The 57,671-nt window shown below is 71.7% G+C and carries 47 protein-coding genes (2 of these 47 running past the window's edge); 33 read left to right on the forward strand and 14 right to left on the reverse strand.

Features of this window, described 5'->3' with window-relative positions:
* The 3 genes in view from ACZ619_RS11395 to mtnK are tightly spaced (at most 41 nt apart) and all read left to right on the forward strand, a layout consistent with a single transcriptional unit that may run on beyond the window.
* Positions 1 to 1,466: the 3' portion of a sugar ABC transporter ATP-binding protein gene (locus tag ACZ619_RS11395; RefSeq protein WP_469597121.1), read on the forward strand. Its footprint begins 52 nt before the window's first position; 1,466 of the gene's 1,518 nt are visible here — the last part of the coding sequence; its start codon lies off the left edge, out of view; the stop codon is at positions 1,464 to 1,466.
* Between the two features lie 41 nt (positions 1,467 to 1,507).
* Positions 1,508 to 2,548, forward strand: a complete 1,041-nt coding sequence (locus tag ACZ619_RS11400; protein WP_469597122.1) for an ABC transporter permease — start codon at positions 1,508 to 1,510, stop codon at positions 2,546 to 2,548.
* Between the two features lie 8 nt (positions 2,549 to 2,556).
* Positions 2,557 to 3,720: an S-methyl-5-thioribose kinase gene (mtnK, locus tag ACZ619_RS11405; RefSeq protein ID WP_469597124.1), complete on the forward strand. Its 1,164-nt coding sequence runs from the start codon at positions 2,557 to 2,559 to the stop codon at positions 3,718 to 3,720.
* Between the two features lie 93 nt (positions 3,721 to 3,813).
* On the opposite strand, the gene ACZ619_RS11410 is transcribed toward mtnK, so the two are convergent.
* From ACZ619_RS11410 to ACZ619_RS11430, 5 genes are all read right to left on the reverse strand, one after another.
* On the reverse strand, positions 3,814 to 7,179 hold the full coding sequence (locus tag ACZ619_RS11410) for an NACHT domain-containing protein (RefSeq protein ID WP_469597127.1): 3,366 nt from the start codon (positions 7,177 to 7,179) through the stop codon (positions 3,814 to 3,816).
* 315 nt (positions 7,180 to 7,494) lie between these two features.
* On the reverse strand, positions 7,495 to 9,111 hold the full coding sequence (locus tag ACZ619_RS11415) for a glycerol-3-phosphate dehydrogenase/oxidase (protein ID WP_469597129.1): 1,617 nt from the start codon (positions 9,109 to 9,111) through the stop codon (positions 7,495 to 7,497).
* 44 nt (positions 9,112 to 9,155) lie between these two features.
* Positions 9,156 to 10,697 (reverse strand): glycerol kinase GlpK, encoded by a 1,542-nt coding sequence (gene glpK / locus ACZ619_RS11420; protein WP_469597132.1) that lies wholly within the window; start codon positions 10,695 to 10,697, stop codon positions 9,156 to 9,158.
* Positions 10,698 to 10,773: 76 nt separating this feature from the next.
* Complete coding sequence (locus ACZ619_RS11425; protein WP_469597134.1) at positions 10,774 to 11,568, reverse strand: MIP/aquaporin family protein; 795 nt, start codon at positions 11,566 to 11,568, stop codon at positions 10,774 to 10,776.
* A gap of 429 nt (positions 11,569 to 11,997) precedes the next feature.
* Positions 11,998 to 12,762 (reverse strand): IclR family transcriptional regulator, encoded by a 765-nt coding sequence (locus ACZ619_RS11430; RefSeq protein ID WP_469597136.1) that lies wholly within the window; start codon positions 12,760 to 12,762, stop codon positions 11,998 to 12,000.
* Between the two features lie 360 nt (positions 12,763 to 13,122).
* Here ACZ619_RS11430 and metH point away from each other — a divergent pair, with 360 nt between their 5' ends.
* From metH to ACZ619_RS11445, 3 genes are all read left to right on the forward strand, one after another.
* Positions 13,123 to 16,638, forward strand: coding sequence for a methionine synthase (metH, locus tag ACZ619_RS11435; RefSeq protein ID WP_469597139.1), 3,516 nt, complete (start codon positions 13,123 to 13,125; stop codon positions 16,636 to 16,638).
* Positions 16,639 to 16,768: 130 nt separating this feature from the next.
* Positions 16,769 to 17,470 carry an HAD family hydrolase gene (locus tag ACZ619_RS11440; protein ID WP_469597142.1) on the forward strand — a complete coding sequence of 234 codons (702 nt, stop codon included), beginning with the start codon at positions 16,769 to 16,771 and terminating at the stop codon, positions 17,468 to 17,470.
* A 424-nt stretch (positions 17,471 to 17,894) separates the two neighbouring features.
* Positions 17,895 to 19,496 carry an ABC transporter substrate-binding protein gene (locus ACZ619_RS11445; RefSeq protein WP_469597144.1) on the forward strand — a complete coding sequence of 534 codons (1,602 nt, stop codon included), beginning with the start codon at positions 17,895 to 17,897 and terminating at the stop codon, positions 19,494 to 19,496.
* Positions 19,497 to 19,581: 85 nt separating this feature from the next.
* Here ACZ619_RS11445 and ACZ619_RS11450 read toward each other — a convergent pair whose 3' ends face one another.
* On the reverse strand, positions 19,582 to 20,253 hold the full coding sequence (locus ACZ619_RS11450; protein ID WP_030608351.1) for a response regulator: 672 nt from the start codon (positions 20,251 to 20,253) through the stop codon (positions 19,582 to 19,584).
* Between the two features lie 15 nt (positions 20,254 to 20,268).
* On the reverse strand, positions 20,269 to 21,150 hold the full coding sequence (locus tag ACZ619_RS11455; RefSeq protein WP_469597513.1) for a RecB family exonuclease: 882 nt from the start codon (positions 21,148 to 21,150) through the stop codon (positions 20,269 to 20,271).
* On the opposite strand from ACZ619_RS11455, the gene ACZ619_RS11460 reads away from it, so the two are divergent.
* From ACZ619_RS11460 to ACZ619_RS11475, 4 genes are all read left to right on the forward strand, one after another.
* Positions 21,074 to 21,238, forward strand: a complete 165-nt coding sequence (locus ACZ619_RS11460) for a hypothetical protein (protein WP_469597535.1) — start codon at positions 21,074 to 21,076, stop codon at positions 21,236 to 21,238. The genes ACZ619_RS11455 and ACZ619_RS11460 overlap by 77 nt on opposite strands.
* Before the next feature lie 111 nt (positions 21,239 to 21,349).
* Complete coding sequence (locus tag ACZ619_RS11465; protein WP_469597146.1) at positions 21,350 to 23,131, forward strand: site-2 protease family protein; 1,782 nt, start codon at positions 21,350 to 21,352, stop codon at positions 23,129 to 23,131.
* Positions 23,132 to 23,178: 47 nt separating this feature from the next.
* The gene (locus ACZ619_RS11470) at positions 23,179 to 24,081 is read left to right on the forward strand and encodes a tRNA (adenine-N1)-methyltransferase (protein WP_469597149.1); all 903 of its coding nucleotides are present in this window, start codon (positions 23,179 to 23,181) and stop codon (positions 24,079 to 24,081) included.
* Between the two features lie 220 nt (positions 24,082 to 24,301).
* The gene (locus ACZ619_RS11475) at positions 24,302 to 24,883 is read left to right on the forward strand and encodes a hypothetical protein (RefSeq protein ID WP_469597152.1); all 582 of its coding nucleotides are present in this window, start codon (positions 24,302 to 24,304) and stop codon (positions 24,881 to 24,883) included.
* A 45-nt stretch (positions 24,884 to 24,928) separates the two neighbouring features.
* Here the strand turns inward: ACZ619_RS11475 and ACZ619_RS11480 are convergent, their stop codons facing one another.
* Positions 24,929 to 25,234, reverse strand: a complete 306-nt coding sequence (locus ACZ619_RS11480) for a ferredoxin (protein WP_469597155.1) — start codon at positions 25,232 to 25,234, stop codon at positions 24,929 to 24,931.
* A 561-nt stretch (positions 25,235 to 25,795) separates the two neighbouring features.
* On the opposite strand from ACZ619_RS11480, the gene arc reads away from it, so the two are divergent.
* The 6 genes from arc to prcA all read left to right on the forward strand — a co-directional run bounded on the left by arc (position 25,796) and on the right by prcA (position 31,756).
* Positions 25,796 to 27,562: a proteasome ATPase gene (gene arc, locus ACZ619_RS11485; RefSeq protein ID WP_469597158.1), complete on the forward strand. Its 1,767-nt coding sequence runs from the start codon at positions 25,796 to 25,798 to the stop codon at positions 27,560 to 27,562.
* Positions 27,563 to 27,807: 245 nt separating this feature from the next.
* A complete protein-coding gene (dop, locus tag ACZ619_RS11490) occupies positions 27,808 to 29,319 on the forward strand; it encodes a depupylase/deamidase Dop (RefSeq protein ID WP_469597161.1) in 1,512 nt (503 codons plus the stop codon).
* 189 nt (positions 29,320 to 29,508) lie between these two features.
* Positions 29,509 to 29,727 carry a ubiquitin-like protein Pup gene (locus tag ACZ619_RS11495; RefSeq protein WP_469597164.1) on the forward strand — a complete coding sequence of 73 codons (219 nt, stop codon included), beginning with the start codon at positions 29,509 to 29,511 and terminating at the stop codon, positions 29,725 to 29,727.
* Positions 29,728 to 29,937: 210 nt separating this feature from the next.
* Positions 29,938 to 30,114 (forward strand): endonuclease domain-containing protein, encoded by a 177-nt coding sequence (locus ACZ619_RS11500; RefSeq protein WP_469597166.1) that lies wholly within the window; start codon positions 29,938 to 29,940, stop codon positions 30,112 to 30,114.
* Positions 30,066 to 30,911, forward strand: coding sequence for a proteasome subunit beta (gene prcB / locus ACZ619_RS11505; RefSeq protein WP_469597169.1), 846 nt, complete (start codon positions 30,066 to 30,068; stop codon positions 30,909 to 30,911). The genes ACZ619_RS11500 and prcB overlap by 49 nt, the downstream gene beginning before the upstream one ends.
* A 71-nt stretch (positions 30,912 to 30,982) precedes the next feature.
* Complete coding sequence (prcA, locus tag ACZ619_RS11510; protein WP_469597170.1) at positions 30,983 to 31,756, forward strand: proteasome subunit alpha; 774 nt, start codon at positions 30,983 to 30,985, stop codon at positions 31,754 to 31,756.
* A gap of 139 nt (positions 31,757 to 31,895) precedes the next feature.
* Here prcA and ACZ619_RS11515 read toward each other — a convergent pair whose 3' ends face one another.
* Positions 31,896 to 32,912: a LacI family DNA-binding transcriptional regulator gene (locus ACZ619_RS11515; protein WP_469597173.1), complete on the reverse strand. Its 1,017-nt coding sequence runs from the start codon at positions 32,910 to 32,912 to the stop codon at positions 31,896 to 31,898.
* A gap of 88 nt (positions 32,913 to 33,000) precedes the next feature.
* Here ACZ619_RS11515 and ACZ619_RS11520 point away from each other — a divergent pair, with 88 nt between their 5' ends.
* The 11 genes from ACZ619_RS11520 to ACZ619_RS11570 all read left to right on the forward strand — a co-directional run bounded on the left by ACZ619_RS11520 (position 33,001) and on the right by ACZ619_RS11570 (position 44,440).
* Positions 33,001 to 34,260 (forward strand): MFS transporter, encoded by a 1,260-nt coding sequence (locus tag ACZ619_RS11520; protein ID WP_469597175.1) that lies wholly within the window; start codon positions 33,001 to 33,003, stop codon positions 34,258 to 34,260.
* A 9-nt stretch (positions 34,261 to 34,269) separates the two neighbouring features.
* Positions 34,270 to 35,631: a Pup--protein ligase gene (gene pafA / locus ACZ619_RS11525; protein ID WP_059196529.1), complete on the forward strand. Its 1,362-nt coding sequence runs from the start codon at positions 34,270 to 34,272 to the stop codon at positions 35,629 to 35,631.
* A gap of 113 nt (positions 35,632 to 35,744) precedes the next feature.
* Complete coding sequence (locus ACZ619_RS11530) at positions 35,745 to 36,752, forward strand: FKBP-type peptidyl-prolyl cis-trans isomerase (protein WP_469597179.1); 1,008 nt, start codon at positions 35,745 to 35,747, stop codon at positions 36,750 to 36,752.
* 74 nt (positions 36,753 to 36,826) lie between these two features.
* Positions 36,827 to 37,198: an FKBP-type peptidyl-prolyl cis-trans isomerase gene (locus ACZ619_RS11535; RefSeq protein WP_469597181.1), complete on the forward strand. Its 372-nt coding sequence runs from the start codon at positions 36,827 to 36,829 to the stop codon at positions 37,196 to 37,198.
* 217 nt (positions 37,199 to 37,415) lie between these two features.
* Entirely contained in the window at positions 37,416 to 38,369 is a 954-nt protein-coding gene (locus tag ACZ619_RS11540) for a helix-turn-helix transcriptional regulator (RefSeq protein ID WP_469597183.1), read from the forward strand.
* Between the two features lie 19 nt (positions 38,370 to 38,388).
* Entirely contained in the window at positions 38,389 to 39,399 is a 1,011-nt protein-coding gene (locus tag ACZ619_RS11545) for a helix-turn-helix transcriptional regulator (RefSeq protein ID WP_469597185.1), read from the forward strand.
* A complete protein-coding gene (locus ACZ619_RS11550; protein ID WP_469597188.1) occupies positions 39,392 to 39,760 on the forward strand; it encodes a hypothetical protein in 369 nt (122 codons plus the stop codon). Before ACZ619_RS11545 ends, ACZ619_RS11550 begins: the two co-directional genes overlap by 8 nt.
* A 10-nt stretch (positions 39,761 to 39,770) precedes the next feature.
* Positions 39,771 to 39,965, forward strand: a complete 195-nt coding sequence (locus tag ACZ619_RS11555; RefSeq protein ID WP_469597191.1) for a hypothetical protein — start codon at positions 39,771 to 39,773, stop codon at positions 39,963 to 39,965.
* A 260-nt stretch (positions 39,966 to 40,225) separates the two neighbouring features.
* Positions 40,226 to 40,510, forward strand: coding sequence for a Sec-independent protein translocase subunit TatA (gene tatA / locus ACZ619_RS11560; protein ID WP_469597193.1), 285 nt, complete (start codon positions 40,226 to 40,228; stop codon positions 40,508 to 40,510).
* A 47-nt stretch (positions 40,511 to 40,557) separates the two neighbouring features.
* On the forward strand, positions 40,558 to 41,505 hold the full coding sequence (gene tatC, locus ACZ619_RS11565; RefSeq protein ID WP_469597196.1) for a twin-arginine translocase subunit TatC: 948 nt from the start codon (positions 40,558 to 40,560) through the stop codon (positions 41,503 to 41,505).
* Positions 41,506 to 41,587: 82 nt separating this feature from the next.
* The gene (locus ACZ619_RS11570) at positions 41,588 to 44,440 is read left to right on the forward strand and encodes a DEAD/DEAH box helicase (RefSeq protein WP_469597197.1); all 2,853 of its coding nucleotides are present in this window, start codon (positions 41,588 to 41,590) and stop codon (positions 44,438 to 44,440) included.
* A gap of 73 nt (positions 44,441 to 44,513) precedes the next feature.
* Here ACZ619_RS11570 and atzF read toward each other — a convergent pair whose 3' ends face one another.
* Genes atzF through ACZ619_RS11590 form a run of 4 tightly spaced genes read right to left on the reverse strand, consistent with a single transcriptional unit; the run spans position 44,514 to position 51,119 of the window.
* Positions 44,514 to 46,169, reverse strand: a complete 1,656-nt coding sequence (gene atzF / locus ACZ619_RS11575; protein ID WP_469597200.1) for an allophanate hydrolase — start codon at positions 46,167 to 46,169, stop codon at positions 44,514 to 44,516.
* Positions 46,170 to 46,186: 17 nt separating this feature from the next.
* On the reverse strand, positions 46,187 to 49,696 hold the full coding sequence (locus ACZ619_RS11580; RefSeq protein ID WP_469597202.1) for a 5-oxoprolinase/urea amidolyase family protein: 3,510 nt from the start codon (positions 49,694 to 49,696) through the stop codon (positions 46,187 to 46,189).
* Positions 49,693 to 50,298 carry an urea amidolyase associated protein UAAP2 gene (locus ACZ619_RS11585; RefSeq protein WP_469597205.1) on the reverse strand — a complete coding sequence of 202 codons (606 nt, stop codon included), beginning with the start codon at positions 50,296 to 50,298 and terminating at the stop codon, positions 49,693 to 49,695. Before ACZ619_RS11585 ends, ACZ619_RS11580 begins: the two co-directional genes overlap by 4 nt.
* Entirely contained in the window at positions 50,295 to 51,119 is an 825-nt protein-coding gene (locus ACZ619_RS11590; RefSeq protein WP_469597207.1) for an urea amidolyase associated protein UAAP1, read from the reverse strand. The genes ACZ619_RS11585 and ACZ619_RS11590 overlap by 4 nt, the downstream gene beginning before the upstream one ends.
* 179 nt (positions 51,120 to 51,298) lie before the next feature.
* On the opposite strand from ACZ619_RS11590, the gene ACZ619_RS11595 reads away from it, so the two are divergent.
* From ACZ619_RS11595 to ACZ619_RS11620, 6 genes are all read left to right on the forward strand, one after another.
* Positions 51,299 to 51,925: a TetR/AcrR family transcriptional regulator gene (locus ACZ619_RS11595; protein WP_469597210.1), complete on the forward strand. Its 627-nt coding sequence runs from the start codon at positions 51,299 to 51,301 to the stop codon at positions 51,923 to 51,925.
* Between the two features lie 323 nt (positions 51,926 to 52,248).
* The gene (locus ACZ619_RS11600) at positions 52,249 to 53,865 is read left to right on the forward strand and encodes a sensor histidine kinase (protein WP_469597214.1); all 1,617 of its coding nucleotides are present in this window, start codon (positions 52,249 to 52,251) and stop codon (positions 53,863 to 53,865) included.
* A complete protein-coding gene (locus ACZ619_RS11605) occupies positions 53,862 to 54,269 on the forward strand; it encodes a roadblock/LC7 domain-containing protein (protein WP_469597217.1) in 408 nt (135 codons plus the stop codon). Before ACZ619_RS11600 ends, ACZ619_RS11605 begins: the two co-directional genes overlap by 4 nt.
* On the forward strand, positions 54,266 to 54,685 hold the full coding sequence (locus tag ACZ619_RS11610; protein ID WP_469597219.1) for a DUF742 domain-containing protein: 420 nt from the start codon (positions 54,266 to 54,268) through the stop codon (positions 54,683 to 54,685). Before ACZ619_RS11605 ends, ACZ619_RS11610 begins: the two co-directional genes overlap by 4 nt.
* Complete coding sequence (locus tag ACZ619_RS11615; RefSeq protein ID WP_469597221.1) at positions 54,666 to 55,286, forward strand: GTP-binding protein; 621 nt, start codon at positions 54,666 to 54,668, stop codon at positions 55,284 to 55,286. Before ACZ619_RS11610 ends, ACZ619_RS11615 begins: the two co-directional genes overlap by 20 nt.
* A gap of 22 nt (positions 55,287 to 55,308) precedes the next feature.
* Positions 55,309 to 56,805 carry a cytochrome P450 gene (locus ACZ619_RS11620; RefSeq protein ID WP_469597224.1) on the forward strand — a complete coding sequence of 499 codons (1,497 nt, stop codon included), beginning with the start codon at positions 55,309 to 55,311 and terminating at the stop codon, positions 56,803 to 56,805.
* Here ACZ619_RS11620 and ACZ619_RS11625 read toward each other — a convergent pair.
* Positions 56,802 to 57,671, reverse strand: partial view of an RluA family pseudouridine synthase gene (locus tag ACZ619_RS11625; RefSeq protein WP_469597226.1) — the 3' portion only. It continues 87 nt past the right edge of the window; only the last 870 of its 957 coding nucleotides appear in the window; its start codon lies off the right edge, out of view; its stop codon occupies positions 56,802 to 56,804. The genes ACZ619_RS11620 and ACZ619_RS11625 overlap by 4 nt on opposite strands.

The raw sequence follows: 57,671 nt of genomic DNA on the forward strand, positions 1-57,671 counted from the left end.
TCGGCGGCAGGACGGTGCTCGCCTCCGTCTCGCTCGACATCGCCCCGGGCAGCGTGGTCGCGCTGCTCGGCGCGAACGGCGCCGGAAAGTCCACGCTGATCAAGATCCTGTCCGGTGTGCACAGCGGACACGGTGGAGAGGTACGGGTCGCAGGGGAGCCCGTACGCCTCCACTCCCCGCTCGCCGCACGCCAGTTGGGCATCCAGACGGTCCACCAGCGCATCGGCGAGGGCATCGTGCCCGGGCTCACGGTCGCCGAGAACCTCGTCTTCGAGGAACTGGCCCAGCGGCGCGGCAACCCGTTCCTCAGCGGCGCCCGCACCCTCGCCCGCGCCCGCGAGATCCAGGCCGGCCTCGGCCTGGACTGGACCGACGCCACCCTCCGGCAGGACGTCACCGAACTCGGCATCTCCGACCGGCAGCTGCTGATCCTGGCCCGCGCCCTCGCCACCCGCCCCCGGCTGCTCATCCTCGACGAGCCGACCTCGGCCCTGTCCGCCGCGGAGGCCGAGCGCCTCTTCGCGCTCATCGGCAGGCTCCGCGAGGACGGCATCGCCGTGCTCTACGTCTCCCACCGCCTCGGCGAGATCGACGCCCTCGCCGACCGGCTGGTCGTCCTGCGGGACGGCCGTCTCACCGACGACCAGGCCCGGCCCTTCGACTGGGACGCGGCACTGCGCGCGATGCTCGCCCAGGCCCAGGAGGCCCGGACGGCCCGTCCCACCCGGGAGGGGGAGCGGGGCGAGTCCGTGCTCTTGCTGCGCGGGGTCCGGCTCTTCGAGGGCCGCGCCCCGCTCGACCTCGACCTGCGCGGCGGCGAGGTCACCGGTGTCGTCGGCCTGCTGGGCGCGGGCAAGACCGAGCTGGCCCGCGGCCTGTTCGGCGCCGAGCCCTTCCGCACCGGCACCGCCGAACTGGACGGCGAGGTCTACGCGCCCCGCCGGCCCGCCGACGCCATCCGGGCCGGCGTCCACCTGGTCCCCGAGGACCGGCACGCCGACGCCCTGATCCCCGGCTGGTCCCTGGCACAGAACATCTCGCTGCCGTTCCTCGGGGCGCTGTCCCGGGCCGGGCTGGTGAGCCGCTCCCGTGAGGACGCCCTCGGCCGCGACACCGTCGAGGCCCTCGGGGTCGTCGCCCGCGACGAGCACAGCGCGATCGAGGAACTCTCCGGCGGCAACCAGCAGAAGGTCGTCGTCGGCCGCTGGCTCGCCGAGACCCCGCGCGTCCTCATCCTGGACGAACCGTTCCGGGGAGTGGACATCGGCGCCCGCCGCGACATCGGCCGCCGCGCCCGCGCCCTGGCCGCCGAGGGCGCCGCCGTGCTCGTCCTGTCCGCCGACGTCGACGAGGTACTGGAGATCGCCGACCGCGTCGTCGTCCTCACGGCCGGCGAGATCCATCTCGACGCCTACGGCGAGGCGGCGCAACGAGACCACGTGATCCAGACCATCGCCGTGCCCTAGCCCCTCCGACACCGGCCGGCCGCCGAAGGAAGCAGTACCCCATGACCACCACCCAGAGCACCGAGGCACCGGGCACCGCACCGGCGTCGCCCGTCAGCGCCGCGCGTGTGCAGAGCGCCGTCATCAAGTACGGGTTCATCTTCGTCACGGTCGCGCTCTTCGCGTACTTCGCGCTGACCGAGGGCTCGTTCCGCGAGTCCGCGACCCTGCTCGACACCCTGCGCTACGTCTCCGTCGCCGCGATCCTCGGCCTCGGTGTCACCCTCACCATGGCCGTCGGCGGGATGGACATGTCGGTCGGCGCGGTCGCCGGGCTCGGTGTCTCCGTCGCCGCGCAGACCATGGTGATCCACAACCAGATCGGCACCGTCGCGATCCTCGCCGTCCTCGCGGCGGGCGCCCTCGCCGGCCTGCTCAACGCGCTGCTCATCGTCGTACTCAAGATCCCGGACATGCTGGCCACCCTCGGAGTCATGTTCGTCATCCAGGGCGGCAAACTCATCCTGGTCGACGGCCAGTCCATCACCCCGGGCATGACCGAGTCCGACGGGACGACCGCCCCCGGCCGGTTCACCGACGGCTTCCTGCGCATCGACCGCGGCACGGTCCTCGGCATCCCGGTCTCCGTGCTGATCTTCGCCGCGCTCACCGTCGCCGCCTGGGTGTTCCTGGCCCGCACCCGCTGGGGCCGGGTGCTCTACGCCATCGGCGCCAACCCCGAGGCCGCCCGCCTGGCCGGCATCCGCGTCGGCGCCTACCGCGCCCTCGCCTACGTCCTGTCCGGCGTCCTCGCCTCGGTCGGCGGCCTGATCCTGGCCTCCCGGATCGGCCAGGGCGACGTCTCGGCCGGCACCTCGCAGCTCCTGGAGGCGGTCGCCGTCGCCCTGGTCGGCACCTCGGTCCTCGGCAGGGGCCGCCCGAACGTGTGGGGCACCGCGCTCGGCGCCGTCCTGATCGGCATCATCACCACCGGACTGACCATCAAGGGCCTGCCCTACTACACCCAGGACGTGGTCGAGGGCGCCGTCCTCATCCTCGCCCTGGTCTTCAGCTTCACCCTGTCCAAGCGCCGCACCGCATAAGGAACCCCATGGGCTACCGCATCCTGGAGACCACCGACGTCCCGGCCTACCTGCGCGAACGCGGCCACTGGGACGACTGCGACGACATCGGGGTCCGCGAGGTCTCCGACGGCAACCTCAACCGCGTCTTCGTCGCCTCGAACCGCGCGGGCACCCGCACCGTCGCCGTCAAGCAGGCGCTGCCCTGGGTCCGGGTGGCGGGCCCCTCCTGGCCGCTCAGCCCCGACCGCTCCCACGCCGAGGCCCGCGCCTACGAGCAGCTCGCCAAGGTCGCCCCCGGGACCATCCCGGTGATCCACGGCTACGACCCCGAGAACCACGCCCTGGTCATGGAGGACCTCTCCGACCTGGAGGTGCTGCGCACGGTCCTCAACGAGGGCGCCCCCTACGGCCCGCACACCTCCCGCCGGATCGGCGAACTGGTCGCGCAGCTCTCCTTCGCCACCAGCGACTTCGGCATGGACTCGGCCGACCGCAAAGCCCTGATCGCGGCCTCGGTCAACCCCGAGCTGTGCAGGATCACCGAGGACGTCGTCCTCTCCGAGCCGTACATCGAGCACGAGCACAACCACTGGCTCCCCGAACTCGACGACCTCGCCGCCGGGTTCCGCGCCGACGCCCGGCTGCGCACCGAGGTCGCCGACCTCCGCCACACCTTCATGACCGGCGCCCAGGCCCTCCTCCACGGCGACCTGCACTCCGGCAGCGTCATGGTCGGCGTCCGCGACGGCGCCCCCGTCGTCCGCGTCTTCGACCCCGAGTTCTCCTTCGTCGGCCCCATCGGCTTCGACCTGGGCCTGTACTGGGCCAACGCCCTGGTGTCGCAGGAACGCGCGCGGGCCCTCGGCACCCTCTCGGACCACGCGGACCAGGTCGCCCTCTCCTGGGAGGCGTTCGAGACCGAGTTCCGCCGGCTGTGGCCGGCCCGGGTGGACACCTTCTTCGACGACGCCTACCTCGACCGCTTCCTGCGCCGGGTCTGGACGGAGTCGCTCGGCTTCGCCGGCACCGAGATCATCCGCCGCGTCATCGGCTTCGCCCACCTCACCGACCTCACCACCCTCCCCGACCCGGCCCCCGCGTCCCGCCGGACCCTTCTCCTCGGCCGCGAACTGATCCTGCGCCGGGCAGAGCTGACGACCCCGGCGGAGGTACGGGAGCTGGCCGGCTGAGAAGGCCCGGCGCGGCGGACCGGGCCGGCCGCGAGCACCGGCCGCGCAGCATCGGCGTGAGCACCGGCGGCGAGAACCCGCACCCGTCAGGGCCTACCGCGGGCCGCCCCGGCGCTGGCGGCTGGGGCGGTTGTCGGCGGCCTCGCGCGGGCCCGGGGGACCGGGCAGGTCCGCGGCCGCGTCCGCGGCGCTCGCGAGGTGGGACTGCAACCGCAGGTGCCGGAACTCGTAGTACGCCCCGGACTGCCGCAGCACACCCCGCCGGTGGGCGTCCGCGAGGAACGCCATCAGCCGCCAGGGCAGCCGCCCGGTCACCGCGAGCCAGGCCCGCGCGACGGCCAGCCGGCCCCAGGAGCTCAGGGCCAGTGCGGCCGTGCCCAGCGGCAGCCACAGCTGGGTGCCGATGTGCACCAGCCCGCCCCAGTCGCCCGGCAGCAGCGTCACCGGCACGCACACGCAGGCCACCAGCAGGGCGACGACCCCGCCCCGGGTCAGCGACGCCGTCCGGTCCGCGCGCAGCGAGGCACCCGGGTCGGGCGCCCGCATGGTGTCCGACGGCACGCTCAACGCCCGGTAGACCCCGCACACACAGCCGCCGACCACCCCGACCAGCGCCCCGCCGGCCACGAACGGCGGCAGACAGCGGGCCAGCAGACCCGAGGCCGGACCCTCGGTCAGCCAGGCCCTGGCGTCCGGCGGCAGCACCCCGCGGAGGTTCGCCGCGTTCGCGACCACCAGGGGGCGGCCCACCGCGGCGACCCGCACCACGACCGTGCCGTCGCGGGACTCGAACACGGTGTCCGGGGAGCGGAACCCGGCACAGCCGCGGCCGGACACCAGCGGGATCGTGCAGTCCGGCGGGATCGCCCCGCGCGGATAGGCGATCGGCCGCGCCCCGTCACCGGGGATCAGCAGCGTGCCGCTCAACGGCCGCTCGGCGACGGCCGTCCGGACCCCGGCCCGCTCGCCGAACCGCCAGCCGTCCACCGTCCGCCCCGCGAGGTCGGGCGCGGCACCCGACTTCAGGACGGTCACCCCCGTGGCCGCCAGGCCCGCCACCGTGCACGCGGTGACCCCGGTCAGCATCACGACGGCCGTACCGCGGACCATGCCCGTCACGAACCGCCCCACGACCCGCCCGGCCCGGGGCGGCGGCGCGTCCTCCCGGCCGGCCCCACGGGTGGCGCTGACCAGCAGCGCGGTCCCGGCACCGGTGGCCGTGACCCCCACCACCAGCGGCCACGGCCCGTCCGGCCGCCCGAACAGCGCCGTCGCCGTCGCGGCCGCCCCGCCCACCAGCAGGGCCGCCCCGCACAGCCGGGCCCAGGCCCGCTCGCCGGTGCCGCTCCACGGCAGACCGAGCGGCACCGGGCGCCGGGGCAGCCCCGCGATACCGAAGAACAGCGTGAACAGCAGGGAGAACAGACACCCGCCGAGCAGATCGGGCAGCCAGCCGTCGGTCACCGACCCGAAGCGGAAGCCGAACCGCAGGTCGTCGGCGTACGCGAAGGCCGCCCACAGCGCCCCGGTGACCCCGACGACGGTCAGCCCCTGCCGGACCAGGAACCGGCGGCCCGGCTCGCCGCCGTCGTCCGGCAGCAGCCGCGCCACACCGAAGGCGAAGCCCGCGGTCTGCCCCACCAGGGTGGCGACCAGCGACAGCACGTCCTCCACGCCCGCGATCTCGCGGACCGCGTTGGCCACCGCGACCGGCAGCAGCAGGGCGGACAGCACGGCCATCGAGAGCAGCCCCGGCGCGTAGTAGCGCAGCGCGCGCGGCAGCAGCGACTCCAGCTCCCACCACGCCAGCCGTCCGGTGCCCCGGCGCCGCAGCTCGCCGGCCAGCAGGGTGAGCCGCCGCTCCGCGTCCGCGGCGGTGCTCGGGTCCGCGTCCGCGTAGGCGGCCGGTACGAACGCCCCGAGCAGGTACTCCTCCACGGCGCCCGGCGTGGCGAACCGCCGCGGGTCGAGCAGTTCCGAGGGGTCCCGGGAGTTGTCGCCGTAGACCGCGCGGGCCAGGGCCACCACCAGGGGAGTGGTGAGCGCCTCGGCGAGCGGGGCGTTCGGACGGCGTTCGAGTTCGCGCAGCACCGGTGTCCACACGGTGCCGGAGGTGCCGTCCGCCGCGGGGCGCGGCCGTGCCGTGCGCTCCAGGTGGGCGGCGGCCCGGACGGGGGCGAGCGGCCGGAGTTCGAGGACCTCGGCGGCGGTGAGCACGTCGCCCTCGGCCACCGCGGCCGTCCACGCCGTGGCGCGGCTGGTGAGCAGCAGCGGCAGGTCGTCGTCGAGGTCGGCGTTGATGCGCCGCACGGCCTCTCCGTAGGCGGGCCGGGGCAGTTCGTCGAAGCCGTCGAGGACCGGCAGGACCAGGCCCGCGTCCAGCAGGCCGCGGGCGAGGGTGCGGTCTCCGTCGCCCGCGGTGGCGAGCGGCCGGTAGTCGGTGGCCAGCCGCTCCGCGAGCCAGTCGCGCAGTCCGTCGCGCCGCGGGTCCCAGCCGGCCAGCGGGAAGATCACCGGCACCGGTTCGCCCGCGCGCCGGGCGCCCAGCCGGGCCAGCGCGAACCGCATCGCCAGCACGCTCTTGCCCGACCCGGGATCCCCCAGTACCACGACCCGCCGTCCCGGCAGCCCGTCGAACCCCCGGGCCAACGCCTCCACGCGCCCCCGCCCCTCACCCCGCCGTCCGCCCCACCCCGCACCGGGCCCCTGCCCGTCGGACTGTCCGGGAAGACGCGCGACCCCCGACGCGTCGCCGGACCCCCCCGACCACCGGGGGCTGTCGGGATGTCCGCCGGACTGGCCGGGGACCCGCGGGACGCCCGTCGGGTCGCCCGACCGCGCCGGCCACGGTGGGGTGTCGGGGCGGTCGCCGGGACGCCGGGGGAGCCAGGAGGCGTCCGACGGGTCGCCGGGCCGGGCGGCCCGCCCCGGGCTCGCCGGGTGGCCGTCGGGGTGCCCCGTCCCCTGTGGGGTGTCGTCGGGGTGGGCCGCCGGGTGCGGGGCGGCGGAGTCGGCGCAGGGCCCCGAGGTCTCCGGGACCGCGTCGTGGCGGTCCGGGTCCCGGTCCGGGGGCGGCCAGGCACGGCGTACGTTCTGGGGGTGGTCGGAGAGGTGTCCGGGGGCCGGGGTCCAGGGGACGTCGATCGGCTCCGGGTCCTGGAGGCGGCGCAGCCTGGCCTCGGCCGCCCACTGCTCCCGTACCGCCTCGGCCAGCGCGTCCGCGGCCCGGCGCCGCTGCTCGTCGGCGGACCGCGGAGCCGGCCCCGCGTCACCGCGCAGCACGTCCGCCACCAGCGCCGCGACCGACACCATCGTGCCGATCGCCGACACCAGCACCCCCTCGGTGGCCACGTCGTGCCGCCAGAACCGCAGCACTCCCGTCAGCGCGGCGAGCGCCGCCACGCACGCCGACAACGCCAGGCGCCGCCGCGCCCGGGCACTGTGCCATCCGCTGTGCATATCCGCTCCCCCGGGGACGCGCCGTGCTCTGCCGGAACGTCCCGTTCTAGCGCCCGCGGCACCGGAGAACCCGCTGTTCGAAACACGTGTGAGGGAGCGCGCGGAAGTACGGGGAGGGCGGATGGTGGTGCGGAGCCCGGCCGGGGCAGATTCCGCGGGCATGCGGCCCAGGGCATAGGCAGGCGAGAGGGGCGGCTCCCTAGGGGAAGGAGCCGCCCCTCTCAGATCCGCCCCGGTACGGCGGGGCGGGGCTTCGGCGGTCGCCGGGCCGGTCGGGGAGGGACCCGGCGGCCGCCTACTTCTCGGTGCCCCGGGTCACTTCTTGTCGAGCAGGCCCTGCACCCTGGCCCTGACCTCGTCCGTGGCCAGGCCGCGGATCGTCAGGGTGGTACGCCGGCGCAGCACGTCGTCGGCGGTCTCGGCCCACTCGTGGTCACGGGCCCAGACGACCTGCGCCAGGATCTCCGGGGCGTCCGGGTGGACCCGCTCGGCCAGCTCCGGGTGCTCGTTGGCGATGCGGGCGATGTCGAAGGCCAGTGACCCGTAGTGGGTGGCCAGGTGCCTGGCGGTGTCGGCGGCCATGCGCGGGCCGGGCGCCGGGTTGTCCACCAGCAGCCGGTGCGCGACGGCGCGCGGGTTGGCGACACCGGGCAGCGGGAGCTTCTTCGGCAGCGAGGAGACCGGCTCGAAGTCGTCGCCCAGCGGGTGGCCCGGCAGCGCCTCCAGCTTCTGCATCACGGTGCGGCCGATGTGCCGGAACGTGGTCCACTTGCCGCCCGCGACGGACAGCATGCCGGCCCTGCCCTCGGTCACCACCGTCTCGCGCTTGGCCTTGGCGGTGTCGCCGGGGCCGCCCGGCAGCACCCGCAGGCCGGCGAAGGCGTAGGTCATCAGGTCGCGCCGGAGCTGCTGGTCCCGGACGGAGAACGCGGCCTCGTCCAGGATCTGGGCTATGTCCTTCTCGGTGACGGAGACGTCCGCCGGGTCGCCCTCGTACTCCTCGTCGGTGGTGCCGAGCAGCAGCATGTCCTCCCAGGGGAGGGCGAAGGTGATGCGGTACTTGTCGATCGGGGTCGCGAGCGCGGCCTTCCACGGGGAGGTCCGCTTCAGCACCAGGTGCGCGCCCTTGGACAGGCGGATGGACGGGGCCGCGTTCGGGTCCTCCATCCGGCGCAGGTGGTCGACCCAGGGGCCGGTCGCGTTGAGCACCAGGCGGGCGTTGACGCCGAACTCCTCACCGGAGACCGCGTCCTTGAGGTCGGCGCCGGTGACCCGGCCCCTGGTGAAGCGCAGGCCGGTGACCTGGGCGTGGTTGAGGACGACGGCGCCCGCCTCGACGGCCGCGCGGACCGTCATCAGCGCCATGCGCGCGTCGTTCATCTGGTCGTCGCCGTAGACCGCGACGGCCTTGAGGTTCTCGGTGCGCAGCTCGGGCACGTCCTGCGCCGCCTTGGCGGGGGAGAGCAGGTGGCCGACGCCGTCACCGAACGCGGAGAGCGCGGAGTAGGCGAAGACGCCCGCCCCGAGCTTCGCGGCGCCGTGCGGACCGCCCTTGTACACGGGGAGGTAGAACGTGAGCGGGTTCGCCAGGTGGGGGGCCACCTGGCGGGAGACCGCACGGCGCTCGAAGTGGTTCTCCGCCACCAGCTTCACCGCGCCGGTCTGCAGGTAGCGCAGACCGCCGTGGAGGAGCTTGGAGGAGGCGGAGGAGGTGGCGCCGGCGAAGTCGCCGGCGTCGACCAGTGCCACCCGCAGCCCGGACTGCGCGGCGTGCCAGGCGGTGGAGATGCCCAGGATGCCGCCGCCGATCACGAGAAGGTCGTACGACGCCTTGGAGAGCTGCTCCCTGGTCTCGGCCCGGCTCGGGTTGGAGCCGGAGGCCGGGTGCGTCCCCAGGGCAGGCACGGACTGCAGGGTGGACTGACTGGTCATGTCGGGTTCTTACTCCTCGTCAGAGCTGCTGGGCTCTCTTCGGCTCAGCTCTCGTCGTCGTCGATCCAGCCCATGGTCCGGTCGACGGCCTTGAGCCAGTTCTTGTACTCACGGTCGCGGGTCTCCGCGTCCATGCGGGGGGTCCACTCGGCGGCCCGGCGCCAGTTGGCGCGCAGCTCGTCGGTGCTGGACCAGAAGCCGACGGCCAGGCCGGCGGCGTAGGCGGCGCCGAGGCAGGTGGTCTCGGCGACCATCGGACGCACCACGGGCGCGTCCAGCACGTCGGCGAGCTGCTGCATCAGCAGGTTGTTGGCGGTCATGCCGCCGTCGACCTTCAGGGTCACCAGCTCGTCGCCGGAGTCCTTGGTCATGGCGTCCGCGATCTCGCGGGTCTGCCAGGCGGTGGCCTCCAGGACCGCGCGGGCCAGGTGCGCCTTGGTGACGTACCGGGTCAGACCGGCGATCACACCGCGGGCGTCGGAACGCCAGTGCGGGGCGAACAGACCGGAGAAGGCCGGCACGAAGTAGGCGCCGCCGTTGTCCTCGACCGAGAGCGCGAGCGTCTCGATCTCGGCCGCGGTGGAGATCAGACCCATCTGGTCGCGCATCCACTGCACCAGCGAGCCGGTGACGGCGATCGAGCCCTCCAGCGCGTACACGGTCGGCTGCTCGCCGATCTTGTAGCCGACCGTGGTCAGCAGGCCCGCGTAGGAGTTGATGATCTTGTCACCGGTGTTCATCACCATGAAGGTGCCGGTGCCGTAGGTGGACTTGGTCTCGCCCTCGGAGAAGCAGGTCTGGCCGAACAGGGCCGCCTGCTGGTCGCCGAGCGCGGAGGCGACCGGGATGCCGCCGAGCAGGTCGCCGAGCTTGCCGCCGGTGACCTCGCCGTAGATCTCTGCGGAGGAGCGGATCTCGGGCAGGATCTGCAGCGGCACGCCGATGGACTCGGCGATCTTCTCGTCCCACTGCGTGGTGTGCAGGTTCATCAGAAGGGTACGGGAGGCGTTGGTCACGTCGGTGACGTGCTTGCCGCCGTTGACACCACCGGTCAGGTTCCAGATGACCCAGGTGTCCATGGTGCCGAAGAGGATGTCGCCGGCCTCGGCGCGGGCCGCGAGGCCGTCGACGTTGTCGAGCAGCCAGCGGGCCTTGGGGCCGGCGAAGTACGAGGCCAGCGGGAGGCCGGTCTCGCGGCGGAAGCGGTCCTGGCCGACGTTGCGGCCGAGCTCCTTGCAGAGGCCGTCGGTGCGGGTGTCCTGCCAGACGATGGCGTTGTGGACCGGCTCACCGGTGTTCTTGTCCCACAGCACGGTGGTCTCGCGCTGGTTGGTGATGCCGATGGCCTTGATGTCGTCGCGGGTGATGCCGGCCTTCTGGATGGCCCCGGCGACGACTTCCTGGACGTTGGTCCAGATCTCGTTGGCGTTGTGCTCGACCCAGCCCGGCTTGGGGAAGATCTGCTCGTGCTCCTTCTGGTCGACCGAGACGATCCGGCCGTCCTTGTCGAAGACGATGCAGCGGCTGGAGGTCGTGCCCTGGTCGATGGCGGCGATGAAGGGGCCTGCGGTGTGGGCGTCGGTCACTGTGTGCTCCTCGAAGATCCGTGGTGTGGCGGCGGTACGTACGGCGCGTGTCTGCTTGGTCAGCTTGATCCGCTTGTCAGGCGAATGCGACGTTGTAGATTCCCGCGGCGATGGCGCCGCCGATCAGCGGGCCGACGACCGGGACCCAGGCGTAGCTCCAGTCGGAGCCGCCCTTGTTGGGCAGCGGGAGGAGCGCGTGCACGATGCGCGGACCGAGGTCACGGGCCGGGTTGATCGCGTAGCCGGTCGGGCCGCCGAGCGACAGACCGATCGAGACGACCACCAGGGCGGTGATCAGGCCGCCCAGCACGCCGAGGCCGTTGCCCTTGTCGTTGAGGCCCTGGGTGAGGACCGCGAGGATGAGCACGACGGTGCCGACGATCTCCGTCGCCAGGTTCTGCACCGCGTTCCGGATCTCCGGGCCGGTGGAGAAGATGCCGAGGACCGGGCCCGCGCCCTTCTCCTGCGCCTCGACGGCCTTGGCCTCGGTGGCCTGGGCACCCGGACCGCCGACGATCTCCTTGTCGGTGAGGTGCGCGTGGAACTGGCCGTAGTAGGCGACCCACACCAGGGCCGCGCCGATCATCGCGCCGAGCAGCTGTCCGGCGAGGTAGACCGGGACGTTGCTCCAGTCGCTGTTCTTGATGGCGAGGGCGACGGTGACGGCCGGGTTGAGGTGGGCCCCGGACAGCGGTCCGGATATGTAGACCGCCGTCATGACGGCGAAGCCCCAACCGAAGGCGATGGCGAGCCAGCCGGCGTTGCGGGCCTTGGAGGCCTTCAGTGTGACGGCGGCGCAGACGCCACCGCCCAGCAGGATGAGTATGGCGGTACCGATGGTCTCGCCGATGAAGATGTCGGAGCTGGACACCCGCGACTCCTTTGTCCTTCGTCCAGGGGACGAACCCCGGGTCCCTCCGGGAGTTCGAGCTGCCCTCGGGGGTGAGAGCGATGCCGGCCCATGGCGTTGTCACACTCTAGCGCGTATTGCCGGTAGGTGTTCGACAATGCCGACCGATGGACGGGAGTCTTGCTCCGGCGTTACGCATGCGTCAAGAGTTCTGTTATCGAAAGCGCGATCGTTATTGATTGATGCGGGTTATCGATCCACGCCCGGGTCGCGCCCGGCGGGGCGGCACCTGCCGGCCGGCTGTGCCCCCGGGGCCCCGAATCCGCCCCGAATCCGGGGTCCCTGGAGTGCTGAACTGCGGTTTTGTCCTGCTATGTCCATATCAGGGTACGACTGAGGCCGGTCCGCCGACAGGCGAACCGGCCTCAGTCACAACCGGGTGGTGCGGGGTCAGAACCGCCCGGCACCCAGATCCCGCGACACCGCGCGGGCGCAGTCCCGCACCGCCGCGATCAGTTCGGGCCTCAACTCGCCGTCCCTGCACAGCCGTTCCACGGCGCCCGTGATGCCCACCGCGCCCACCGGCATCCGCCGCCGGTCGTGGATCGGCGCCGCCACCGAGGACACGCCCTCCCAGGTCTCCTCGACGTCGGCCGCGTAGCCGCGGGCCCGGGTGATGTCGAGGATGTGCTCGAAGGCGTCCAGGTCGCAGGTCGTACGGTCCGTGAAGGGTTTGCGGTCGGCCTCCAGGGCCTCGCTGTGCGCCACCGGGTCGTACGCCGACAGCACCTTGCCCAGGGCCGTGGAGTGCAGCGGCTGCATCGCGCCGATCTCCAGCACCTGCCGGCTGTCGTCGGGCCGGAAGACGTGGTGCACGATCAGCACGCCCTGCTGATGGAGAACGCCCAGGTAGACGCTCTCCCCGCTGGACCTGGCCAGGTCGTCCGTCCACACCAGCGCCCGGGCCCGCAGCTCGTGCACGTCCAGGTAGGTGGTGCCCAGCCGCAGCAGCTCGGCGCCCAGCTGGTAGCGCCCCGAGGCGTCGTCCTGCTCGACGAACCCCTCCTGCTGGAGGGTGCGCAGGATGCCGTGGGCGGTGCCCTTGGCGAGGCCCAGCGACGAGGCGATGTCGGACAGGCCGAGCCGTCGTTCACCGCCCGCGAGCAGGCGCAGCATCGCGGCCGCCCGTTCGAGCGACTGGATGTTCCGTGCCATCGCCGTTCTGCCTCCGTCCCCTGCGACCCTCGCCGCAACGACCGCGTAACCATCGTTCGGCAATGTCGAACACTACCGGTCCATGTCGACTCCCCGCCAATGGGCGGTCGACACCTGTTACATCACATGTGGCGGATCGGTCATCTCGTCCGTCGCACACGTGACCCGTCTGTGACGGTCGAGCGGCCGACCGGCCCCGCACATGATCCGTCCTCCGCGGATCCGCGCCTCACCCGTCCGCCACATGGACGCCCTGCCCATCCGTGCCCGCTCCCGGTTAGGCTGGCGCGGTGCGTCCGTGCCCGGACCGGTTCCGGGAAGCCGCATAGCCGACAGCCGTCGCATCCAAGGGAGCCCTTCATGGCCTCGTCGCCGCCGTCCCCTTCCGCCGACAGCCGGACCCGTGTGTCCGCGCTCCGAGAGGCGCTCGCCACCCGTGTGGTGGTCGCCGACGGAGCCATGGGCACCATGCTCCAGGCGCAGGACCCCACTCTCGAGGACTTCGAGAACCTCGAAGGCTGCAACGAGATCCTCAACATCACCCGTCCCGACATCGTCCGCTCGGTCCACGAGGCGTACTTCGCCGTGGGCGTGGACTGCGTCGAGACGAACACCTTCGGGGCCAACACGGCGGCCATGGCGGAGTACGACATCGCCGACCGCGTCCACGAGCTGTCCGAGGCCGGCGCCCGCATCGCCCGCGAGGTCGCCGACGCGCACACCGCCGCGGACGGGCGGCAGCGCTGGGTGCTCGGCTCCATCGGCCCCGGCACCAAGCTGCCCACCCTCGGCCATGTGCCGTACGTCACCATCCGGGACGGCTTCCAGCAGAACGCCGAGGGGCTCCTCGCCGGCGGCGCCGACGCCCTCATCGTCGAGACCACCCAGGACCTCCTGCAGACCAAGGCCTCCGTCCTCGGCGCCCGGCGCGCCATGGAGGCCCTGGGCGCCGAGGTCCCCCTGCTGGTCTCCATGGCCTTCGAGACCACCGGCACCATGCTGCTCGGCTCCGAGATCGGCGCCGCGCTCACCGCGCTGGAGCCGCTCGGCATCGACATGATCGGCCTGAACTGCTCGACCGGCCCCGCCGAGATGAGCGAGCACCTGCGCTACCTCACCCGGCACTCCCGCATCCCGCTGCTGTGCATGCCGAACGCCGGTCTGCCGGTCCTCACCAAGGACGGCGCCCACTTCCCGCTCGGCCCCGAGGGCCTGGCCGAGGCCCAGGAGAACTTCGTCCGGGACTACGGCCTCTCGCTCATCGGCGGCTGCTGCGGCACCACGCCCGAGCACCTGCGCCAGGTGGTGGAGAAGGTCCGCGGCGTCACCCCGCCCGAGCGCAGCCCGCGTCCCGAGCCCGGGGCCGCCTCCCTCTACCAGACCGTGCCCTTCCGCCAGGACACCTCGTACCTGGCGATCGGCGAGCGCACCAACGCCAACGGCTCCAAGAAGTTCCGCGAGGCCATGCTGGCGGCCCGCTGGGACGACTGCGTGGAGATGGCGCGCGAGCAGATCCGCGAGGGCGCCCACATGCTGGACCTCTGCGTGGACTATGTCGGCCGCGACGGCGTCGCCGACATGGAGGAGCTGGCCGGCCGCTTCGCCACCGCCTCCACCCTGCCGATCGTCCTCGACTCCACCGAGGTCCCCGTCATCCGGGCCGGTCTGGAGAAGCTCGGCGGCCGCGCGGTCATCAACTCCGTCAACTACGAGGACGGCGACGGCCCGGAGTCCCGCTTCGCCAAGGTCACCGCGCTCGCCCGCGAGCACGGCGCCGCGCTGATCGCGCTGACCATCGACGAGGAGGGCCAGGCCCGCACCCCGGAGAAGAAGGTCGAGATCGCCGAACGGCTCATCGACGACCTGACCGGGAACTGGGGCATCCACGAGTCGGACATCCTCATCGACACCCTGACCTTCACCATCTGTACCGGTCAGGAGGAGTCCCGGGGGGACGGCATCGCCACCATCGAGGCGATCCGCGAGCTCAAGCGCCGCCACCCGGACGTCCAGACCACCCTCGGTCTGTCCAACATCTCCTTCGGCCTCAACCCGGCCGCCCGCATCCTGCTGAACTCCGTCTTCCTCGACGAGTGCGTCAAGGCGGGCCTGGACTCGGCGATCGTGCACGCCTCGAAGATCCTGCCGATCGCCCGGTTCAGCGAGGAGGAGGTGCAGACCGCCCTCGACCTCGTCCACGACCGCCGCGCCGAGGGCTACGACCCCCTCCAGAAGCTCATGCAGCTCTTCGAGGGCGCCACCGCCAAGTCCCTGAAGGCCGGCAAGGCCGAGGAACTGGCCGCCCTCCCGCTGGAGGAACGCCTCAAGCGCCGCATCATCGACGGCGAGAAGAACGGCCTGGAGGCCGACCTCGACGAGGCGCTGACCACCCGCGCCGCCCTGGACATCGTCAACGAGACCCTCCTGGACGGCATGAAGGTCGTCGGCGAGCTGTTCGGCTCCGGCCAGATGCAGCTGCCGTTCGTCCTGCAGTCCGCCGAGGTCATGAAGACGGCCGTCGCCCACCTCGAACCGCACATGGAGAAGTCGGACGCCGAGGGCAAGGGCACGATCGTGCTGGCGACCGTCCGGGGCGACGTCCACGACATCGGCAAGAACCTCGTCGACATCATCCTGTCGAACAACGGCTACAACGTCGTCAACCTGGGCATCAAGCAGCCCGTCTCCGCGATCCTGGAGGCCGCCGACGAGCACCGGGCCGACGTCATCGGCATGTCCGGCCTGCTGGTCAAGTCCACGGTGATCATGAAGGAGAACCTGGAGGAGCTCAACCAGCGCGGACTGGCGGCCTCCTACCCGGTCATCCTCGGCGGCGCCGCCCTCACCCGCGCCTACGTCGAGCAGGACCTGCACGAGCTCTACGAGGGCGAGGTCCGCTACGCCCGCGACGCCTTCGAGGGACTGCGCCTGATGGACGCCCTCATCGGCGTCAAGCGCGGGGTGCCCGGCGCCGTCCTGCCCGAGCTGAAGCAGCGCCGGGTGCGGCAGGCCGCCACGGTCCAGACCGAGGAGCGGCCCGAGGAGGGCCACGTCCGCTCCGACGTCGCCGTCGACAACCCCGTGCCCACCCCGCCGTTCTGGGACACCCGCGTCATCAAGGGCATCCAGCTCAAGGAGTACGCCGGCTGGCTCGACGAGGGCGCCCTCTTCAAGGGCCAGTGGGGTCTCAAGCAGGCCCGCACCGGCGAGGGACCCACCTACGAGGAACTGGTGGAGACCGACGGCCGCCCCCGGCTGCGCGGACTGCTCGACCGGCTCCAGACCGAGAACCTGCTCGAAGCGGCCGTGGTCTACGGCTACTTCCCGTGCGTCTCCAAGGACGACGACCTGATCATCCTGGACGACCGCGGCAACGAGCGCACCCGGTTCACCTTCCCCCGCCAGCGCCGCGGCCGCCGGCTGTGCCTGGCCGACTTCTTCCGCCCGGAGGAGTCGGGCCAGACCGACGTGGTCGGCCTCCAGGTCGTCACCGTCGGCTCCCGGATCGGCGAGCAGACCGCCAAGCTCTTCGAGGCCAACGCCTACCGCGACTACCTCGAACTGCACGGCCTGTCCGTCCAGCTCGCCGAGGCACTCGCCGAGTACTGGCACGCACGGGTCCGCTCCGAGCTGGGCTTCGCCGGCGAGGACCCGGCCGACGTCGAGGACATGTTCGCCCTCAAGTACCGGGGCGCCCGTTTCTCCCTCGGCTACGGCGCCTGCCCCGACCTGGAGGACCGCGCCAAGATCGCCGACCTGCTCCGGCCCGAGCGGATCGGCGTCCACCTCTCCGAGGAGTTCCAGCTCCACCCCGAGCAGTCCACGGACGCCATCGTGATCCACCACCCGGAGGCCAAGTACTTCAACGCGCGCTGAGGGGCGCTCCGGCACCGGGACGTGTCGTACCGGGCACATTGATCGGATAAGTCGTACACTGGTCGGTCCACAGCAGGCCGGTTCCCCGCATGGGAACCGGCCTGATCGTCCCTCAAGGAGGTGCGCCAGGATGACCAGCACGGTCCCCGCGCTCGGAACCCGTACGGCGGAAGGCTCCGCACTCCAGGCGGTGCTCCTCGACATGGACGGCACCCTGGTGGACACCGAGGGCTTCTGGTGGGACGTCGAGGTCGAGATCTTCTCCCGCCTCGGCCACACCCTCGACGACTCCTGGCGCCATGTCGTGGTCGGCGGTCCCATGACCCGCAGCGCCGGGTTCCTCATCGAGGCCACCGGCGCGGCCATCACGCTCGCCGAGGTCAGCGTCCTGCTCAACGAGGGCTTCGAGGCGCGCATCGGCGCCGGCCTGCCGCTGATGCCGGGCGCCCGGCGGCTGCTGGCCGAACTCCACGAGCAGCAGATCCCCACCGCCCTGGTCTCCGCCTCCCACCGGCGCATCATCGACCGGGTCCTGACCGTGCTGGGCCACCGGCACTTCGCCCTGTCCATCGCCGGCGACGAGGTCTCGCGCACCAAGCCGCACCCCGACCCCTATCTGCTCGCCGCCGCCGGCCTGGGCGTGGACCCGGCCAGATGCGCGGTCGTCGAGGACACCGCGACCGGCGTCGCCGCCGCGGAGGCGGCCGGCTGCCAGGTGGTCGCCGTCCCGTCCGTCGCGCCCATCGCCCCGGCCGAGCGGCGCACCGTGGTCACCTCGCTGGAAGAGGTCGACCTGGCATTTCTGCGCGGCCTGATGACGGAAATGCGCTAGCCGTTCACCCAGCGTGCCAAGGCTCCAATGGCGAAATCCCGGCGGGCATCGGTCAACGGAATTCGCAGCTGTTCAACCGGCTGAATTCCGATACCCGCCGGCCTTATGTCCCGTGTGATGTTCACCACGTGCACGGGTATCGACAACGTTGCCGACGTGTGCCGTACGCCCCCGATCGTGGGGAATCCGGGTGACCTTGTGTCCCGATTGGGGAGGCGCTGTACTAATCCTGCCGCTGTCGGGTTTTCGGTCTGTCCGCACCCGGCTCCACTGCGTGATGGGATCTCAACTCACGCTCCTGCGAACGCTCCTGTGGGCGCGGACTAATCTCGTCGCGAGAACATCGCCGCTACCCCCGTGATCCGCTTCGACACCCCAAGGACGCCGGATACACGGACTCGAACAGCTCTGGAGAACTTCGAGCATGAACCGCAAGACTTTGGTGCTGCCGGCCGTGGTCGGACTGCTCACTCCGGTGCTCGCCGCCTGCGGTGGGTCCGGCAGTGGGAGCAGCAGCAGCGACGCGATCGTCGTCGGCACCACCGACCGGTTCAGCGCCACGAAGGACGCCCCGGCGCCCCTCGACCCCGCCTACTCCTATGACGTCGGCGGCTGGAACATCCTGCGCCAGACGGTGCAGACGCTGATGTCCCAGCCCAAGGGCGAGGGCGACCCGGTCCCGGACGCGGCCGAGAGCTGCTCCTTCACCGACAGCGGCAGCGAGCGCTACGCCTGCAAGCTGCGCGAGGGCCTCAAGTTCTCCAGCGGCGACGACGTCACCGCCGCGGACGTCAAGTACTCCATCGAGCGCGCTCTGCGCATCAAGTCGGACAGCGGCGTCTTCGCCCTCCTCTCGAACATCGACACCATCGAGACCCAGGGCGACCGCGAGGTCATCTTCCACCTCAAGAGCCCCGACGCCACCTTCCCGTACAAGCTGTCCACCCCGGTCGCGGGCATCGTGAACCCGAAGGACTACGAGAAGGACAAGCTGCGCGACGGCTTCTCCATCGACGGCTCCGGCCCGTACAGCTTCAAGGCCGACGTCGACAACGACACGCTCGTCTCCGCCACCTTCACCAAGAACCCGAACTACAAGGGCAGCGTGAAGGTCAACAACGAGCAGGTCGTGCTGCGCTCCTACGACGACGCCGACGCCATGGGCGAGGCGATCGACAAGGGCGACATCGACGTGATGACCCGGAGCATGTCGCCCTCGCAGATCAGCAAGCTCGACGCCGGCGACGACGCCGACGTCGACCTCGTCGAGATGCCCGGCCTGGAGATCCGCTACCTCGGCTTCAACACCGACGCGCCCACGGTCAAGTCCAAGGCCGTCCGCGAGGCGATGGCCCAGATCATCGACCGCGCCGAGCTCGTCTCCAAGGTGTACGGCTCCCAGGCCGACCCGCTGTACTCGCTGGTCCCGGCCTCGGTGACCGGCCACTCCAACTCCTTCTTCAACAAGTACGGCGACCCCAGCGTCACCAAGGCCAAGGCCCTGATGACCGCGGCCAACATCACCACCCCGGTGAAGCTGACGCTGCACTACACGACCGACCACTACGGCTCCGCCACCAAGCAGGAGTTCGAGGTCCTCAAGCAGCAGCTCAACGACAGCGGCCTGTTCGACGTGAGCATCAGCGGCACCCCCTGGTCCAAGTACCAGACCGCCGAGCGCAAGGGCGACTACGACGTCTACGGCATGGGCTGGTTCCCCGACTTCCCCGACGCCGACAACTACCTCGCGCCGTTCCTCGACAAGGACAACTTCCTCAAGTCGCCCTACCTGAACAACCGGATCATCAACACGCTGCTCCCGGAGTCCCGCCGCGAGGCCGACCGGGTCGCCGCCTCCAGCAGCCTCACCGACATCCAGGACATCGTCGCCGACGACGTCCCGATCCTGCCGCTGTGGCAGGGCAAGCAGTACATCGCCGCCCGCGACGACATCACCGGCGTCTCCTACGCCGTGACCTCCTCGTCCACGCTCCAGCTGTGGGAGCTGGGCCGCGGCTCCAGCTGACCCCCGGTCATACGACGAGGAAGGGCGCCCTCTCCGCGGAGAGGGCGCCCTTCCTCGTCGTGACCCGTACCCGTCCCTGCCGCGCCTACTGCGCGCCGGGGCGCACCAGGCCGCTCTCGTACGCGTACACCGCCGCCTGCACCCGGTCCCGCAGGCCCAGCTTGGTCAGTACGTGCCCCACATGCGTCTTCACGGTGGTCTCGCTGACGAACAGGTCCGCGGCGATCTCCGCGTTCGACAGCCCCCGCGCCACCAGCTTCAGCACCTCCACCTCGCGGTCGGTGAGCGTGTGAAGGGTGTCAGGCACCGGCTCCTCGCCGGACGGCAGATGGGTCGCGTACTTGTCGAGGAGGCGGCGCGTGATGCTCGGCGCCAGCATCGCCTCGCCGTTCGCCACCACCCGGATCGCCTGCACCAGTTCATTGGCCGGGGCGTCCTTCAGCAGGAAGCCGCTGGCGCCCGCGCGCAGCGCCTCCACCACGTACTCGTCCAGGTCGAACGTGGTCAGCACCAGCACCTTCGCCGGTCCGTCCCGGCCGGGTCCGGTGATCTGCCGGGTCGCCTCCACGCCGTCCATCCGCGGCATCCGGATGTCCATCAGCACGACGTCCGGTTGGAGGGCGCGCACCTGGTCGAGGGCCTGAAGACCGTCTCCGGCCTCGCCGACGACCGCGATGTCCTGCTCGGCCTCCAGGATCATCCGGAAGCCGGTACGCAGCAGCGGCTGGTCGTCGACCAGTAGGACGCGGATGGCCACGGTGAGTCTCCTTCGCTAGTCCGCGCCCATTCTGCCCTGCGCAGGGTCCGCAGACCCGCCCGGCCTCACCGGCAGCGGGTAGGGCGGGGGAGTGCCGCCGAACTCCGGGCAGTGCGCCTGGTGGTCGCACCAGCCGCACAGCTTCGTCGGCCGCGGGCGCCACTCGCCCGACTCCGTCGCCTCCCGGATCGCCTCCCACAGCGCGAGCAGCTTGCGCTCCACCCGCTCCAGGTCCGCGAGCACCGGGTCGTACGTCAGCACGTCACCGCTGCCGAGATAGACCAGTTGCAGCCGCCTCGGCACCACGTTCTTCAGCCGCCACACCACCAGGGCGTAGAACTTCATCTGGAACAGCGCGCCCTCGGCGTACTCCGGCCTCGGCGCCTTGCCCGTCTTGTAGTCGACGATCCGCACCTCGCCCGTGGGCGCCACGTCGACCCGGTCGATGATCCCGCGCAGCCGCAGCCCCGACTCCAGCTCGGTCTCGACGAACAGCTCCCGCTCCACCGGCTCCAGCCGGACCGGGTCCTCCAGCGTGAACCAGCGCTCCACGAGCCGCTCCGCCTCGCCGAGCCAGCGGGCCAGCCGCTCGCCCTCCGGGTCGTCCGCGAACAGCTCGCCGACCTCCGGCCGGGACTCCCGCAGCCGGTCCCACTGCCCGGGGACCATCGACTTGGCCCGCGGCGCCGTCCGCTCGGCCGCGGGGGCGTCGAAGAGCCGTTCCAGGACCGCGTGGACGAGAGTCCCTCGCGTCGCCGCCTCGCTCGGCTTCTCCGGCAGCCGGTCGATCACCCGGAACCGGTACAGCAGCGGACACTGCATGAAGTCACTGGCCCGCGAGGGCGACAGCGACGAGGGCGGGGCGGGCGTCGCCGCCCTCACCGCCGTGACCGGCACTTCCCCCTGCGCGACGGCCGCGTCCCGAGCCGGCGGGGCGTCCTCGATGCTGCTCTCCATGACCACAGACCTTACGGCCCGCCACTGACAGTCACCCAACCCGCGCGACGGCCGGGCCAACACAGGGGTGCCGGGGCGGAACGTGTGACGACGGCCGCATACCATCGACCGGAGACGACGTTTCTAGCGAGGGGACACCGTGGACGTGAGCGGCGGCAGTGGGCAGCCCCGGGCGGACGACACCATCCCGCCCGAGCCCCCCGCGGTCCCTGCGACCCCGCCCCCCGGCCCCGCCGAGGAGCGGCCCCCGGCCCCCACCGCCACCGGCCCCGAAGCTTCCGCCCCGGAAGCCGACGAGACACCGAGCCCGGCCCCCGACACCGAGCCCGGACCGGTCGACACACCCCCGGCCGCGGCGAACCCGCCCAGCGCCCCCGCCCCGGCCCCCGAACCCGACGAGGCGCCGAGCCCGACCTCCGCCCCGGCCGCCGCCGGGTCCGGGCCGGAGGGCTCCGACGAGACCCCCGGTTCCCGCCGCGATCCGGACCCCGCCCCGGCCGCCGACACCGAGCCCGGAGCGGCCGGCACACCCCCGGCCGCGGCGAACCCGCCCAGCGCCCCCGCCCCGGCCCCCGAAGCCGACGAGGCGCCGAGTCCGACCCCCGCCCCGGCCGCCGCCGGGTCCGGGCCGGAGGGCTCCGCACCGGCCCCGGGTTCCCGGCGGGACCAGGAAGCCGCTCCGGCGCCGGCCGCCGCGAAGCCGGCCGATGCGCCGGGCGGCGGCTCCGGGCCGGGTGGGACGGTGAAGGGGCAGCCACCGCGGCGGCCGAAGGAGCCCGGGGGCGGGCTGCTGATGGGCCGGCCGTTCGGCGTGCCCGTGTACGTGGCCCCCAGCTGGTTCCTCGTCGCCGTCCTGATCACCTGGGTCTTCGGCGGCCAGCTCGACCGCGTGCTGCCCGAACTCGGCGCCGCCCGCTACCTCGTCTCCCTCTTCTTCGCCGTCGCCTTCTACGCCTCCGTGCTCGTGCACGAACTGGCCCACACGGTCGCCGCGATCCGCTTCAAGCTCCCCGTCCGCCGCATCCAGCTCCAGTTCTTCGGCGGCGTCTCCGAGATCGAGAAGGAGGCCGAGACCCCCGGACGGGAGTTCGTGCTGGCCTTCGTCGGCCCCCTGCTCTCCCTCGTCCTGTCCGGCCTCTTCTACGTCGCCATGCTCCCCGTCGAGCCCGGCACGGTCCTCGGCGTCCTGTTGGCCGGCCTGATGGTCTCCAACCTCCTCGTCGCCGCCTTCAACCTCCTGCCCGGCCTGCCCCTCGACGGCGGCCGCATGCTCCGCGCCGTCGTCTGGAAGATCACCGGCAGGCCCATGAGCGGCACCGTCGCCGCCGCCTGGGTCGGCCGCGCCCTCGCCGTCCTCCTCATCGGCCTCCCGCTGCTCAACTACTGGGGCGCCTTCGGCGGCAACACCGAGAGCACCAGCGGCATGGACGCCCTCACCGACGCCCTGCTCGCCGCGATCCTCGCCGCGATCATCTGGACCGGCGCCGGCAACAGCCTGCGCATGGCCCGGCTGCGCGAACACCTCCCGGAACTGCGCGCCCGCACCCTCACCCGCCGCGCCGTCCCCGTCGAGACCGACACCCCCCTCTCCGAGGCCCTGCGCCGGGCCAACGCCGCGGGCGCCCGCGCGCTGGTCGTCGTCGACGCCGACGGCGCCCCCCTCTCCCTGGTCCGCGAGGCCGCGATCGTCGGCGTACCCGAGCACCGCCGCCCCTGGGTCGCCGTCAGCGGCCTCGCCCAGGAACTCACCGACGGCATGCGGGTCTCCGCGGAACTCGCCGGCGAGGACCTCCTCGACGTCCTGCGCGCCACCCCCGCCACCGAGTACCTGGTGGTCGAGGAGACCGGCGAGATCTACGGCGTCCTGTCGGCCGCTGACGTCGAGCGTGCCTTCGTACGGGCCATGGCCCGCCCCAGCTAGCGGCGGCCGTGGTCGGGGCCCTGCGCAAACCCCGGTAGGCTGTTCACATGTCCGAACCGACCGGTGCCGCCCGCAGGCGCGGGCCCTTCAAGGTCGGGGACCAGGTACAGCTGACCGACCCCAAGGGCCGCCACTACACGTTCACGCTCGAAGCCGGGAAGAACTTCCACACCCACAAGGGCTCCTTCCCGCACGACGAACTGATCGGCGCTCCCGAGGGCAGCGTTGTCCGCACCACCGGCAACGTCGCCTACCTCGCGCTGCGCCCCCTGCTCCCCGACTACGTCCTGTCCATGCCCCGCGGGGCAGCCGTCGTCTACCCCAAGGACGCGGGGCAGATCCTGTCCTTCGCCGACATCTTCCCCGGCGCGCGCGTCGTCGAGGCCGGCGTCGGCTCCGGCTCGCTCAGCAGCTTCCTGCTGCGCGCCATCGGCGACCAGGGCATGCTGCACAGCTACGAGCGCCGCGCGGACTTCGCCGAGATCGCCCAGCAGAACGTGGAACGCTACTTCGGCGGCCCCCACCCGGCCTGGCAGCTCACCGTCGGCGACCTCCAGGACAACCTGTCCGACACCGACGTCGACCGCGTCATCCTCGACATGCTCGCCCCCTGGGAATGCCTGGAGGCCGTCTCCAAGGCCATCGTCCCCGGCGGCATCCTCTGCTGCTACGTGGCCACCACCACGCAGCTCGCCCGGACCGTCGAGTCCATCCGCGAGATCGGCTGCTTCAACGAGCCGACCTCCTGGGAGACGATGATCCGCAACTGGCACGTCGAAGGCCTGGCCGTCCGCCCCGACCACCGGATGATCGGCCACACCGGCTTCCTGCTCACCGCCCGCCGCCTCGCCGACGGCGTCGAGCCGCCCATGCGCCGCCGCCGCCCCGCCAAGGGCGCCTACGGCGAGGACTACGACGGACCCAACGCCGACGGCGGCGCCGGCCGCTGAGCCCGCCCGCCGCCTCCTCAACGTACGAGCGCCGCCGCCCAGTTCCCCGGCCCCCGCCGGAACCGGGCGGCGGCGCTCACGTGTTGGCCCGGCGCCGGGACCGCGCGGGTCCGCCGCCCGCGGAAGCCCACCCCGCCGTTCCCTCCCGCTGTGACGTGTGGCACGATGCAGGCCATCCCACCCCCTCCCACCGGCACAGGCCTCACAGGAGACACTCCTAGTGCAGCAATCCGTGGTCCCGGAGCTCGCCCACACCGACAGCCGTCCCCTGCACTGGCTGGCCACGGCCACCGCGGTGGCCGGCGTGGTCGCGCTCTCGTCGCTCTTCCAGCCGGGCTCGGCCAAAGCCGCCCAGCCCGACGCCGGCAGCGAGACCAAGCCCACCCCCGCGGCCGCCGCGCCGCCCAGCACCACCGGCGTGGACTTCCCCCTCGACTGCGGCCCCGTGAAGGAGAAGGTCGCCAAGAAGGCCACCGGTGACCTCGACGGCGACGGCAGACCGGAGACCGTCGCGGTCGTCCACTGCGACTCCGCCATGGGCACCCCGCCCGACGGCGTCTACGTCCTCACCCAGGCCGCCGGCGCCACCCGGCCCCGTGTCGTCGCCACCCTCGTCGACCCCAAGGACCGGCTCACGGTGACCGACTTCGCCGTCGCCGCCGGGAAGGTCACCGCGACCACCCTCGGCTACTCGACGGACGACGTGCCCAGTTGCTGCCCGGACGTGAAGGCCGAGGCCGCCTGGCAGTGGAACGGCCACGCGTTCGTCCGCTCCACCCCCGCGGCCTCCCACAGCGTCTGACGCCACCGCACCACGGGTCACGGGCCACGCGGGGTGGCCGGAAAGTCACTCCGCGTCCGGCCCGTACACCTCGGTGCGGTCCGCGACCCGGCGCACGTGGATGCACTCGCCCGGACACTCCCGCGCGGAGTCCACCACGTCCGTCAGCAGCGGCAGCGGCACCGGGACCGTCGCCCCCTTCGCCTGGAGCAGCTCGTCGTCCGCGCCCTTCACATAGGCCAGACCGTCGATGTCCAGCTCGAATACCTCCGGCGCGTACTGGGCACAGATCCCGTCACCCGTACACAGATCCTGGTCGATCCAGACCTCGAGCGCCTCACCGTCGGCCAGGGCCTCCTGCTGCACGGTCATCTCTCCTGCCGTCGAAAGCGCCGGACAGCCGGACCGGGGGTCACCCGGTCCCGCCCCGGCGGGTGTTGAACGCCTTCGACCCTACCTCCGCCCCGAGCACCCCCGCGGCGCCCTCCGCCGTCCCCTCCGACCCGCCCCGCGCCCCCGCGCCCGGGGCCGCTTCCGTGCGCCCCGCGCCCGGCGCGCGCGGCGCGTCCGGCCGCGTGCGACGGCGGCACTCGGCCACCGGACCGATCGAGTTCGGCCATCCCCGGACGCACCTCGGCCATCACCCGCACCACCCGGCCGGTCGCTCTGTGTAAGGAGCGCGCGGTTGGGGCACAACCCCTGAACCGGCATCGGATCGGACAACTCCGGTCAGCCACGAAGGGTTTTGACCGCTCCGGACCCGGAACACGCCGCTTCCGAATCGCGTTGAGTGGGTATCCACCCGGCACGAGCAAGAACGTAACGGGTGACCGACGACACACCTTGACAGTCTTTGTGATCTAGGGGTTTCAATCGACACCCACCCAGGTAGGGTCTGGAAGCGTCCAGCTCCCCTTGGAGGAGGTGAGGACCGTGGCAGCCCACGACGACGACATGAACCGCGGCATCCGCCCGGGACGAGGGTCCGACGACCCGGCCGGGCAGATCGCCTACCTTGAGCAGGAGATCGCCGTCCTGCGACGTAAGCTCGCCGACTCTCCGCGACACACGAGGATTCTCGAAGAGCGGATCGTCGAGCTGCAGACGAACCTGGCCGGCGTGTCCGCCCAGAACGAGCGACTCGCGAACACCCTCCGGGAGGCCCGCGACCAGATCGTGGCCCTCAAGGAGGAGGTCGACCGGCTCGCACAGCCGCCCGCCGGCTTCGGTGTCTTCCTGCAGGCCAACGAGGACGGCACCGCGGACATCTTCACCGGCGGCCGGAAACTGCGGGTGAACGTCAGCCCAAGCGTTGACCTGGACGAGCTCAGGCGCGGCCAGGAAGTCATGCTCAACGAGGCGCTCAACGTGGTCGAGGCCATGGAGTACGAGCGCGTCGGTGACATCGTCACCCTCAAGGAGATCCTGGAGGACGGCGAGCGCGCCCTCGTGCTGGGGCACACCGACGAGGAACGGGTGGTGCGGCTCGCCGAGCCGCTGCTGGACGTCACCATCCGCCCCGGCGACGCCCTGCTCCTCGAACCCCGCTCCGGCTACGTCTACGAGGTCGTGCCCAAGAGCGAGGTCGAGGAACTCGTCCTCGAAGAGGTCCCCGACATCGGCTACGAGCAGATCGGCGGCCTCGGCAACCAGATCGAGGCCATCCGCGACGCCGTGGAGCTCCCCTACCTCTACCCGGACCTGTTCAAGGAGCACGAACTGCGCCCGCCCAAGGGCGTCCTGCTCTACGGACCGCCCGGATGCGGCAAGACGCTCATCGCCAAGGCCGTCGCCAACTCGCTGGCCAAGAAGGTCGCCGAGGTCACCGGCCAGGCCGCCGGCAAGAGCTTCTTCCTCAACATCAAGGGCCCCGAACTCCTCAACAAGTACGTCGGCGAGACCGAGCGGCAGATCCGCCTCGTCTTCCAGCGTGCGAGGGAGAAGGCCAGCGAGGGCACCCCCGTCATCGTCTTCTTCGACGAGATGGAGTCCCTCTTCCGGACCCGTGGCTCCGGTGTCAGCTCGGACGTGGAGAACACCATCGTCCCGCAGCTGCTCGCCGAGATCGACGGTGTCGAGGGCCTGGAGAACGTGGTCGTCATCGGCGCCTCCAACCGCGAGGACATGATCGACCCCGCCATCCTGCGCCCCGGCCGGCTCGACGTGAAGATCAAGATCGAGCGTCCGGACGCCGAGGCGGCCAAGGACATCTTCGCCAAGTACCTCACCGAGCGCCTCCCGCTGCACTCCGACGACCTCGGGGAGCACGGCGGCAGCAAGGCCACCACCGTCGAGAGCATGATCCAGACGGCCGTGGAACACATGTACGCGGAATCCGAGGAAAACCGCTTCCTGGAAGTCACCTACGCCAACGGCGACAAGGAAGTCCTCTACTTCAAGGACTTCAACTCCGGCGCGATGATCGAGAACATCGTCGGCCGTGCCAAGAAAATGGCGATCAAGGACTTCCTCGACCAGAAGCAGAAGGGTCTGCGCGTCTCCCACCTCCTCCAGGCCTGCGTGGACGAGTTCAAGGAGAACGAGGACCTGCCGAACACCACCAACCCCGACGACTGGGCCCGGATCTCCGGAAAGAAGGGCGAACGGATCGTGTACATCCGTACCCTCATCACCGGAAAGCAGGGCGCGGACACCGGACGCTCCATCGACACGGTGGCGAACACCGGACAGTACCTGTAAAAGGCAGGGCGGCTGCGGGTGCCCTCACCGGGTACCCGCAGCCGACTGTTTTTCCGGCCAAAACCGGGACCGAGGGCGAGCAAGGCAATGACGCAAATGATCTCCCCACCAGTGCAAAGGCGTTCTAGGCTCTTTCCTACCGCCGAGTCGCGCAGTGCGGGGACGCGCACCGCACACGCACCGGAGCGCCAGCGGTACGCGAGCGGAGCCCACGACCGAGGGCCCCGCCGGGCAAGGAGGGCCGCATGACCGTACGGCGAGTAATGGGCATCGAGACGGAGTACGGCATCTCCGTGCCCGGCCACCCCAACGCCAATGCCATGCTCACCTCGTCCCAGATCGTCAACGCCTACGCGGCGGCGATGCACCGGGCCCGACGCGCCCGCTGGGACTTCGAGGAGGAGAACCCCCTGCGGGACGCGCGGGGCTTCGACCTCGCCCGTGAGGCCGCCGACGCCAGCCAGCTCACCGACGAGGACATCGGCCTCGCCAACGTCATCCTCACCAACGGCGCCCGCCTCTACGTCGACCACGCCCACCCCGAATACAGCGCGCCCGAGGTCACCAACCCCCGCGACGCCGTCCTGTGGGACAAGGCCGGCGAGCGCATCATGGCCGAGGCCGCCGAGCGGGCCGCCCAGCTCCCCGGTGCCCAGCCGATCCACCTCTACAAGAACAACACCGACAACAAGGGCGCCTCCTACGGCACGCACGAGAACTACCTGATGAAGCGGGAGACCGCCTTCTCGGACATCGTGCGCCACCTGACACCCTTCTTCGTCTCCCGCCAGGTGGTCACCGGCGCCGGCCGCGTCGGCATCGGCCAGGACGGCCACGAGCACGGCTTCCAGCTCAGCCAGCGCGCGGACTACTTCGAGGTCGAGGTCGGCCTGGAGACGACCCTCAAGCGCCCCATCATCAACACCCGCGACGAGCCCCACGCCGACGCGGAGAAGTACCGCCGCCTCCATGTGATCATCGGCGACGCGAACCTCTCCGAGATCTCGACGTACCTCAAGCTCGGCACCACGGCGCTCGTGCTCTCGATGATCGAGGACGGCTTCATCGCGGTGGACCTGGCGGTCGACCAGCCCGTACGGACGCTGCACCAGGTATCGCACGACCCGACGCTGGGGCGCCTGGTCACCCTCCGCAGCGGCCGCACGCTCACCGCCGTCCAGCTCCAGATGGAGTACTACGAGCTGTCGCGCAAATACGTCGAGGAACGCTACGGCGCCGACGCCGACGAGCAGACCAAGGACGTCCTCGCCCGCTGGGAGGACACGCTCAACCGGCTCGAGAACGACCCCATGAGCCTCGCCGGGGAGCTCGACTGGGTCGCCAAGAAGGAGCTCATGGAGGGCTACCGGCGCCGCGACGGCCTCGACTGGGACGCCGCCAAGCTGCACCTCCTCGACCTCCAGTACGCCGACGTACGGGCCGAGAAGGGCCTCTACAACCGTCTCGCCGCCCGCGGCCGCATCAAGCGGCTCCTGGACGAGAGCGACGTCGACAAGGCCCGTACGAGCCCGCCGGAGGACACCCGGGCCTATTTCCGGGGCCGCTGTCTGGAGCAGTACGCCGACGACGTCGCCGCCGCGAGCTGGGACTCGGTGATCTTCGACCTCCCCGGCCGCGACTCCCTCCAGCGCGTCCCAACCCTGGAACCGCTACGCGGAACGCGAAATCACGTCAAGGAGCTCCTGGACCGCTGTCGGACCGCGGAAGACCTGGTCAGGGTCCTTTCCGGGGGCTGAGCGCGGACTCGGACCGAACCGGGCGGGCGGGGTCAAAATCCCGCCGCCAGGGAATCATCGAGGTGGCCCCCGTACGTTGGAGAAACTGCGGGGCCGATGTCGGACCCGGCTTGTAGGGTCTGATCATCACCGATCGGCAGGAATGCCGACCTGTCGACCATGTCGGGCGAACTGAGCGGGGTGAGGGTTATGGCAACCAAGGACACCGGCGGCGGACAGCAGAAGGCCACGCGCTCCACGGAGGAGGTCGAGGAGCAGACGGAGGAGTCGCAGGCCTCCGGCGATCTCAAGGAGCGCCACGAGAAGCTGAGCGACGACGTCGACTCGGTCCTGGACGAGATCGACGACGTCCTGGAGGAGAACGCCGAGGACTTCGTGCGGTCCTTTGTCCAGAAGGGTGGGCAGTAAGCCCATCAGTCCTTCGCATCGAAGGCGGGCGGGGGTCGCAGGTGCCGGGGGACTTGAGCGTGAGGCGCTGCGCGCGGTGCAGGGACACTGAGCCGCGCGCAGCCTTCGCGGCCGTCGGGCCGATCCCGCCTCACCGACGCCGGGCGTGACACGACGAACGCCGCCCGGTCCGGGCTCCGCTCCATCCGTCCCGATGACCCGCCCGTTCATGTGGATCACCGCCACAAGACGGGTAGGGTCCGGGGCGTACCGTGCTTCAACTGCAATTCGGCCATCGGCAAGTTGGGAGACGATCCCGACGCTGTTCGTCGGGCAGCCGCCTATCCGGAAGGAACTCCGTGGAAGCCAACACTCGTAGCACCGGGCGTCTGCCAGCTGCCTTCCTGACGCCCGGGTCCTCCTCGTTCATGGACTTTCTCGGCGAGCACCAGCCGGAGCTGCTGCCGGGCAAGCGCCAGCTGCCGCCCACGCAGGGGGTGATCGAGGCACCGCACGGGACGACGATCGTCGCGGTGACCTTCCCCGGCGGCGTGGTGCTCGCCGGTGACCGCCGGGCCACCATGGGCAACGTGATCGCCCAGCGGGACATCGAGAAGGTGTTCCCTGCGGACGAGTACTCCGCCGTCGGCATCGCCGGCACCGCCGGCCTCGCCGTCGAGATGGTCAAGCTCTTCCAGCTGGAGCTGGAGCACTTCGAGAAGGTCGAGGGCGCCCAGCTGTCGCTGGAGGGCAAGGCGAACCGGCTGTCGACGATGATCAGGTCCAACCTCGGCATGGCGATGCAGGGACTCGCCGTCGTGCCGCTGTTCGCCGGGTACGACGTGGACCGGGGCAGGGGCCGGATCTTCTCGTACGACGTGACGGGCGGCCGTTCCGAGGAGCACAACTTCGCCTCCACGGGTTCCGGCTCGATCTTCGCGCGGGGCGCGATGAAGAAGCTCTTCCGTGACGACCTGTCCGAGGAGCAGGCGACCACACTGGTGGTGCAGGCCCTGTACGACGCGGCCGACGACGACTCGGCGACGGGCGGTCCCGATGTCGCCCGCCGGATCTACCCGATCATCACCGTGATCACCGAGGACGGCTTCCGCCGGCTCACCGAGGACGAGTCCTCGCAGCTCGCCCGCGCGGTGCTGGCACGCCGTCTGGAAGAGCCGGACGGCCCGCGCGCGGCGCTGCTGTAGGGCGCGCCGGCGCTCTTGTGAAGGTGATCCCAGTGACTTCGACGGAACCCTAGGAAAGGGGACGGATACCGGTGTCGACGCCGTTCTATGTCTCACCTCAGCAGGCCATGGCGGACCGTGCCGAGTACGCCCGCAAGGGCATCGCGCGCGGCCGCAGCCTGGTCGTGCTCCAGTACGCCGACGGCATCGTGTTCGTCGGTGAGAACCCGTCCCGCGCGCTGCACAAGTTCAGCGAGATCTACGACCGGATCGGCTTCGCGGCCGCCGGCAAGTACAACGAGTACGAGAACCTGCGGATCGGCGGTGTGCGCTACGCGGACCTGCGTGGCTACACCTACGACCGCGACGACGTGACGGCACGCGGTCTGGCGAACGTGTACGCCCAGACGCTGGGCACGATCTTCTCGTCGGCGGCCGAGAAGCCGTACGAGGTGGAGCTGGTGGTGGCCGAGGTGGGGGAGACCCCCGAGGGCGACCAGATCTACCGGCTGCCGCACGACGGCTCGATCGTCGACGAGCACGGCTCGGTCGCGGTCGGCGGCAACGCGGAGCAGATCAGCACGTACCTCGACCGTGAGCACCGGGAGGGCATGACCCTGGCCGAGGCCCTGAAGCTCGCGGTGACCGCCCTGTCCCGTGAGTCCAACGGCACCCAGCGGGACATTCCCGCGGAGCGGCTGGAGGTCGCGGTGCTGGACCGGACGCGTCCGCAGCAGCGCAAGTTCAAGCGGATCGTGGGTCCGCAGCTGTCGCGGTTGCTGGCGGCCGACGGCGCCACGACGGCCGCCGAGGCGGAGGCGGAGGCCGAGGCGGAGGCCGAGGAGTCCGGCGGCGACGTCGAGTAGGACTCCGCCCGAACCCGTTCGACCCGCGAACCCGTTCGACCCGTTCAACCCGTTCGACGTGCCCCGTCCGGTGACCACCGGACGGGGCACGTCGGCGTTTCACCGAAGGGCCGGGGAGGCCAGGGGAGCCCGGGGAGGGTCAGGAGGGGCGTGGGGGCGCTGTGGAGCCGCGTACGACCAGCTGGACGGGGATGTCCCCGCTCTCCGGCTCCCGGCCGTCCAGGACGGCGAGCAGGGCGCGCATGCCGCGTTCGCCGAAGAGTTCCGCGTCCAGGCGGACGGTCGTCAGTTCGGGGTCGATGGCGGTGGCGAGGGCGAGGTCGTCGAGGCCGGTGACGGAGACGTCGTCGGGGACGCGCAGGCCGAGCCGGCGCAGGGCCTTGTAGGCGCCGGCGGCGAGTTTGTCGTCGTCGCAGACGAGGGCGGTGGGGCGCGGGCCGGGGCCGGCGAGGGCGGCCTCGGTGGCCGCCAGGGCGCCCTCGATGGTGATCGGGGCGCGGACGGTGCGCACCGGGGTGCCGGGCAGGTGCGCCGTACTGGCGGCCAGCTCGCGGGCGCGGACGTCGAAGGTCCAGGAGGCGACGTCCGCGGCGAGGTGCAGGAAGCGGCGGTGGCCGAGGCCGAGGAGGTGGCCGGCGACCTGGCGGACGCCGTCGGCGATGTCGAGGTTGACGGTGGCGGCGCCGAGGCTGCCCTCGGGGTCGCTGTCGAGCATGACGAGGGGCAGCTGGTCGCCCCGGATGGCGGTGAGGGCGTCGGCGGCCATGGACGAGGCGATGACGCCGTCCAGGGCGGCCTGGGCGGAGGCGAAGGGGTCGCGGGCCGGGCCGATGCCCTCGGGCGAGGGGTACAGGACGACACCGAAGCCGTGCTCGGCGGCGACGCGGGCGGCACCGGTGTAGACGCCGGCGAAGAACTCCGTGGTCAGCGCGGGGACGACCAGCAGGACGGTGCGGGTGCGGCCGAGCCGCAGGTTGCGGGCGGCGAGGTTGGGCCGGTAGCCGAGGTCGCGGGCGGCCTCGCGGACGCGCTGCGCGGTGGCCTCCGAGACCCGGCCGCGCCACTTGTCGCCGAGCACCAGGGAGACGGCGGCCTGGGACACTCCGGCGGCCTGGGCGACGTCGCGGCTCGTCGGGCGAGTGCTGCTGCGTGCCACCGGGGGTGCGCTCCTTCGTCTGGACGTGTGAACAGCGCACATGGTACGTATGGGTGGCGACGTTATACGTAACACTTGGAGGCGGGGCATGGCCGCGGGGTACCTGGAGATCCTCAGGGCGAGACATGCGGCCCGGCTGCTGGCGGGGACCCTGGCGGGCCGGCTGCCGAACGCGACGGCGGCCATCGCGATCGTGCTGTTCGTGCGCGCGCAGGGCGGCACGTACAGCCTCGCGGGCGCGCTGGCGGCCGTGTACGGCGTGGCGAACGCCGTGGGCCAGCCGGTGCTCGGGCGCCTCGTCGATCTCCACGGCCAGCCGCGCGTGCAGCTGCCCGCCGCGGTCCTGTCGGCCCTCGCGATGGCCGGTTTCGCCCTCGCCGGTACCGACCCGCTGCCGCCGGCCTATGCGTGCGTGGCGGCCGCCGGGCTGTTCACGCCGCCGCTGGAGGGCGGGCTGCGGGCGCTGTGGCCGGGGGTGCTCGGGGCGGGCGAGCGGGTGCACACGGCGTACGCGATGGACGCGGTGGCGCAGGAAGTCATGTTCACGGTGGGGCCGTTGCTGGTGACGCTGTGCGTGTCGCTGTGGTCGGCGCAGGCGGCGCTGCTGGTGGTGAACGTCGTCGGGGTGCTCGGGGCGCTCTCCGTGGTCGTCTCGGCGCCCTCGCGCGCGTGGCGTTCGGAACCGCGGGAGGCGCACTGGCTCGGCGCGCTGCGGTCGCCGGGGCTGGTGGCGCTGCTCGGCGCGTTCCTGTTCGTGGGGATCGCGTTGGGGTCCATCACGGTGGCGTCGGTGCCGTACGCGGACGCGCACGGCGGTGACGCGGTGTACGGCTGGCTGATGGCGGCGCTGGGGCTCGGCGCGCTGATCGGGGGCACGGCCTACGGCGCGCGGCGGTGGCAGGGGGAGCCGGCCCGGCGACTGCGGTGGCTGGTGGCGCTTCTGGCGGTGTGTTACCTGCCGCTGATGCTGCTGCCGGGCGCGGTGCCCATGGTGCTGCTCGCGGTGCTGGCCGGGGTGTTCCTGGCGCCGGCGATCGCCTGCGCGTTCGTGCTGGTGGACCGGCACGCGCCGGGCGGCACGGTCACCGAGGCGTTCTCCTGGCTCGTGACCACGATCACGGTGGGATCGTCGGTCGGAACGGGCCTGGCGGGACCGGTCGTCGAGGCCGGCGGAGCCCTGTGGGGGTTCGCGGTGCCGGCCGTGGCGGGGGGTGTGTCGTCGCTGGTCCTGGTGGCCACGGGACGGGTCCTCGCAGTTCCCGGTGGGGGTGCGGTGGTCGCCGCCGGTTCGGAAAATGATCCAAATCGTGCTGCCGAACCCCGTTTCAGCTCAGGGGATCGGGCGTAATGTTCAGTCATGGACCGCCGCATTTTCGGGCTGGAGAACGAGTACGGCGTCACGTGCACGTTCAGGGGACAGCGCCGCCTGTCGCCTGACGAGGTGGCGCGGTACCTCTTCCGCCGTGTCGTGTCATGGGGCCGTAGCAGCAATGTCTTTCTGCGGAACGGCGCCCGGCTTTATCTCGACGTGGGCTCACATCCGGAATACGCGACACCCGAATGTGACAACGTGACCGAACTGGTCACCCACGACAAGGCCGGCGAGCGCATTCTCGAAGGGCTGTTGGTGGACGCCGAACGACGCCTGCATGAGGAAGGAATCGCGGGCGACGTCTACCTTTTCAAGAACAACACGGACTCGGCGGGCAACTCCTACGGTTGCCACGAGAACTATCTGGTGGCGCGGCACGGGGAGTTCTCCCGGCTCGCGGACATCCTCATTCCGTTCCTGGTCACCCGCCAGCTGCTGTGCGGCGCGGGGAAGGTGCTCCAGACGCCGCGCGGTGCGGTGTACTGCGTGAGCCAGCGGGCGGAGCACATCTGGGAGGGCGTGTCCTCGGCGACGACGCGTTCCCGGCCGATCATCAACACGCGTGACGAGCCGCACGCCGATGCCGAGCGGTACCGCCGGCTGCACGTCATCGTGGGCGACTCGAACATGTCCGAGACGACGATGCTGCTGAAGGTCGGCGCGACCGACCTGGTGCTGCGCATGATCGAGGCGGGCACGGTGATGCGGGACCTGACCCTGGAGAACCCGATCCGGGCGATCCGCGAGGTCAGCCACGACATCACGGGCCGGCGCAAGGTGCGCCTCGCCAGCGGCCGGGAGGCCTCGGCGCTGGAGGTGCAGCGGGAGTACTACGAGAAGGCCGTGGACTTCTGCGAGCGGCGCGGCATCCGCACCGGCACGGTCGAGCAGGTGCTGGAGCTGTGGGGCCGGACGCTGGACGCGATCGAGGCCGAGGACCTGGACCGGATCGGCACCGAGATCGACTGGGTCATGAAGTACAAGCTCATCGAGCGGTACCGGGCCAAGCACAACATGACGATGTCTCATCCGCGGGTCGCGCAGATAGACCTCGCCTACCACGACATCCACCGGCGTCGTGGTCTGTACTACCTGCTGGAGCGCAAGGGACAAGCCGCGCGGATCTGCAACGACCTGAAGATCTTCGAGGGCAAGTCGGTGCCGCCCCAGACGACCAGGGCGCGGCTGCGCGGTGACTTCATCCGGCGCGCGCAGGAGCAGCGGCGGGACTTCACGGTCGACTGGGTGCACCTGAAGCTCAACGACCAGGCGCAGCGGACGGTGTTGTGCAAGGACCCGTTCCGTTCGGTCGACGACCGGGTCGAGAAGCTCATCGCCGGTATGTGAGCGGCTGTCGCCGTACGCCACACGGGCGCCGTACTTTCCCGTACGGCGCCCTTGTCACGTCGTAGAGTTGCGCGCACGCCATCCGCAAGATCGACCGATTACGAGGCTCTTCCGTGCGCCGACGCTCCGTTCTCCTTGCCGCCGTACCCGCAGGACTGGTCACGCTCGCCGGGTGCGGCGGCGGTTCGTCCTCCTCCAGCAAGGCCAGTGCGTCGCCGTCACCCTCGGCGTCGGCCTCCTCGACGCCGCCGCCCAAGATCGTGGACGGGCCGCTGCCGGCGATCACGGCGGGGACGAAGTTCGACGAGAAGCCGACGGTCGCCAAGGGCAGCGGGGACCCGTCGAAGAACCTCGCCGTGAAGACGGTGATCGCGGGCGGCGGCAAGACGGTCGCGGAGAACGACTTCATCCAGGCGAACTACCTCGGGCAGATCTGGTCCACGGCGAAGGTCTTCGACCAGTCGTACGACCGCGAGCCGCTGGTCATGCAGCTCGCCGAGGGCAGCATCATCGACGGCTGGCGGTACGCGCTGGCCGGCAAGAAGGTCGGCAGCCGGGTGCTGATGGCGGTGCCGCCGACCTGGGGCTACGGCACCTCGGGCAACTCGCAGGCGGGGATCAAGGGCACCGACACGCTGGTGTTCGTGGTGGACGTGCTGGACTCCTACAACTCCCGCAGCTCCAGCACGGGCAAGGAGGTCGCGCAGAGCGACTCCGCGCTGCCCGAGGTCGGTACGAACACCGACGGCAAGGCTCCGTCGATCGACGTCCCGAAGGCCGACCCGCCGAAGAAGCTGGTGTCGAACTACGTCCTGGAGGGCGACGGCGCCGAGGTGAAGGCGTCGCAGACGATCCTGTGCCAGTTCAAGGGCGTGGTCTGGGACAGCGGCAAGACCTTCGAGCAGACGTACGACAGCGGGCGGCTCAGCCAGTTCTCGGTGGAGCAGATGCAGGAGGTCGTGAAGGGCCTGGCGCAGGGCATCACCGGCAAGAAGGTGGGGAGCCGGGTGCTGGTCGTCGTACCGCCGGATCTCGCCTACGGGAACAACCCGCCGAGCGGCGGTGTGGTGAAGAAGGGCTCGACGCTGGTCTTCTCGGTGGACATCCTCGCGGCGATGTAGTCGTGCGGGCGTGGACCGGGCGGGGATGAAAGACTGTCCGGGTTCCGTGTCGTACACAAGCAGGAGCTAGAGACGTGAGCATCGACAAGCCCGAGATCGATTTCCCCGGCGGCGAGCCCCCGGCCGACCTGGAGATCAAGGACATCTGGGAGGGCGAGGGCGAGGTGGCCCAGGCGGGCCAGACCGTCACCGTGCACTACGTGGGTGTCGCGTTCAGCACCGGCGAGGAGTTCGACGCCAGCTGGAACCGTGGTACGCCGTTCCGCTTCCCGCTGGGCGGCGGCCGTGTCATCAAGGGCTGGGACCAGGGCGTGCAGGGCATGAAGGTCGGCGGCCGTCGCCAGCTGACCATTCCGGCCCACCTCGCCTACGGCAACCAGAGCCCGACCCCGGCGATCCAGGCCGGCGAGACGCTGATCTTCGTCGTGGACCTGCTCGCGGTCTGATCGCGCTCCGCCCGCGGTCCCGGCCGGCGCCCTCGTGCGCCCGGCCGGACCCGGTCAGAAACCGGCTGGACAAGGGCCCGCGCCGTGTGCGCGGGCCCTTGTCGTTTGTCGGTTCCTGTCCGTTTCGGCCCTCATTGTTTGTACTGGCTTTTGCCATGACACCCCGGGACGGTACGGTCATCGGTCAGAAGCACCATAGGGAAGGCGAAGGGCGTCGATGGCCATTGCCAAGGCCGAGCGGCTGATGAACCTGGCGCTGTGCCTGCTGGGGACGCGGCGGCCGCTCAGCAAGCGTGAGCTGCGGGAATCCATTGAGGCCTACCTGGAAGCCGGGTCGGACGACTCCTTCAACCGGATGTTCGAGCGGGACAAGGACGATCTGCGCGAACTCGGACTGGTGATCGAGACCGTCGAGAACCTGGACGGCGAGGTCGGCTATCTCGCGCGCCGCGACAGCAACCGCCTCCCGCCCATCACCCTGGACGCCGAGGAGGCCGCCGCCCTCGGGCTGGCCGCCAAGGTCTGGCAGCAGGCCCGCCTCGCCGGCGCGGCCAGCGGCGCCCTGCAGAAGCTGCGCGCGGCCGGCCTGCCCGAGGACGTCGACCCGTACGAGGCGCACGGCGCCCTGGAGCCGCGCATCCCCGTGCACGAGGCCGCGTTCGAGCCGCTGATGCTGGCCTGCCGCGACCGCCGCCCGGTCGTCTTCGACTACCGCAAGGCCACCGCCGCCCACCCCGGGACCCGGCACGTCGAGCCGTGGGCCCTGGAGTGCTGGCGCGGCCACTGGTACCTGGCGGGCTGGGACCGCGACCGCGGCGCCGAGCGGGTGTTCCGGCTGTCGCGCATCACCGGCCGGGTCCGCGCCCGCGGCACCGGCTTCACCGCGCCGGTCCCGGACGTCGTCACCGTGCGCGAGACCGTCGCGAGCTGGGCCGGCGAGATCGCCGACCGCTCCGCGCTGATCCGGCTCCGTTCCGGCTCCGGCTACCCCCTTCGGGCGAAGGCCACCGCCGTCCGGGAACTCGGAGACGGCTGGGACGAGTTGGAGATTCCGTACGGGCACGGCCTGGACGCCTGGCTGGTGGAGTTCGGGCCGGACGCGGTGGTCGTCGAGCCGGCCGAGCTGCGTGCGGACGTGGTGGACCGGCTGCGTGCCGTGGCCAAGGGCTGAGGGGGAGCGGAGCAAGACAGTGGCAGGCAAACCGGTCAGGCCCGTGAACGCCATCGACCAGACCCGGCGGATGCTCTCCCTGGTGACCTATCTGCGCGAGCGCCCCGGCGCCCGGATCGCCGACGTCGCCCGTGCCTTCGGCATCACCGAGGACGAACTGGTCTCCGACCTCGACGTGCTGCCCATGTGCGGCACCAGCTTCCGGGGCGGCGACCTGCTGGACATCGACACCGACGGCGAGCGCATCTGGTGGCACAACGCGGCCGCGCTCGGCGAGGAGGCCGCCGAACCCCTCAGGCTCGCCGCCGACGAGGCGACCGCGCTCCTCGTCGCCGCCCGCGCGGTCGCCACCCTGCCCGGGCTGCGCGAGGGCGACCGGCAGGCGCTGCTGCGGGCCACCGCCAAGGTGGAGACCGCGGCCGGGGAGGCGGCCGGCGCCAGCGCCCGGCTCTCGGTCACCTTCGAGTCCGAGGGCGGTGTCTTCGCCGACGTCGACCGGGCGATCTCCGAGCGCCGTCGGCTGTGGATCCGCTACTACTCGCCGGCCCGCGACGAGATCACCGAGCGCGAGATCGACCCCATCCGCCTGGTCAGCGTCGGCCACACCTACGTCGAGGCCTGGTGCAGGCGCTCCGAGGCCCGGCGCACCTTCCGCCTCGACCGGGTCGCCGAGATCAGGATCCTGGACGAGCCGGCCGCGCCCCCGGAGATCGAGCTGCGCGACCTGTCCGAGGCCCTGGTGCAGCCGGCCGCCGAGGACCCCGAGGTGGTCGTCGAGGTCGGTCCGGCCGGCCGCTGGGTCGCCGAGTACTACCCGCACGACCGCGCGGATGAGCTTCCCGACGGCGGGCTGCGTATTACCCTGCGCACCCCCGATCCGGCCTCCCTGCGCCGGCTGGCCCTCAGACTCGGCGGCGACGGCCGGATCGTGTCACCGCCCGAGCTCGCGGACAGCGCCCGCCGGGCGGCCCGTGAGGCACTGGCGGCGTACGACCACGTCACGCACGGCGATCAGGAAGGGCATGAGTGATCCGCGGGGGCGCGTGGCACCCCCGCAGGCACACGGTCACAAGGGAGAGGCGAGGGTTGTGAGCGAGTCTTCGGGTTCCGGTGTCGCAGGTGTGAGGGACATGACGGTCGCGGCCGCCTTCGCCGGGATGAGACGAGTGGTGCCCGTGGTGTTCAGGGCGGGCTGCCCGGACTGCCGGGGCCACTTCGAGCTCGCCGCGAGCGCCCTGCGCCTGGCCATAGGCGCCACCAGCAAGACCACCTTCTACTCCTTCACCTGCCCCGACTGCGACATCCTCGTCCGCAAGCCCGCCGGCGAGCGGATCGTCGAGCTCCTCACCGGCGGCGGGGTCAAGACCCTGCGGCTGCACCCCACCGTCTAGGCTCGGCGCCATGTTCTGGGCGATGGTCGCGGTAGCTGTGGGTTTCGTGGGTCTCGCCGTGCTCGGCGTGCTCGCCGTACGGGTCTTCCTGGAGGCGCGACGGCTGGGAGCGCAGGTCGCGGACTCCGCCCGGCGCATCAACCGGGCCGCCGAGGACCTGGAGCGGGCGGCGGTGAGTACCGCCCGCGCTGTCGACACGCTGTGACATCCGCTGTGCGTGCGATGTGAGTCCCGGGCCGTAAGCGTTTTGCGTCACTTCGCCCTGTCACCCCGCCCGCCCCGGCAGGTACGCTGCACCTCGCGGTACGGAGAACGAGGCCCGTTCCGCGGACCGGGAGTACGCACGGGGATTGCCTCACGTTTACCCCTGAGCGTTACGATCGCTGACAGCACGATCAATCGGACGCGTGTCCGGCCGATCGGACAGCACCCCATCCAGCCGCCTCGGTGAGAAGGTAAAGACTTATGTTCGGAAGGCTCGGAGCCCCCGAGATCATTCTCATCCTTGTCGTCGTCATCCTGCTGTTCGGCGCGAAGAAGCTTCCGGACATGGCCCGCTCGCTCGGCAAGTCCGCGCGCATCCTCAAGAGCGAGGCCAAGGCCATGAAGGAAGACGGCAGCACCACCTCCTCCGCCCAGGCGCCCGCCTCCGGCGAGCAGTCCCAGGCGCAGCGCACCATCCAGGCGGCTCCCGGCGACGTGACCAGCTCCCGCCCGGTCAACGAGCCGTCGGACACCACCCAGCGCTGACGCAGGGCCGGTAGCCCCCGGCCTGCCGCATGAGATGAGGACGTGGGTTGCCCAAGTCTGCCCGCAAGCAGGAGAAGGATCCCGAGGGGCGGATGCCTCTCGCGGATCACCTTCGTGAGCTCCGCAACCGGCTCGCGAAGGCGATGCTGGCCATCGTCGTCGTTACGGTGATCGCCGCCTTCTTCTACAACGACATCATCAACTTCCTGACCAAGCCGATCCTCGACTCGGTCGGCTGTCACCAGACCTTCGCACAGCTCGCCAGGTCGAACGACGAGCAGAAGTGCGCGCAGATCACCATCGACGGTCTGCTCGCCCCCTTCACGCTCGCCCTCCAGGTCTCCCTGACGGCCGGCGTCGTCTTCGCCTCGCCGATCTGGCTGTACCAGCTGTGGGCCTTCGTCGCCCCGGGTCTGCACAGGAGCGAGAAGAAGTACGCCTACGCGTTCGTCTTCACCGGCGCCCCGCTCTTCCTCGGCGGCGCCTTCTTCGCGTACGAGGTGCTCCCCACCACCGCGAAGGTGCTGATCGACTTCACCCCGAGCGGCAGCATCACCAACCTGCTGCCCCTGGACGACCTGCTCCAGCTGGTCACCCGCATGGTGATCGTCTTCGGTCTCTCCTTCGAGCTGCCGCTGCTCCTGGTGATGCTCAATCTCACCGGCATCCTCACCGGCCAGCGGATGCTCGGCTGGTGGCGGGCGATGATCCTCGGCATCACGGTCTTCGCGGCCGTGGCCACGCCGAGCACCGACCCGCTGTCGATGCTGGCCCTCGCCGGACCGATCTGGGTCCTGTACTTCGGCGCGGTCCTCTTCTCGCTGGCCAACGACAAGCGCAAGCGCCGCCGCGACTCCGAGGGGCTCGACGACGACGAGGCCTCCGACCTCGACCTCACCCCCGAGGACATCGGCGAGATCGAGACCGTCTCCGCCAGCCGCGCGCTGCCCGAGGCAGGCCCGGACCGGGTCAACGGCTACGACGACGTGACCTGACCGTCCGCCACAGCCGTCCCGAGGTGCCCGCGTCCCACGACGCGGGCACCTCTTTGTCGTCCGTTGTCCCATGTTCCGGATAATGATCGTCCTGTTGTCAGTGGGGACCGGTACGCTCGAAAGCACGATGACAGAGGACCTCTCACCGGCCGAGCGGTATGCGGCGGCCCGCAGGCGGGCCGCCGAGCAGGCCACCGCGCTCGCGTCTTTCCGCGAGATGTACGACTTCGGCCTCGACCCCTTCCAGATCGAGGCGTGCCAGGCGCTCGAAGCCGGAAAGGGCGTACTGGTGGCCGCCCCCACCGGCTCCGGCAAGACGATCGTGGGCGAGTTCGCCGTCCACCTCGCCCTGATGCAGGGCAAGAAATGCTTCTACACGACACCCATCAAGGCGCTGTCGAACCAGAAGTACGCCGACCTGTGCCGCCGTTACGGCGACGGCATGGTCGGCCTGCTCACCGGTGACAACAGCATCAACCCGGACGCCGCCGTGGTCGTCATGACCACCGAGGTCCTGCGGAACATGCTGTACGCGGGCTCCCAGACCCTCATCGGCCTGGGCTACGTGGTCATGGACGAGGTCCACTACCTCTCCGACCGCTTCCGCGGCGCCGTCTGGGAAGAGGTGATCATCCACCTGCCGGAGTCCGTGACCCTGGTCTCCCTGTCGGCCACCGTCTCCAACGCCGAGGAGTTCGGCGACTGGCTCGACACCGTCCGCGGCGACACCGAGGTCATCGTCTCCGAGCACCGGCCCGTACCGCTGTTCCAGCACGTACTCGCCGGCCGCCGGATGTACGACCTGTTCGAGGAGGGCGAGGGCCAGAAGAAGGCCGTCAACCCCGACCTCACCCGGCTGGCCCGGATGGAGGCCACCAGGCCCTCCTACCAGGACCGCAGACGCGGCCGCGCGATGCGCGAGGCCGACCGGGAGCGGGAGCGCCGGCAGCGGTCGCGGGTGTGGACCCCGGGCCGCCCCGAAGTCATCGAGCGCCTCGACAGCGAGGGCCTGCTGCCCGCCATCACCTTCATCTTCAGCCGCGCCGCCTGCGAGGCCGCCGTCCAGCAGTGCCTGCACGCGGGACTCAGGCTCAACGACGACGAGGCGCGGGAGAAGGTGCGCGCGCTCGTCGAGGAACGCACCTCGTCCATCCCGCCGGAGGACCTGCACGTCCTCGGCTACTACGAGTGGCTGGAGGGCCTGGAGCGCGGGATCGCCGCCCACCACGCGGGCATGCTCCCCACGTTCAAGGAAGTCGTCGAGGAACTCTTCCTGCGCGGCCTGGTGAAGGCCGTGTTCGCCACCGAGACCCTCGCCCTCGGCATCAACATGCCCGCCCGCTCGGTGGTGTTGGAGAAGCTCGTCAAGTGGAACGGCGAGCAGCACGCCGACATCACCCCGGGCGAGTACACCCAGCTGACGGGCCGTGCGGGACGCCGCGGCATCGACGTCGAGGGCCACGCGGTGGTGCTCTGGCAGCGCGGCAGCAGCCCCGAGCACCTGGCCGGCCTCGCGGGCACCCGGACGTACCCGCTGCGGTCCAGCTTCAAGCCGTCGTACAACATGGCGGTCAACCTGGTCCAGCAGTTCGGGCGGCACCGCTCCAGGGAACTGCTGGAGACGTCGTTCGCGCAGTTCCAGGCCGACCGGTCGGTCGTCGGGATCTCCCGCCAGGTGCAGCGCAACGAGGAGGGACTCAGCGGCTACAAGGAGTCCATGACCTGCCACCTCGGCGACTTCGACGAGTACGCGCGACTGCGGCGCGAGCTGAAGGACCGGGAGACCGAACTGGCCCGCCAGGGCGCCTCCCAGCGGCGCGCCGAGGCCGCCGTGGCGCTGGAGAAGCTCAAGCCGGGCGACGTCATCCACGTGCCCACGGGCAAGTACGCCGGGCTCGCCCTGGTGCTGGACCCGGGGCTGCCCGCCGGCCGGTCCAACGGCCACCGCGGGTTCGAGCAGCACGACGGGCCGCGCCCGCTGGTGCTGACGGCCGAACGGCAGGTCAAGCGGCTGGCGTCGATCGATTTCCCGGTGCCCGTCGAGGCGTTGGAGCGGATGCGGATCCCCAAGTCCTTCAACCCCCGCTCCCCGCAGTCCCGTCGGGACCTGGCGTCCGCGCTGCGCACCAAGGCCGGGCACATCCCGCCGGAGCGGGCCCGCAAGAAGCGGTCCCAGGCCGCCGACGACCGCGAGATCGCCCGGCTGCGCACCGCGATCCGGGCGCACCCCTGCCACGGCTGCAACGACCGCGAGGACCACGCCCGTTGGGCCGAGCGGTACCACCGGCTGCTGCGCGACACCTCGCAGCTGGAGCGCCGTATCGAGGGGCGGACCAACACGATCGCCCGCACCTTCGACCGGATCGTGGCGCTGCTCACCGAGCTGGACTACCTGCGCGGCGACGAGGTCACCGAGCACGGCAGGCGACTGGCGCGGCTGTACGGCGAACTCGACCTGCTCGCCAGCGAATGCCTGCGGGCCGGGGTCTGGGAGGACCTCTCTCCCGCCGAACTCGCCGCCTGCGTCTCGGCGCTGGTGTACGAGGCCCGGGTCGGGGACGACGCGATGGCCCCCAAGCTGCCCTCCGGCAAGGCCAAGGCCGCGCTCGGCGAGATGGTGCGGATCTGGGGGCGGCTGGACGCCCTGGAGGAGGAGTTCCGGATCACGCAGACCGAGGGTGTCGGGCAGCGTGAACCGGACCTCGGCTTCGCCTGGGCCGCCTACATGTGGGCCTCCGGCATGGGGCTGGACGAGGTGCTGCGGGAGGCGGAGATGCCGGCCGGGGACTTCGTGCGGTGGTGCAAGCAGGTCATCGACGTGCTCGGGCAGCTCGCCGCGGCCTCTCCCGCGGAGGGCTCGACCGTGGGCAAGGCCGCGCGCAAGGCCGTCGATCTGGTGCTGCGGGGGGTTGTGGCCTACTCGTCGGTGGGCTGACGGATCCGTCGGCGGGTGCGGGTGGGCCGTGGCTGGTCGCGCGGTTCCCCGCGCCCCTGACGGGGCGCCTGTCCTAGGCCTCTGCCAAGAAGGCTCGCCAGCCTCCGTGGCGGGTGATGTCCTCGGCGCCTGACAAGGCGCTCGGTTCGCACAGGAAGCCGGGGACACTCGTGCCGTCCGCCAGGTCCACGCTGCCCAGGGCCATGGGGTGGGGGAGCGTCGCGAGCAGGCGGCCCAGGCCCTCGGGCGGCAGGCTCCACACCTCCGCCTCGATCGCCGCCCCGCCCTCGCCCACGTGGACCAGTCCCGGCTTCGGCGGGGTCGTCCGCAGTGCGTGGAAGCGGTACGCCGGTGCCGTCGTCGTCGTGCGCTCCAGCACCGCGCCCAGCGCCAGGAGCTGCGGGTTCAGGGGCTGGCCCGTCAGGTGGGCGCCCACGACGGCCAGGCTCACCCTCGGTTCCAGCGAGCGGGCGATGGTCGCCAGGCGTTCGTCCGTGAAGGCGGGGCCGATCAGCATCACGCCGAACGGGAGGCCGTTCACCTCGCCGGCCGGGACCGCCACCGCGGCCAGGTCGAAGAGGTTCGTGGAGTTGGTGAAGCGGCCCAGGCGGGCGTTGGCGCCCAGTGGGTCGGCCGCCACCTCGGCGAGGGTGGGATGGCCGGGGGCCGTGGGCAGGAGCAGCGCGTCGGCGTCGGACAGCTCGGCCAGGGCGCGGGCGCGCAGGGCCGCCAGCCGGTCCTGGTCGGTGAAGAGACGGTGCGCAGGGATGTCACGGGCCCGGGTGATGATGCCGGCGACGGTGGGGTCGAGGCCCTCGCCGCCGGACGCGGTCAGCTTGTCGACGAAGTCGCCCACCGCCGTGTAGCGCTCGGCCACGAACGCGCCCTCGTAGAGCATCGCCGCCGCCTCGGTGAACGGGGTCAAATCCAGTGTCCGGACCGTGGCGCCGGAGGCGACCAGACGGGCCACCGCCCGCTCGTAGGCCTCGGCCCAGCCCTCGTCCAGTTCGCCGAGCCGGCCGAGCGGGGGGACGGCGACGCGCCAGGGGCCGGGGGGCCGCTGGGGGAGGGGCGGGAGGGGGCGGTCCGGGTGCTGTGCGACATACCGCAGCGCCTGCTCGGCCTCCGGAAGCGTCCGGGCGAACACCGTCACGCAGTCCACCGAGGCACACGCCGGGACGACCCCCGCCGTGGGCACCAGGCCCCGGGTCGGCTTCAGGCCGACGATGCCGTTGAACGCGGCCGGGACCCGGCCCGACCCGGCGGTGTCCGTGCCGAGGGCGAGGTCGACGATCCCCAGGGCCACGGCGACGGCCGAGCCGGAGCTGGAGCCGCCGCTGATCCGCTGCGGGTCGATCGCGTTGCGGACCGCTCCGTACGGGGACCGGGTGCCGACCAGGCCGGTCGCGAACTGGTCGAGGTTGGTCGTGCCGAGGGCGATGGCGCCGGCCGCGCGCAGCCGGGCCACCACCGGGGCGTCGGCCTCCGGTTCGTACGCGTACGCGGGACAGCCCGCCGTGGTGGGCAGACCGCGCACGTCGATGTTGCCCTTGGCGGCGAACAGGCGGCCGGCGAGCGGGAGGCGCTCACCGGCGGCCACCCGTTCGTCGATCGCGCGGGCCTCCGCCTCGACCTCGTCCCGCGGGCGCAGGCCGATCCAGATCTCGGGCCGGTCGACCGCTTCGATGCGCGCGTAGGCGGCACGGACACGGGAGACGGTGCTGGACATGCTGTTGCTCCTCGGGGTCAGTTCGCGGCCGGCGCGAGGACGAGCAGCGCCGTGCCCGCCTCCACCTGGTCGCCGGGCCGGGCCAGGATCTCCGTCACCACACCGGTCATCGGCGCGTGCACCCTGGACTCCATCTTCATCGCCTCCAGGGCGAGGAGGGGCTGGCCGGCCGTCACCTCGTCGCCCGGCCGTACGTTCAGCTGCCAGACGGAGGCGGCGAACTCGGCCTCTATCAGTTGGCCGCCCGGCGGTACCGAGACCTCGGCCGGTGCGGCGGCGGGTGCCGTGGCCGCCTGCGCCCGCGCGAACTCGCCCGCGGCTTCCCACGCGTCGCGTTCGGCGGCGAAGGCATGCTGCTGGCGGGCCCTGAACTCGGCGATCGCGTCGGCCTGCCCGGTGAGGAAGGCCTGGTACCCGGCGAGCGAGAAGGTGCCCTCCTCGATGCGTGGCACGAAGCGGCCGGAGGTGATGTCGGCGCGCAGGTCGAGGAGTTCGTCCGCCGACACCGGGTACCAGCGGATCCGGTCGAAGAACCGCAGCAGCCAGGGCGAGCCCGGTTCGAACGCGCCGCGCTGCTGCCATCCCGACCACACCTGGGTCGTACGGCCCACGAACTGGTAGCCGCCGGGGCCCTCCATGCCGTAGACGCACAGGTAGGCGCCGCCGATGCCGACGGAGTTCTCCGCGGTCCAGGTGCGGGCCGGGTTGTACTTGGTGGTGACCAGACGGTGGCGCGGGTCCAGCGGGGTGGCGACCGGGGCGCCCAGGTAGACGTCGCCCAGGCCCAGGACCAGGTATTCCGCGTCGAACACCGTGCGGTAGACGTCGTCGACCGAGTCCAGGCCGTTGATCCGGCGGATGAACTCGATGTTCCACGGGCACCAGGGGGCGTCGTCGCGGACCCCCGCCATGTAGCGGGCGATCGCCTCGCGGGTCGCGGGGTCGTCCCAGGAGAGGGGGAGGTGCACCGTGCGGGAGGGGACCACGAGTTCGTCGGTGGGCGGCAGCGCCGTGACGATCTCCCTTACGGAGGCCAGGAGTTCGGGCTGCCCGAGGACCTGCGGGTCCGTCCTGATCTGGAGCGAGCGGATACCGGGGGTGAGGTCCGCGACCCCGGGCAGGTCCGCCGCCGTCACCGCCTCCATCAGCGCGTGGACGCGCATGCGCAGCGCCAGGTCGAGCTGCATCGGGCCGAACTCGACCAGCAGGTTGTCGTCGCCGCTGCGCCGGTACGTCACATCGCCGTCGCGGGCCAGAACGCCGCCGTCGACGATCTCGGGGCGGGGGGCGCCCGTGATGTCGACCGGGGCGAACCGGACGGTGTCGCCGGGGCGGAGCTGGCCCAGCTTCCAGCGCTCGCCGCTCAGCACGGTCGCGGGGCAGACGAAGCCGCCGAGCGAGGGGCCGTCGGGGCCGAGCAGCACCGGCATGTCGCCGGTGTAGTCGACGGCACCGACCGAGTACGGGGTGTCGTGGATGTTGGAGGGGTGCAGCCCCGCCTCGCCGCCGTCGGTGCGTGCCCAGCGGGGCTTGGGGCCGACCAGCCGGACCCCGGTGCGGGCCGAGTTGAAGTGCACCTTCCACTCGGCGGCGTAGAAGTCGCGGATGTCGTCCTCGGTGAAGAACTCCGGTGCGGCGTGCGGGCCCTCGACCGCGGCGATGTGCCACTCGGCGGTGAACCGCGGCCGCTCGGCGGCGGGTTCGCCCTCCGTCACGGCTCCGCCGTGCAGCACGTCGCCGGTGCGCAGGGCCCGGCCGCCGTGGCCGCCGAACCGGCCCAGGGTGAAGGTGCTCGCGCTGCCGAGGAAGGCGGGCACGTCCAGGCCGCCGCCGGCGAACAGCACGTAGGTGCGCAGGCCGTGCGCGGCGGGGGCGCCGACCTCCAGCAGGCCGCCCGCCGGGACGGTCACCGGCTCCCACTGCGCGACCGGGGTGCCGTCCAGGGTCACCGGGGCCGGGGCGCCGCTGACACAGACCGTGGTGGGGTGGGTGAAGCGCAGCGACGGGCCCTGGAGGGTGCATTCGAGGCCGGGGGCGCCCTCCGCGTTGCCCAGGGCGCGGTTGCCGAGGCGGAAGGAGCGGTCGTCCATCGGGCCGCACGGGGGGACGCCGACCTGCCAGTAGCCGGTGCGGCCGGGCCAGTCCTGGACCGTGGTGAGGGTGCCGGCGGCGACCACCTCGACGCGCGGGGTCGGGTCGGTGACCCCGGCGAGGGTCGCCGTGGAGTGGACGGCCGCGCGGAAGCCGGGTGCGGCGAGCGCGGCGCGGACCAGGCCCAGGTTGGTCTCGATGCCGTCGACGCGGGTGCGGGCCAGCGCCTCGTCGAGGACGCGCAGCGCCTCGGCGCGGTCGGCACCGTACGCGATCACCTTCGCGAGCATCGGGTCGTACGACGTCGTCACCTCGGTGCCGGTCTCCACCCAGCCGTCGACGCGTACCCCGGCGGGGAACTCGACCCGGGTCAGCAGGCCCGCGCTGGGCCGGTGTCCGCGGGAGGGGTCCTCGGCGTAGACGCGGGCCTCGACGGCGTGGCCGCGCGGTGCGCCCGGGTCGCGCACGACGCCGCTCTCGCCCTGTGCGAGGCGCAGCATCCAGGCGACGAGGTCGACGCCGTAGATCTCCTCGGTGACCGGATGTTCCACCTGGAGGCGGGTGTTGACCTCCAGGAAGTAGGCCTCCTCGCGGGCCGCGTCGTAGACGAACTCGACCGTGCCCGCGGAGCGGTAGCCGACCGAGGCGCACAGGTCGCGGGCCGAGGCGGCGAGTCGGGCGCGCACGTGCGCGGGCAGGCCGGGGGCCGGGGCCTCCTCGACGACCTTCTGGTTGCGGCGCTGGAGCGAGCAGTCGCGGTCGCCGAAGGTGACGACCCGGCCGGTCCCGTCGCCGAAGACCTGGACCTCGACATGGCGGGCGTCCTCGACCAGGCGTTCCAGGAAGACCCCGGCGGAGGAGAAGGAGGCGGCGGCGACGCGCTGCACCCGCTCCCAGGCGTCGGTGAGTTCGTCGGCCGACCGGCATGCCGACATGCCGATCCCGCCGCCACCGCCGGTGGCCTTGAGCATGACGGGATAGCCGATGGCGGCGGCCGCGTCGAGCGCCTCGGGCAGGCCGGCGAGGAGCCCGGTGCCCGGGGCCAGCGGCACCCCGGCCGCCTCGGCCGCCGCCCGTGCCGTGTGCTTCGCGCCGAACAGCTCCAGCTGCTCCGGGGCCGGGCCCACGAACACGATCCCGGCCTCCTCGCACCGCCGGGCGAATCCGGCGTCCTCGGAGAGGAAGCCGTAGCCGGGGTGGATCGCGCCCGCGCCGGTGTCCTTGGCCGCCCGCAGGACCAGGTCGGCGTCGAGGTACGACTCCTTGGCGGGGGCCGGGCCGAGGCGGACCGCCTCGTCGGCGAGGCGTACGTGCGGGGCGGAGCGGTCGGGGTCGGAGTAGACGGCGACCGTGCGCAGGCCCAGTTCACGGGCGGTGCGGATGATCCGGACGGCGATCTCGCCGCGGTTGGCGACGAGGAGGGTGTCGAAGGTCATCCCGCGGCTCCGGTGATCGTCATCGCCACGGCCGTGGGGTCGAAGCCGTTGCACGGGTTGTTGATCTGGGGGCAGTTGGAGACCAGTACGAGGACGTCCCGCTCGGCGCGCAGGGTCAGGCTCAGGCCCGGGGCGGAGATGCCGTCGACGATGCCGAGGGTGCCGTCCTGCTCCACGGGCACGTTCATGTACCAGTTGATGTTGGAGACCAGGTCGCGCTTGCCGAGGCCGTGCTTCGCGCCTTCCGTGAGGAAGTTGTCCACGCAGGCGTGCTGGGACCAGGTGTGGTGGCCGTAGCGCAGGGTGTTGGACTCCTTGGAGCAGGCGCCGCCGACCGTGTCGTGCCGGCCGACCTCGTCGGCGACGACGGTCATCAGCGGGGTGTGCTCGTTGGAGAGCAGCACGCTGCCGGTGGTCAGGAAGACGGAGCCCCGGGCGTGGATCGTGTCCGGCGCGCTGTAGCGGACGGCGGTGTCGTGGGCGTCGTAGACGAGGAAGTCGACGGCCTGGTTGCCGTGCAGGTCGGTGATGGTGAGCGAGTCGCCCCCGCGGATCACGGCGGACCAGGCGGCGCGGGCCGGGACGACGGTACGCGTGCTCATGCGAGCCCCCTCGCGGCGAGGAATTCGGCGGTGTTGAGGAAGGCGCGGCGGCCTTCGGGCGTGGCGTCCCAGAGGCGGTCGCCGGGGGGCGTCGGCGCGGCGCGCCAGGCCAGGACCTCCAGCGGGGTGCTGACGTAGTCGGGGCGCGGGTCGGCCGGGTGCGGGACGTTCGCGATCAGCACGGTCACGTCCTGCTCGGTGCGGAGCGTGACACCGGCGCCGGGGCCGGCCGAGCCGGTGAAGCCGAGCGTGCCGTCGTCGCGCACCGCCACGCCCTGGAAGAAGGACAGGGACGGCGGCAGGTCGCGGGGTTCCAGGCCGTTCTTGGCCGCGGCCAGCTTGAACAGCTCGCGGCCGGCGGGGGAGGGCGACTGCGGGGTTCCGTCGCCGTACCGAGCGGTGTTGCGGACCAGGGTGGAGGTGCCGCACAGCGCGTCGTGCCGGCCGGAGGTGTCGGCGATCACGGAGGCCAGCACCCGGCCCTGGTCGGAGAGGAGCAGCACGCCCTCGCCGAGGTAGGCGTTCCACTGGACCTTGACGGTGTCGGCCACGTTCAGCCGCTCCCAGGGGCGGTCGGCGGCGTACAGCAGCAGGTGGGCGCAGGCGTCGCCGTGCGGGTCGGTCAGGCGCAGCTCGGTGCCGCGGGCCAGCACGCGGTGGGTGTAGTTGCCGCCCGCCACGGTCTCGGCCCACACCAGGTGGCCGGCCTCGCAGGGCGGGTCCGGCCAGTCGGCGGCCGGTACCACCGGCATCGCCTCGGCACGGGTGCCCTCCTGGGCGCGGGCATGCGCCCGGGCTCCGTACGTGGTCGCCGTCGCCATCGCTCGACCTCCGGGTTCCTTGGGCTGGGGGTTGTTTCTGTCGCCCGACAGAAATTAGGGGCGGGGCGGGTCCGCGGCGTTGCCGCCGCGTTCCGGATCGGTTACCGGGCTCTCACCGCGGCCGCGCCGCCGGGCCGCGGCGTGATCGCCGGGCGGCGCCGTGTGCGAGGATCGAACGCATGGGGACGAGCAGTGGCCGCCGGGTCGGCCGGCCGCGGGCCGCGCAGCGGCCGGACAGCGGCCTCGAACCGCGCGCGGAACTGCTCGCGGCCGCGGCCGAGTTGTTCACCACCCGCGGCTACGCGGCCACCACCACCCGGGCCGTCGCCGAACGGGCCGGCATGCGCCAGGCGTCGATGTACCACTACGTCTCCGGCAAGGAGGAACTGCTCGCCCGGCTGCTGGAGTCCACGGTCACCCCGTCGCTCGCCTACGCGCGTCAGCTGCTCGCCGACGACGCGGCCCCGGCCGAGGAGCGGCTGCGCGCGCTGTGCCGGGCCGACGTGGAGCTGCTGTGCGCCGGGCCGCACAACCTGGGCGCGCTCTACCTGCTGCCCGAGGTGCACACCGAGCGGTTCGCCGGGTTCCGGGCCGTACGGGCCGAGCTCAAGGACGCCTACCGGCAGCTGATCGCCGCCACGGCCGCCGGCGGGCGGCTCGGCAAGGGAGAGCTGGAGCTGCGGACCGATCTCGTCTTCGGGCTGATCGAGGGCGTGATCCTCATCCACCGGTCCGAACCGGAGCGCCCCGTGCAGGAGTTCGCCCGGGGTGCGGCCGACGCCGCGCTGCGGATCGCGGGGGTCTGAACCCGCCCGGGGCGTGACCCCGGGGGGCCGTTTCACCCGTCACGGTGAGTCATCTCCGTACGCTCGTACGCCGTGACGCACGGTGTTCGATCGCGTGCCCTGTGTGCAAAACGACTGAGGGTACTCCAGTTGTTTGGGCGTTTTCAGGTGCTTGCCGAATATGACACGGCGATGATCCGGTCGGACTAAGCTCGCCCGCGGCGCACCGAGTTGAGGTGAATTCGTGCGCCTGTTCCCAAACATACGGAAGATCCGGACTGCTCCATGAACCTTCCCCTCGCGAGCTTCCCCGACACCCAGCCGATTCGTCTCAGAAGGCATACATGGTGAGTGTGCAATCGCCTCCCAATGGCCGTGAACTTTCCCTGGCGCGCGTGCTGTTGCTGCCCGCCATACTGATGGCCGCGGCGACCGCCGCCGCCGTCGTCCTGGTGGCGGGGCCCGCCCGGACGGCCGTCGGCGTGTGCGGGGCCGTCGGCACGCTGCTGGTGCTCACGACGGCGGCCGAAGCGGTGCGCCGCGGCCGCAGGCTCCGGGACGCCCGGGCCGAGCACGACCGTCACCGTGCGTATCTGGAACGCTGTCTGGCCGCCGGGGACGAGGAGATCGAGCGCCTCGGCAAGGAGGTCTTCCCGACCGCGCTCTACCGGCTGAAGGCCGGCGAGTCCCCCAAAGAGGTGATTCGCCAGGTCTTCGACCTCGACCCCCGGATGCGCCACGCCTCCGAGTCCCAGCGCCAGCTCATCCGCGTCATGCTCGACATCGTCGACGAGGAGGACCTCCAGCGCGACTCCCTGGAGCGCTCGTTCGTCAGCGTCGCCCGGCGCGTCCAGGCCATCGTCCACCAGCAGGCCCACGAACTGCGGGAGATGGAGGAGGACCACGGCCGCAACCCCGAGGTCTTCGACGACCTGCTGCGCATCGACCACGGCACCGCGCTGATCGGCCGCCTCGCCGACTCGGTCTCCGTCCTCGGCGGCGGCCGCCCCGGCCGCCAGTGGCCCAACCCCGTCGCCCTCTACAGCGTGCTGCGCGGCGCCATGTCCCGGATCCTGGAGTACCGGCGCATCGAGCTGCACTCCATCTGCCAGGTCAACATCAAGGGCACCTCCGTCGAGCCGCTCATCCACGCGGCCGCCGAACTCCTCGACAACGCCACCCGCTACTCCCCGCCCTCCACCAAGGTGCACGTCACCGCCGTCGAGGTGCAGTCCGGGGTGTGCATCGAGATCGAGGACGCCGGCGTCAGCCTCAACGAGGAGGCCCGCGCCCGGATCGAGGGCATGCTGGAGAAGGCCAAGCAGGGCAAGGACATCCAGGTCCTCGGCGAGAACCCGCGCCTCGGCCTCTCGGTCGTGGGCCGCCTCTGCAAGACCTACGACATGGACGTCTCGCTGCGCGCCTCCGCGTACGGCGGTGTCCGCGCCGTCCTGATCGTGCCCAGCGACATGATGACCACCGACCCCGCCCCGGGCATCGCCCACGGCATCGGAGCCACCGGCATTCCCAAGCCCGAACTCGGCGCCCTCGAAGGCCCCAAGCGGCCCCCCAAGAAGCGCCGCCCCACCAGCCCCCGCATCCCCGCCGGGATCTCCATGGAGGACGACGTCCCCGAGGTCACCGAGTGGACCGCCACCGGACTCCCGCAGCGCCGCAGCCGGATGAAGACCCCGCTCAGCCAGCGGCTCGCCGAACAGGCCGCCGTCGAGCGCGCCGAACGCGAGGGCAACCCGACCGTCTGGTCCCAGCACAAGGAGCCCGAGCAGCCGGAGCCCGAGCGCCCGGAGCCCGGCCTGTGGGTCGAGGCCTTCTGGGAGGGACTCAAGAAGAACAACCCGGGTGTCCACCCCACCGACTTCACCCGGAACCCCACCGATTACCTGCACCTGATCAACGAACCGGCCGGCACCGAGGCCGACGACGAGGGGGACCTCAAGTGATCCAGCAGCGAGGCAACTTCGACTGGATGCTCAAGCAGCTCGCCGACGGGGTACCGGGCGTCGAGATGATCGTCGTCCTCTCCGCCGACGGACTGCGCATCGCCCGGTACGGCGGCGACCCCGACGCCGCCGACCGGCTCGCCGCGGCCTGCGCGGGCGTCCAGAGCCTGGCCGGCGCCGTCGCCCAGGAACTCCCCATCAGCAACGGCGACATGAACCTCGTGCTCATCGAGATCGACAGAGGTTACTTCTACCTCATGTCCGCCGGCGCCAACGCCTACCTCGCGGTGCTCGCCGACGTGACCTGCGAACCCGGCCGGATGAGCGAGATGATGCGCGACCTCGTCGTCCGCATCGGCGCCCATCTCACCAGCCCGCCCCGGCGGAACGGGCAGACCGTATGACTCCTCCGCAACGCAAACGGCGCGTCCCCCGACCCGTCGGCCCACCGCCTCCCGCGGCCGTGCCGCCGGTCCCCGACGGCGAGGACGGCGACAACAAGAACCCCGAGCGGCTCTACGTCATCAGCGGGGCCGACGGCGGCCGGGCCGAACTCGACCTCGTCACCTTAATCGTGGCGCGAGCCGACCCCCCGCCCTCCGTCACACCGGAGCAGTCGGTGCTGCTGCGGCTCTGTCTCGCGCCCCTGTCCGTGGCCGAGCTCTCGGCCTATCTCAACCTGCCGTTCAGCGCTATGACCGCACTGATCACCGAGCTGATCACGGCCGAACTGGTGCAGGCGCGCGCCCCGATCGTCCGCCAGGCGCTTCCCGACCGTTCACTCCTCGAAGCGGTGATGCATGGACTTCAAAAGCTCTGACCTGATCCCCGGCCCACGCACCGCGGACCATCTGCCGCACACCGCGCAGGCCGCGGTGAAGATCGTCATCGTGGGCGGGTTCGGGGTCGGCAAGACCACCATGGTCGGTTCCGTCAGCGAGATCAGACCGCTGACCACCGAGGAGACCATGACCCAGGCCGGCATCGGGGTCGACGACAACTACGGCTCCGACTCCAAGACCGCCACCACCGTGGCCATGGACTTCGGCCGCATCAGCATCACCGACCAGCTGGTGCTCTACCTCTTCGGCACCCCGGGCCAGGAACGCTTCTGGTTCCTGTGGAACGGGCTGTTCGAAGGCGCCCTCGGCGCGGTCGTCCTCATCGACACCCGGCGCCTGGAGGTCAGCTTCGACGTCATGGGCCGTCTGGAGGAACGCGGGGTCCCGTTCGTCGTCGCCGTCAACTCCTTCCCGGACGGGCCGCGTTACCCCATCGAGGATCTGCGGGCCGCGCTCGACCTGCCCCCCGAGATCCCCATCGTCGAGTGCGACGCCCGCCGCCGGGCCTCCAGCCGGGACGTCCTGATGACCCTCATGCGCTTCCTGCACTCGCTCGCCATGTCCGGCGCGCTCACCTGACACCTCTTCCGGAGCGATCACTGTGACGCCTGAATCCCCCTCCACGGCCGGGACCGGCACGGACCACGTCCCGCCGCCCTGCTGCCCCGCGCACGACCGCGGCCCCGGCGGACTCCAGCGGCTCTACGGCGCCGACGCGGACCACCTGGGCGGGCTGTACGAGAGACTGCGCGAGGAACACGGCGCCGTGGCGCCCGTCCTGCTCCACGACGACGTACCGGTCTGGGTGGTGCTCGGACTCACCGAGAACCTCCAGATGGTCCGCACCCCCACCGTCTTCACCCGGGACAGCCGGATCTGGACCCCGCTGCGCGAGGGCATGGTCAAACCCGACCACCCCCTCATGCCGCACATCGCCTGGCAGCCCATCTGCTCCCACGCCGAGGGCGACGAGCACCAGCGGCTGCGGGCCGCCGTCATGGGCGCCATGAGCACCATCGACAACCGCAGCATCCGGCGCCTCATCGGCCGCTACACCCAGCTGCTGGTCAACGAGTTCTGCGAGAAGGGCCGCGCCGACCTGGTCTCCCAGTACTCGGAGTACCTGCCGATGGCGGTGATGTGCGAACTGTTCGGCATGCCGGAGGAGTACAACGAGCGGATCGTCGAGGCGGCCCGGGACATGCTCAAGGGCACCGAGACCGCGATCGCCAGCAACGAGTACGTGATGGGCTGTCTGACCCGGCTCACCGCCCGCCGCCGGACCCGTCCCGAGGACGACTTCACCAGCCACCTCGTCAACCACCCCGCCCGGCTCAACGACGACGAGGTCGCCCAGCACCTGCGGGTCGGGCTCATCGCCGCCTACGAGACCACCGCCAACCTCCTCGCCAACGCCCTGCGCATGGTCCTCACCGAGCCCGGCTTCCGCGCCCAGCTCAACGGCGGCCAGATGACGGTGGAGGAGGCGATCGAGCAGTCCCTGTGGGACGAACCGCCGTTCAGCACGGTCTTCGCCTACTTCGCCAAGCAGGACACGGAACTCGGCGGCCAGCGCATCCGCAAGGGCGACGGACTGCTCTACGCGCCCGGGCCGGGCAACGTCGACCCGCGCATCCGCCCCGACCTGAACGCCAACATGCAGGGCAACCGCTCCCACCTCGCCTTCGGCGGCGGCCCGCACGAGTGCCCCGGCCAGGACATCGGCCGCGCCATCGCGGCCGTCGGCGTCGACCAGCTGCTGACCCGGCTCTCCGACATCCAGCTCGACTGCGACGAGGACGAGCTGAGCTGGCGGGCGTCGATCGCCTCCCGGCACCTGGTGCGGCTGCCGGTGCGCTTCGACCCCAAGCCGAAGCAGGACGTGACCCTCATGCCGAGTCCCGCGCTGGTCCCGCCGCAGCGCACCGACTGGCAGGTCGGCACGGTCCGCCCGGCCCCCGCCCCGCACCCCGTGGCGGCCGAGCCGGTCACGCCCCGGCCCGCACCCGCACCCGCCCCGGTGCCCGCGCCGGAACCGGTGGCGGCCCGGCCGGCCGGCATCTGGCCACGGCTGCGCCGCTGGTGGCTGGGCCGCTAACGGACCCGGTGACCGGCCCACTCCTCGTACGCCTCCCAGGCCCGCAGCGAACGCCCGCTGCACAGCCGATGCGCCACCCCCGTGACCGGATCGGTGAACTCCAGCCGCCGCGCCAGCAGTTGCAGCGGCCGCCGGAAGTCACCGTCCGGCACGGGGCCGGTCACCACCGGATACAGCGGATCGCCGAGGATCGGCACGCCCAGCGCGCTCATGTGGACCCGCAGCTGATGGGTCTGCCCGGTGAGCGGGGTGAGCCGGTACCGCCCCAGCTCCCCCCGGCGCTCGACCAGTTCGACGAGGGTCTGCGCATTGGGCTCCCCCTCGATCTCCCGGGCCGCCGGCACCCCCCGCTCCTTCAGGATGCGGCTGCGCACGGTCCGCGGCAGCGCGAGCGAGGGGTCGTACGGCGCGATCGCCTCGTACTCCTTGCGCACCCGGCGCTCGCTGAACAGCGTCTGGTACGCCCCCCGTTCCTCGGGCCGCACCGTGAACAGCACGAGCCCGGCGGTGAGCCGGTCCAGCCGGTGCGCGGCCCCGAGCGAGGGAATCCCCAGCTCCCGCCGCAGCCGCGCCAGCGCGGTCTCGGTGACGTGACTGCCGCGGGGGGTGGTGGCGAGGAAGTGCGGTTTGTCGGCGACGACGATGTGGGCGTCGCGGTGGACGACGTCGAGGGGGAAGGGGACGGGAACCTCGGGGGGCAGCTCACGGTGGAACCAGAGGTAGAGACCGGGGGCGTAGGGGGTGCGGGCGCCGACCGGTCGTCCGTCGGCATCCACGACGAGCCCCGAGTCCAGCATCTCCGCGACGGCACCGGGCCCGGCTCCGGAGAGCCGGGCCACGAGGTACTCGCCGACGGTGGCCCACTC

Source organism: Streptomyces sp. NPDC104367, assembly GCF_055583825.1.

Bases quoted from the DNA above. Each gene is read 5' to 3' on its own strand.
- ACZ619_RS11590 (WP_469597207.1), bottom strand. From the start codon at position 51,119: ATGGCGACGGCGACCACGTACGGAGCCCGGGCGCATGCCCGCGCCCAG.
- ACZ619_RS11580 (WP_469597202.1), bottom strand. From the start codon at position 49,696: ATGACCTTCGACACCCTCCTCGTCGCCAACCGCGGCGAGATCGCCGTC.
- ACZ619_RS11610 (WP_469597219.1), top strand. From the start codon at position 54,266: ATGACTCCTCCGCAACGCAAACGGCGCGTCCCCCGACCCGTCGGCCCA.
- tatA (WP_469597193.1), top strand. From the start codon at position 40,226: ATGTTCGGAAGGCTCGGAGCCCCCGAGATCATTCTCATCCTTGTCGTC.
- mtnK (WP_469597124.1), top strand. From the start codon at position 2,557: ATGGGCTACCGCATCCTGGAGACCACCGACGTCCCGGCCTACCTGCGC.
- ACZ619_RS11400 (WP_469597122.1), top strand. From the start codon at position 1,508: ATGACCACCACCCAGAGCACCGAGGCACCGGGCACCGCACCGGCGTCG.
- ACZ619_RS11470 (WP_469597149.1), top strand. From the start codon at position 23,179: ATGTCCGAACCGACCGGTGCCGCCCGCAGGCGCGGGCCCTTCAAGGTC.
- metH (WP_469597139.1), top strand. From the start codon at position 13,123: ATGGCCTCGTCGCCGCCGTCCCCTTCCGCCGACAGCCGGACCCGTGTG.
- ACZ619_RS11555 (WP_469597191.1), top strand. From the start codon at position 39,771: ATGTTCTGGGCGATGGTCGCGGTAGCTGTGGGTTTCGTGGGTCTCGCC.
- ACZ619_RS11595 (WP_469597210.1), top strand. From the start codon at position 51,299: ATGGGGACGAGCAGTGGCCGCCGGGTCGGCCGGCCGCGGGCCGCGCAG.
- ACZ619_RS11460 (WP_469597535.1), top strand. From the start codon at position 21,074: ATGAAGTCACTGGCCCGCGAGGGCGACAGCGACGAGGGCGGGGCGGGC.
- ACZ619_RS11520 (WP_469597175.1), top strand. From the start codon at position 33,001: ATGGCCGCGGGGTACCTGGAGATCCTCAGGGCGAGACATGCGGCCCGG.
- ACZ619_RS11540 (WP_469597183.1), top strand. From the start codon at position 37,416: ATGGCCATTGCCAAGGCCGAGCGGCTGATGAACCTGGCGCTGTGCCTG.
- ACZ619_RS11570 (WP_469597197.1), top strand. From the start codon at position 41,588: ATGATCGTCCTGTTGTCAGTGGGGACCGGTACGCTCGAAAGCACGATG.
- ACZ619_RS11600 (WP_469597214.1), top strand. From the start codon at position 52,249: ATGGTGAGTGTGCAATCGCCTCCCAATGGCCGTGAACTTTCCCTGGCG.
- ACZ619_RS11430 (WP_469597136.1), bottom strand. From the start codon at position 12,762: ATGGCACGGAACATCCAGTCGCTCGAACGGGCGGCCGCGATGCTGCGC.
- ACZ619_RS11415 (WP_469597129.1), bottom strand. From the start codon at position 9,111: ATGACCAGTCAGTCCACCCTGCAGTCCGTGCCTGCCCTGGGGACGCAC.
- ACZ619_RS11410 (WP_469597127.1), bottom strand. From the start codon at position 7,179: ATGCACAGCGGATGGCACAGTGCCCGGGCGCGGCGGCGCCTGGCGTTG.
- atzF (WP_469597200.1), bottom strand. From the start codon at position 46,169: ATGTCCAGCACCGTCTCCCGTGTCCGTGCCGCCTACGCGCGCATCGAA.
- ACZ619_RS11615 (WP_469597221.1), top strand. From the start codon at position 54,666: ATGGACTTCAAAAGCTCTGACCTGATCCCCGGCCCACGCACCGCGGAC.
- ACZ619_RS11480 (WP_469597155.1), bottom strand. From the start codon at position 25,234: ATGACCGTGCAGCAGGAGGCCCTGGCCGACGGTGAGGCGCTCGAGGTC.
- dop (WP_469597161.1), top strand. From the start codon at position 27,808: ATGACCGTACGGCGAGTAATGGGCATCGAGACGGAGTACGGCATCTCC.
- ACZ619_RS11495 (WP_469597164.1), top strand. From the start codon at position 29,509: ATGGCAACCAAGGACACCGGCGGCGGACAGCAGAAGGCCACGCGCTCC.
- ACZ619_RS11445 (WP_469597144.1), top strand. From the start codon at position 17,895: ATGAACCGCAAGACTTTGGTGCTGCCGGCCGTGGTCGGACTGCTCACT.
- pafA (WP_059196529.1), top strand. From the start codon at position 34,270: ATGGACCGCCGCATTTTCGGGCTGGAGAACGAGTACGGCGTCACGTGC.
- ACZ619_RS11550 (WP_469597188.1), top strand. From the start codon at position 39,392: ATGAGTGATCCGCGGGGGCGCGTGGCACCCCCGCAGGCACACGGTCAC.
- ACZ619_RS11440 (WP_469597142.1), top strand. From the start codon at position 16,769: ATGACCAGCACGGTCCCCGCGCTCGGAACCCGTACGGCGGAAGGCTCC.
- ACZ619_RS11585 (WP_469597205.1), bottom strand. From the start codon at position 50,298: ATGAGCACGCGTACCGTCGTCCCGGCCCGCGCCGCCTGGTCCGCCGTG.